This window comes from Vibrio caribbeanicus ATCC BAA-2122, from assembly GCF_000165125.1.
In the GTDB taxonomy this organism is placed as follows: domain Bacteria; phylum Pseudomonadota; class Gammaproteobacteria; order Enterobacterales; family Vibrionaceae; genus Vibrio; species Vibrio caribbeanicus.
This window is the reverse complement of record NZ_AEIU01000120.1, coordinates 1-41,813: the sequence shown is the minus strand read 5'-3', so window position 1 is coordinate 41,813 and position 41,813 is coordinate 1. Positions and strand designations below refer to the sequence as shown.

The following is a 41,813-nucleotide window of genomic DNA, read 5'->3' as shown; positions in this document are numbered from 1 at the left end:
TAAAAGCTGAGACAATTTTCCACAAAGATCAAGGGATTTTTTTTTGTTTGTGTTTAATAATAAACCGATAGTCAAACGGTAATTATCTACAATCCTACAATGCTTTACTTCGTCGGTTAGTAGACACTTACTGTTTTTTTTAATTTTGTTAGTTATCCACAAGTCATCCCAGATCTGTAACTTGAAAACCTACGTATATAGCACTATCTTGTAAGTCGTACACCAGTCGACCCCTATATGTTGTGTTTGACCATTAACATATAGATAGACTTCGATCACAAGGCCAGAACGTATTTTACAAGATTTACACAAAAATACGGCTTTAACGCGTTTTGTTAGGGAAATGAAGCAGAATGAACCAACAACTTACCGTTACTAAACGTGACGGACGTAAAGAAAGTATCGATTTAGAAAAAATTCACCGTGTCATCACATGGGCTGCTGAAGGCTTGGACAACGTATCCGTTTCTCAAGTTGAGCTGCGTGCCCACATCCAGTTTTATGACGGTATTACGACTTCTGATATCCATGAGACAATCATAAAATCAGCTGCAGACCTTATCTCAGAGGAAACACCAGATTATCAATACTTAGCTGCAAGACTAGCTGTATTTCACCTACGCAAAAAAGCCTATGGTCAGTATGAGCCGCCGACTCTGTTTGAACACGTAACCAAACTCGTAGAAAGCGGTAAATACGATAAGCATATCTTAGAAGATTACACTCAAGCTGAACTTGTAGAGTTGGACTCGTTTATCGACCACAAACGTGATCTTGATTTTTCTTACGCTGCAGTTAAACAGCTAGAAGGTAAGTACTTTGTACAAAATAGAGTTTCTGGTCAAATTTTTGAGAGCGCACAGTTTTTATACATTTTAGTTGCTGCTTGCTTATTCGCTAAATATCCCAAACACAATCGCCTCAGCTACATCAAGCGGTTTTATGACGCGACGTCGACCTTTAAGATTTCACTTCCTACTCCAATAATGGCAGGTGTAAGAACTCCGACTCGCCAGTTTAGTTCGTGTGTATTAATCGAATGTGGCGATAGCTTGGATTCTATCAACGCGACTGCAAGTTCGATCGTTAGGTATGTTTCTCAACGAGCAGGCATTGGTATCAATGCAGGACGTATTCGCGCGCTTGGCTCCGAAATTCGCGGCGGTGAAGCGTTCCATACCGGTTGTATTCCTTTTTACAAGTATTTCCAAACGGCGGTTAAGTGCTGTTCTCAAGGCGGAGTCCGCGGTGGTGCAGCCACACTCTTCTACCCTATTTGGCATGGTGAGTCACGTGCTCTCATGGTGCTAAAAAATAACCGAGGTGTCGAGGAAAACAGAGTCCGGCACATGGACTACGGTGTACAATTGAACCGACTGATGTATCAACGACTTGTTGAAGGTGGAAATATCACCTTGTTCTCCCCGTCTGATGTGCCCGGTTTGTATGACGCATTTTTCGAAGATCAAGACAAATTTGAGCGCCTATACGTCCAGTATGAAAATGATGATACTGTCAAAAAAGAAACAGTAAAGGCTATAGAGCTTTTCTCTATCTTAATGCAAGAGCGTGCATCAACCGGACGTATTTATATCCAAAACGTTGATCACTGTAATACTCATAGCCCATTCGACTCGCAAGTAGCACCTGTTAGACAATCAAACTTGTGCCTTGAAATAGCGCTCCCTACCAAGCCATTGTCAAACGTTGAAGATGACTCAGGTGAAATAGCACTTTGTACTTTATCAGCTTTCAATTTAGGTGCGATAAAGTCTCTGGATGACTTTGCTGAACTCTCTGACCTTGTTGTTCGAGCTTTAGATGCCCTACTTGACTACCAAGACTATCCACTTCCTGCGGCTTACAAATCAACGATGAATCGTCGTACTTTAGGCGTTGGTGTGATCAACTATGCGTACTATTTAGCAAAAAATGGCGTTAAGTACTCAGATGGTAGCGCCAATGGATTAACACACAGAACATTCGAAGCAATTCAATATCACCTTTTAAAGGCGTCTGTGAATCTTGCAAAAGAGCAAGGTAAATGCCCTTTGTTCCATGAAACAAACTACGCAAAAGGCCTATTACCTATTGATACTTACAAAAAAGACACGGACTCTATTTGCGATGAACCTCTTCACTACGATTGGGATAGCCTACGAGAAGAAATCGTCGAACATGGACTGCGCAACTCAACGCTCACTGCATTGATGCCATCAGAGACCTCATCGCAAATTTCAAATGCAACCAACGGTATCGAACCGCCTCGAGGGTATGTGTCAATAAAAGCATCTAAAGATGGTATTTTGAAACAAGTTGTACCTGAGTTCTCTGAATATAAAGAAAACTACGAACTTCTATGGGATATTGGCTCTAACGATGGTTATTTGCACTTAGTTGGTATCATGCAAAAATTCGTTGACCAGGCAATATCGGCAAATACCAACTACGACCCAACTCGCTTTGAGAGTGGTAAAGTGCCAATGAAGAAGTTATTACAAGACCTTCTCACAGCATACAAGTATGGTGTGAAGACTCTCTATTACCACAACACGCGTGATGGCGCGAGTGACGACCAAAAAGATGCCGTACAGCCACAAGATGATGATTGTGCTGGTGGTGGTTGTAAGATTTAATACGGTTAACATTTTACACTGAAGTAATGATTTGCCCCTCAACACGAGGGGCCCAAAAAAAGATTGAGGCAATATGGCTTACAGTACTTTCAACCGAACTAAAAATGACCAGCTTAAAGAGCCCATGTTTTTAGGTCAGTCGGTAAATGTCGCTCGATACGATCAACAAAAGTTTGAGATTTTTGAAAAACTCATCGAGAAGCAGCTATCCTTTTTCTGGCGTCCGGAAGAGGTTGACGTTTCAAGCGATCGTATTGATTTCAATAAGCTACCTGAGCATGAAAAACATATTTTCATCTCCAATTTGAAATACCAAACGCTCCTAGACTCGATCCAAGGCCGAAGTCCAAACGTTGCCTTGCTTCCTCTTGTTTCATTACCAGAGGTTGAAACATGGATTGAAACTTGGTCGTTCTCTGAAACAATTCATTCTCGCTCATACACCCACATCATTCGTAACATAGTGAATGATCCAGGACTTGTTTTTGATGATATTGTTGAAAATGAACATATCTTGAAACGTGCTGAAGATATTTCGCATTATTACGATGACTTGATTCAGTTGACGAATGACTATCATCGTTATGGCGAAGGTAAACACGTCATCGGTGGTGAAGAAGTTAACGTTAGTCTTCACAACTTGAAAAAGAAACTGTATCTGTGTCTAATGTCTGTTAATGCATTAGAAGCAATACGCTTTTACGTCAGTTTTGCCTGTTCTTTTGCCTTTGCCGAGCGTGAATTGATGGAAGGCAACGCCAAGATCATTAAACTGATAGCACGAGATGAAGCTCTTCACCTCACTGGCACTCAACACATGATTAATCTACTGCGTAATGGCCAAGATGACTTTTCTTTTATGCAAATCGCTGAAGAGTGCAAACAAGAATGTTTTGACCTTTTTAAAGACGCCGCAGAGCAAGAAAAAGAGTGGGCAGAATATTTATTTAAAGATGGGTCAATGATCGGTCTTAACAAAGATATTTTGAGCCAGTATGTCGAATACATTACCAATATTCGTATGCAAGCCGTCGGTTTAGATGCAGCTTATCCAGAGGCAACAAGTAATCCGATACCATGGATAAATGCTTGGCTTTCATCTGACAACGTTCAAGTTGCACCGCAAGAAGCAGAGATATCGTCCTACCTTGTCGGACAGATAGATAGCGATGTCCGCGTTGACGATTTTAAGGACTTCGAACTTTAATGCCAAAAATTAAAGTTAACGATGTTATTATGTTAGACAGCCTTTCAAGTGATTGTATTTTACAATCACTTGAAAAAGCGGGCCTTGAACCTGAATATCAATGCAGGGACGGACACTGCGGTTCTTGTCGGTGTAAACTTGTCGAGGGTCAGGTTGAGTACACGGGTTTTGCAATGGCTTATCTACAACCTAACGAAATTCTGCCTTGCATATGTCGTGCAACTTCAGATATCAAACTCACCGATGTCAAGTACACATTAAAAGACAAACGTGCATAAAAAATAATAAGGTCAGTGTATTCTGACCCTAATCCACTTCTAAGCGCTGACCCGTGAGTAAACTCTCAGCCGTCAACATAGAAACGAACTTATCCGCAATTTGCTTGCCATCATTGTCGATCAGGGACAGGTGGTAACCGAGGACATTGTCGCCAGTCGGTTCTTGAGGTGCACTCACCCATTGTGAAAATACGTCTTCGTCCTCTCCACTAAACGCTTCACCTAAAAAGATTTTTTGATCGGAAACCTGATACCAAACCAAGATTTTTGATTGATTAAACATGTTACCCTCACGTAATAACACACCTGCTGCTTGTTATTCTATAGCCTCTTTGTTGTTATTCACACCTTAAAATCACACAAAGATCTCGTTTTATTGGAAATCATTGACTTAATAATTATATGAATTTTTCATAAAAAAAAATCAAAGTTAGATTTGCGTAATAACTATTAAAATCAATTATATATAATTGATAATAGTATTATTAAATTGCTGTAACATTAATCAGCGATCATAGTTCGAGGAATAAATATTTCTTTATTACGAGTAAACACACCATATTCAGGAAACATTACCTGACTCGTCAAATAACGCCTGATCATATCTGCTGCAAGAGTCGTAATCAGTGTTGACCTGTCTTCCTGAGCATACTCCCCTTTAAACGTCACGGTTTGTCCCCACTCACCTTCAGGGACAGCAATGACCACCGAAAATGCTATTTCACTCACTTTTCCGGTCACAATTGCGATATCAGTTGAACATTTATCTCTCGTGGCTGCAGCTAATGCCAAAGCGGAGGCCAGAGAGTCAGTCAACTCATCACCAACATTAACTGAATCTCCCAAAATCCATCCATGCCCGCAATAATTTGCTGCTTTGGGGAATGTATGAAGCCATTGCGAAAGCATACCGTATGTCGACTGCTCAGCTGTGGAAATTGAGTAACCTTTATCCTCAATCAAGTGAGCCACTCTCTCTTGCATAGTTTCATCAATACTGACAACATGTTGGTTAATTAAGCTGAGTAAAATGTCGAGGACTTTTAAACGCACTTGTAACTGGTTTTTAGGCCCAAACAGCTTAACCTCAATAAAAGGTAAATAGCACCGGTAGCCGATAGTGTAACCATCAGGTAATTGTACTTTATCCAGCTTTTCAGACAGAGCAGACTCTGACGTGCCAAAGGTGTATAACTTGCTGCATTCGAGCCCAGTCACATCGGGATAGTTTCGCCTTAAATCTGGGATGATCTGTTCCGTAACCATTAACTTAAATTCTTTTGGTACACCAGGCGTGAAATAAAAGATACAGTCATTTAATTGAAGTTTAAAGCCACATGCGGTACCAATAGGGTTATGAATGATCGCCGCTCCTTTGGGTAGCATAGCTTGTTTGCGGTTGCACTCAGGCATTTCTTTGCCTCGCTTTTGGAAGAAAGCTTTCATATGTTCAAACCATTCGTCAAACAAAACCAAAGGCTGCTCAGACGCTCTTCCAGCGGCTTCAGTACTCAAATCATCACTAGTCGGTCCCAAACCACCATTTACAATAACGATATCAGAGTTGAAGCTCAACATCACAAGCTCCTCGGTAAGACTGCCTATCTCATCTCCAACCGTAGAACGTTTACAGATACTGAACCCCTGCTCAAACATTTGCTGGGAAAGCCAAGCAGCATTTGTGTCAACAATATCACCATGAAGGACTTCTTCCCCGGTGCTTAGCAGTGCAATCTTTAGCATACTTTGTCCTTTTAGTGGATAACATCACAAATTTAAGTTATTTAATTGAGTCTTATTTTGGTCGTTTTTTATTAAGTGAATACGGCTCTTATTTAAGGCAATTGCTTATTTCTATTATCATATTCTTGCTACATACTTACTTGAAAATCGGCAGAATAGTATTTTGAGGTACATTTATGATAAGAACTAACCTAGCAGCTCTAATACTATCAGTATCTACATCCGTCAGCGCAACAAATTACAACAATAATGAAAATTTGGAGAGTTACCTCAAAATTACACCACTGCCACCTACGCATACACTACCTGAGATTGCCTCTATAACGAAGGGAGGAGACGACTTTTCCTACGGATTAACTGAAGAAACACTCAATGCCGAAGTGGATACACTGCCCAAACACTTATCAATTTCTAGTGAGAAAGACTGGGATTACCTAAAAGGACAAACTTATACAATTCTCGGACTCAGTGTGGCGACTGTGGGGTTGATGACGCTACTACCTGAATCCATTACGAAGTGGGATGAGGAGGATCGCGACTTGAGCCGCTTGGGGCCCAAGTGGAAGGATAACGTAACAAATGGACCTATATGGGATAGAGATGAGCATTTCTTAAATTACATAATGCATCCTTATTTTGGTGGTGTTTACTACACAGCAGCAAGGCATGCTGGTTTTGACGAATTTGAGTCATTTCTATACTCAGCTACCATGTCAACATTTTTTTGGGAATATGGCGTTGAAGCATTCGCTGAAATACCATCGTGGCAAGATATTTTTGTTACTCCATTTTTTGGTGCTGTTGTGGGAGAAATAATGCTCGAACAGGAGCAGGATATTATTGATTCGGGCGGAGAAGTGTTAGGCTCGGTATTTGTCGGTGATATTACTCTGTTTCTACTTAACCCAGTTGGCCATATACATGGTTGGGTGAGCAATGCCTGGGGTGGAAGCGCAGAGTTTACATACACTGGCAACCCTTGGTTTGGAAATACTAGCGCCAGCCAATTTGCACTCGATTCTGGCGCAAGTCATGATAAAATTTTCTATGGTGCTCAGCTAAGTATAAGCTTCTAATAATTTTGGTACTGTAGAATGAAAAACACAGTACCAAGCATAAACGAATAGGTGATTACACTCGCCATCTTGAAAGCGCATCTTTAAAATCTTGGTAACCAAATTCATTCAGTTTCCGTACTTCTCCGTTAGAACGGCGACAATAAATACTTGGCATTCTCAGACCGTTAAACCAATTCAACTTCACCATGGTATATCCTGCACTATCCTGAATATGTAATCGCTGCCCTATTTCAAGTGGTTTATCAAATCGAGCGATACAAAACTGGTCACCAGCTAAACATGAACAAGAGCCAATTACATACTGATGTTCTCCATCATTACTTGCTTCAAGCACAGATGCTGGCTCGTTATATATAAGAGTGTCCAAGCGATGAGCCTCAGTTGCCGAATCGACAATTGCTGTCCTCATACCATTTTCAACAATATCAACAACAGTCACAACAAGATCTGTGGTTTCGGTGATAATTGCCTCCCCTGGCTCCAAATAGACTTGTACGCCATGTCTTTTGGCAAAATCTCGTAACGACTTGCCCAATGTTTGAATATCATAACCAGGCCAAGTAAAAAAAATGCCGCCACCCAAGCTCACCCACTTAAGTTGATTTAGATACTCACCAAAGTTTTCAGAAATTTGTTCCAGCAATTGCGAAAATGACCCTGCATCCTTATTTTCACAATTCATATGGAACATCGCACCATCAATGCAATTAAAAGATTCAGATAAGAGCTGCTCTTGGTGAACACCAAGCCTCGAAAACTGCCTAGCAGGATCTGCAAGATCTTGAGAAGCATGACTAACGCCTGGGTTAAGTCTCAAGCCTATAGATGTACCTTCTTTTACAAGATGGCGATAAGCCTGAAGTTGGCTTTGTGAATTAAAGATTAACTTATCGCAATACGTGGATACGGCCTCCACGTCTTCTTTACTATATCCAACGCTATAAGCATGAGTTTCCTTTCCAAATGTTTCATAACCTAATTTCACCTCGAAAGGGCCTGAACTTGTCGTACCATCCAAATATGGTTTAATGATGTCAAAGACTCCCCAAGTTGAAAAACACTTTAGCGCAAGTACTAATTTAGCACCCGATATATCCTTGAGATGCTGTGCAATCTTTAAGTTTTCGATCAACTTATTCTCATCGATCATAAAAAAAGGGGTTTTAAATTCACTGTTTTGCATTGTGGTTACTCATGACAAATGAGCCAACATTTTGGCTCATTTAGATATTAAGATAGCTATTATTTCAAAGTGTGGATTTCAGGCTGACCCGGCTCAAGTTCCTGAACATGCCAATCTAGACCGATAGACGGCATCATTTCCAAAAATGGGTCAGGATCCAACTGTTCCATATTAAATACACCGTTGTCAGCCCAATTACCATTGAAGAACTGTAATGCTGCTGTAATAGCTGGAACCCCCGTTGTATAAGAGATAGCTTGGTGCTCAACATCATCATAAGCTACTTCATGATCAGCATTATTATAAATAAACACACTTCTATCTTTACCATCTTTAGAGCCTTGAACCCAAGTTCCAATGCACGTTTTACCAGTGTACCCCGGAGCCAACGAAGTTGGATCTGGCAACAGTGCTTTTAAAACATGCAATGGCTGAACTACTGTTCCATCATGCAACTCGAGAGGCTCTGGGCTTAAAAGGCCAATGTCTTTCATACAATTGAAATAGTTTAGATACTTATCCCCAAAACCCATCCAAAACTCAATACGTTTTGCAGGTATAAACTCCTTCATAGAACGTACTTCATCATGAGCCATTGAGTAAACTTTATGTTTACCAACTAATGGGAAATCGAACTCAAGCATTCGTGAGTGGCAAGGCACTTGCTTCCATGCATTATCTTCCCAATAAAACGAGTCTCCTTGAATTTCAAGCATATTGGTTTCTGGATCAAAGTTAGTAGCAAACTTTTTACCATGGTCACCAGCATTGACATCCATGACATCTATAATATCTATCTCATCAAATAGATGTTTTACAGCATAGGCTGCGAATACAGATACTACCCCTGGATCAAAACCCGCACCTAAAATACCCGTAATACCCGCTTGTTCAAATTTTTCTCTGTATTCCCACTGCCAATCATAAGCTTGTGGGACTTGCTGGCCTTCTGAACATAGATCGACTGCAACAGAAGTATCCAGATAGCTCACCTTGGCCTGATAACATGCTTCCATAATGGTCATATTTACCCATGGAGGTCCAGCATTAATTACTAGATCGGGTTTCACCTGATCGATAAGAGTCAAAAGTGCATCGACATCATCAGCATTGACCGTATAGGCAGCCAAGTTTTTGGTGGTGTCTTTTAAATTACCTTTGGATTTAATTGAATCTATTATCTTCTCACATTTACTCAGTGTTCGAGAGGCAATCGTAATATCACCAAGTACATCATTGTTTTGCGCAGCCTTGTGAGCAATAACCCATCCAACACCACCTGCACCAATCTGTAATATCGCCATAATATCTATTGTCCTCTCTCTGCTAATTCTATTGCCAAACTATCAATATCTTCGAATAGAGTGTGAAAATCTGAAATACCCAAGCAAGGGTTCAGGATTGTTAATTTTAATGCGGATTTACCGTCGAAAACCGTTTCACCTAAAACAGCAGTACCTCGCTTCAAAGCTGCCAATCGTAAGTGCTGATTAAATTTATCTAAGCTAGTGGAAATCTGGCCTTTGTAACGAAATAATATTGTTGATAACAATGGTTGAGCAAGAAGTTCAAACTGATCAAGCTCATCAACAATTTGCGCTACTTGTTGAGTTTGTGCGAGAAGATGATCATACATTTCACCTAACGTCGCTTCTCCGACATTTTGCATCGTCATGAAAACTTTAAGAGCATCAAATCGTTTGGTTGTAGATATCGACTTATCAACAAGATTCGGCAGCGTATCGTGCTCACGGTTCAGGTAATCAGCATGATGAAGTAAACATCTGAAGTCCTGTTTATTTTTCACCAGTAAAGCACCGCAACTGATGGTTTGGTAAAAAAGTTTGTGGAAATCAACACTGAGAGAATCGGCTTTTTCAATCCCCTTTAATATGCTCTTTCTACTGCTTAAAATAAGAGCGCCACCATAAGCCCCATCGACATGAAACCAAGCTTCATGTTGACTTGCTAGGTCAGCCATTGCAGACAGGTTGTCAATAGCACCATGGTCGGTTGTGCCTGCTGTTCCCACAACAGTAAACGGAATAAGCCCCTCATTTTTCAAGCTTTGGAGAGCCTCAGCTAGTGCTGTAATGTTAATGCTTCCATCATTATTTGATGCAACACAATGTACAGCGCGTTCACCCAAGCCAAGTAAAGAAGCTGACTTTTGTATTGTAAAGTGCGACGTTTCGGAGCATACAATGCGCAATTTATCGTAACAGTTCGGTAAGCCAGCTTGTTGAACAGAATGTCCGGCGATTCTCTTAGCGATCCAATCCCTCGCAAGTAACAATCCCATTAGGTTACTTTGAGTGCCACCGCTAGTAAAAATACCATCAGCATGATCACCAAGAGCATACAAACCGCACAGCCAATCCACCACTTTTTGTTCTAAGTACGTCGCTGCAGAAGCCTGATCCCAGGAATCCATCGATTGGTTTAAAGTCGCAATGATAGTCTCAGCAACAATGGATGAGATCATCGGTGGTGTATGCAGGTGTGCAATACAACTTGGATGCTGGACTATGATAGAGTTTCTGGCGATCAAATTTGATGTATCGGTCACAACCGCTTTTAGTGAGTTACCTTGTTTGGGAAACTGCTGACTTTGAATTCTGCGCTCCAGTTCCACAGGATCTAACCCTGAATACGGCGCACCCGTCTCCTCGAATAATGTCTTAATTTGTGACACAGTATGGTTCATCACCTTTACAAACTCGTCACTCCCACCCTGACCAACTTGAATAAAATGTTTCGTCCACTCATTGTTTGATTCTTGTGTTTCAATTAAGGATCCACCGGAAGCTAGAATTGCTTCTTCTATAACTTTCAAAGCAAAATCGATCTGTGCGAAGGAGATAATTAAAGGAGGTAAAAAGCGAATCACAGAGCCGTCTCTCCCTCCTTTCTCCACCATCAGACCTCTTTCCAATGCTGCTCTTTGAACTCTTAATGTGAGTTCCCCATCGGAAACTGGCTCACCGAATTGATTGATTTCACTACCTGGTTTTTTAAGCTCCATACCAAGCATCAGGCCTTTCCCACGAACTTCAGCAATACAATCGACTCGCCTTTTGAGTTCCTCTAAACCATGACGGAAGTATTGGCCTGCGCAATTTGCATGCTCGACAAGCTTATCGCGTTTAATGATCTCGAGTGCTTTTGCCCCTGCAACCATAGCAAGCTGATTGCCTCTAAAGGTTCCTGTATGCTCTCCTGGCTTCCAGGTATCATATTCTTGCTTTATAACCAGTAGTGACATTGGCATACCTCCACCAATGGCTTTCGACAGACAGAGGATATCGGGAATAACACCAGATTCTTCAAACGCGAAGTTGTACCCAGATTTACCAACACCACATTGAATTTCATCAAAAATTAGGAGAATGTCATGTTCGTCACAAAGGCGTCTTAATTCTTTTAACCAAAAAGCGGGAGCTGGAATCACTCCTCCCTCACCTTGGATAGGTTCAACAATAAATGCTGCAGGTTTTAATAGACCAGACTCATCATCGTGGAGGAGTCGCTCTATATAGCGAATACCAGCTTCAGCACCTTTTTCTCCGCCTAAACCAAATGGGCAACGCAGAGCATAAGGAAAAGGCATAAAGTGTACATCAGACATCAAACCAGTACGTCGAGATTTAGTCGATAGATTCCCCATCATCGCCATCGTACCGTTAGTCATGCCATGATAAGCACCACGGAATGCAAACATACCATTCCGACCTGTGGTTTGCTTCGCTAACTTGATAGCAGCCTCGACAGCATCAGCCCCAGAAGGACCGCAAAATTGAATCACGCTATCGTTTGCTAGTGATGGGGGTAAAAAGCTTTTCACCGTTTTAATGAAGTGAGTCTTGGATTCTGTCGCTATATCAAGCGTTTGATAGGGAAGCCCACTATCCAATTGTTTTTTGAGAGCTTGGTTTATTTCTGAATGATTGTAACCAAGAGCTAAAGTTCCGGCTCCGGCCAAGCAATCTAGGTAAATTTGACCCTTCATATCCTCAACCAGAGCACCGTAAGCTTGTTTTATAGCAATGGGAAGTCGTCTCGGATAAGAACGAACTGAAGATTCATGTTGCTCTTGCTCCTTGAGAATAAGATCAGATGATAGATTATATAATTCCGAAGGATTAGGATAATCCATCAAGCTGAGATTGCTCGATAGGTTGTTTTTTATTGTCTCATCAACTTCAAAGGCTGTACCCATGTTATTTCCCTTTGGTATTTACCTCATAAACGGCAATCTGTGAGGTAAAACAATACACTGAACGCTTCAAAAATAAAGCGCGCACAAAGTAGCCATCCTTATGGACGGTTAATATCGTGAGTAATTAGATCAAGGTTCGGCGATGCGACAGCACTGAACTACAGGTGGATGTGAAGTGGCTAAGCTGATGATGTTAGTTGTGTTGTGTAATTTCAATGTTGGGTTTCCTATTTATATGCTAGTAACAGCATCAGTATCCCGTCTATCAACACAAAAGTATGTTGATACCTACCCTACGCATTGTACACTCAGCCTGAATGAGCAATGCGCGTATCCCCCAGAAAATACTACCCTCCGAGATTACCGCGAAAGCTAACACAAACCCGTTTAGTCTGGCAATAAATTTCACCAACCTGATTTAAACTATGGTCACGCAATCAAAGTTTGGATTGAATCAAGAAAATAGCATCAAGACGATTACCGCAAGTTTAACATTGGTTGAAGCCATACCCAGAAAAAAGAAAGGCGCTCAAATCGAGCGCCTTAATAGGAAAAAGTGGTCTTGTTTAGTGTTGAGACTTGACCTCAGCTGAACTCTCAACACTATTTAGCTTCTTTGGTAAAGATGCGCTCAATAATATGTACCCTAAGATAGCCGCCGTCGTCGAGCCCATTAATATCCCAAGTCTGGCATAGGTATCAAACTCTGCATTCCCACTACCAAACGCCAGTGAAGAGATGAAAATTGACATCGTAAAGCCGATACCACAGAGTACCGACACTGCGAAAATATGTATAAAATTGACACCTTCTGGTAATTTAGCAACTCCCGACTTCACAGCCAACCAGCTAAACGAAAAGATACCGAGCGGCTTACCAATTAGCAATCCCATTGCAATTCCGAGTGGTAACATAGATGTTAGTCCCTCAAACGAGACACCTTGCAAAGAAATGCCCGCGTTAGCGAATGCAAATACAGGAAGAATTAAGAACGCCACATAAGGATGCAGTGCATGTTCCATGTGCTTGAGTGGTGACTTGCCACCCTTTTTCCCCTGGAGTGGTATTGCAAAACCGATAACCACGCCAGCTAATGTCGCATGAACTCCTGATTTCAATACTGCTACCCAAAGAATGGCTCCTACAACGACATAGGGTGTAAGCCGAGTCACTTGTTTAGCATTTAATAAGAACAAGGCTGCCGTCATAGCGAACCCTACTGCGAGCGCAGTCGTGGATAATTCTCCCGTGTAAAAAAGTGCGATGATGACGACGACACCGAGATCATCAATAATAGCCAGTGCGAGGAGAAACACTTTGAGACTTACAGGTACTCTTTTACCGAGCAATGCCATGATACCTAGTGCAAAGGCAATGTCTGTTGCTGCCGGTATTGCCCAGCCTTTAATCGCTTGTGGGTCTTGGTAGTTAAACAACAAATAGACAACCGCAGGCAGTAACATCCCCCCTACAGCGGCAATGGCGGGAAAAACCGCAGTTTCTTTCGACTTAAGTGCTCCCTCGAGCAACTCTCTTTTTACCTCTAGTCCGATAAGAAGAAAGAAAATGGCCATGAGGCCGTCATTAATCCAGTGTGATACAGACAAACCTAAAATGTAAGCATTCTGGAAACCTTGATACGCATCGTACAGGGTAGTGTTTGCGATTAACATGGCTACTGCCGCTGCGACCACAAGGAGGATACCGCTAGCAGATTCCATTTTTAAAAAATCGCGAATCATATCTCTCATGATATTTTGCCCTTATTGTTATGATGTATAGAAGCGATTAACAATGAATACGTTTGAGTTTATACAGTTAGCCACATCTAGAAAAATCGATTGTTTTGAGTTTTAATTTCGGTTTTTCCGAATCACAATACTCATAAACATCAAATTTTCCCTTTATTATTATAGGCAAATTCAAATAGTTTCCACATTAAATGAGCAACCTGCTGCTCATAAATGTAAAGAACATCCATTATTGCTAATTTTTACTCAAAACCTGTTAGCTGCATAAAACCCGAAGCGGTATGAGTTCCTGTCGCATATATAGCGCCTTCCCAATAAGGAAGAGTAAACGGCAGCCAAAGCTTCGTGTTGAGCACCTGTGTTTTGAGTTCAATATCGTATTTAGGTAATGACAAGGACCAAGCCAAGGGCAAACCGCCATTGGAAGTATCTTCGAGAGAGCTAAGCTTTATGTCTTTAGCATTGAGGACGATAGAGGTACCATCTTTTCTCACCAGTTGACCAGTTAGAAATTCACTCTGTCCTTTAGGGTGGTAGCGTTCTATAAAAAGGTTGCTACCGTTATCTAAATTGAAAGCAAGATTTAAACCTTGTTGGTTACGTTCAGGAACCACCTGGTTACCCCACTCTTTGCTCATCCAACCTGAGCCAGAAAAGGGAATATTTGTCCCTTGCCCCAGTTGCATCTCGCCCTCAACGTCTAGAAAAGGTGCGGTAATACGTTTGGAAGCCATCGGAAGAAGGTCATGCTTTTTGACATAGCCTCCCTCACCTGAAATTATTATCGGCCCAGATTTCACCGTACTCAGTCTAATCGAAAAATCGTCGGTAGCAACCGAAAGCACTCCAGGTAGAGGGGCATGACCTGTTGAATTCCATTGCCAATTATCTACCCACAATCTGAATGGATTGTTTAGTATACCAGCTTGCCCAATACCACCACGAGCTATCCGTTGTTGTTTCCACACCTTATTGTTATCTGAAATAACGATATAGGCTATGTACAATTCAGAATTGGACCAACCATGTGCCACCGATTCAGCTTGCCCAATCCGATAAAAACTCCATTGAATTCCAAATTTTTTGCCTGAGTGATCGACTACATTGGCGAAAAAGTGCCAAATGCCATGCTTAAATTCCCTTTGTGCTTGGTAAGCACTGGGCAGAGTCACTTTGTCGTTGGGCAGAACAGGCTCAAAAACATCGCTGTGTGTGTAATCGGTAATTGTATTTTCATGCTCTCGTTCAATGACGTGATAGCCGTAATTTGGTGAGAAGAAATATAAGGTACCCAACACTAGCAAAGTTAACAAAACGCACGCCAAAGTGACTTTACTTCTAAACATTTAAACGGCATCTCTCAATGATTTAATCGGGGCGAGCTTGACCACTCTGACAACGGCCAAGGATCCAGCGAAAATCAAAGCAATAAGAATCAGAACAACGGAAACTAAATAATCCTGTGGAATAAAGTTTAATACCATAGTCCATCCAAAATAATTCTTAATGATGATTTCAACCACTAGGTTGGCTAAAACAAGACCCAGAGGTATAGCGATCAGAATTGATATTATTCCAAATACGAGTAGTTGTAACCCCGCAAAAACCAAAATTTCTCTTCCAGAAATACCGAGACAGCGCAGTAAAGCAATATTTTGTTGGCGCGATGTTTCCCCAGCCATAGTCGCAAATGAAATTCCCAAGACAGCAATCACCAAGGTAATGTTACCCAATGTATCTGCAATTGAAAATGTTCGATCAAACGTCTTTAAAGCATGAGCATAAATGTGACTATTATCGAATAGTCGTTCAGAGCTCAATTTGAACTTGCGCGATAGTCGGCCGGAAAAATCATCAATGTCTTTTTTATCATCCAGTCTGACACCAAGAACGACGGAACCGCCACCAGAATAACCTTGAAGCCAATTTCTCTGTGATAGGAGAATTTGGTTAAATGGATTACCGTAGTCATAGTAAACACCTACAACTCTCCATCCGGCACCCAAATTTCCTGATAAATCAAGCTGGTCGCCTGGTCGAATGTTGAGCTTGAGTGCCATTGATTCACTGATCATCACACTCTTTGAGTGGTGAAGATGATACCAATAATTGGGAACGCCTAACTTAACAGTCATAGAATCCAGTTCAGAATCTGAGTCTCCGGTACTGACAACCTGGATAATGCCTTTAGAAGTTTGTACCTCTTTTTCCCAACGCCACCAAACAGCATTGACTTCAGGCTGTGCTTTAAGCCAAACACTCATTCTTGATGCGACGTTATTATGAGGATAAACATACACATCCGCAGCAAGTCTCTGATTTAGCCATTTATCGGTAGTATCTCGAAAACTACTTATCATAGTCTCTATGCCGATATTGGCAGCCATAGCAAGCATGAAAGCCATCGTCGCTACACCACGATAACTCATACTGGCTGCAGCATCGGCAAAAAACCAACGCACTTTTACCCAAGGCAAGATATAAGAGAAAGTATCAAATACCTTCCAGATAATAAACGGTGTCATTAAAGCCGTACTGAGGAACATAAAAGTAATTATCGCGTAGCCCGAGCCCTCCGTGTGTGGCGCTTGGTATACAGCTATCGCTGCAACTGCTAACCCACAAGCGACAAGTGCCTGCAAAGAAAATTCTTTTCCCGTAAAGCGAATCAATGCTAATCGAGTGGTCAATCGAATCGGTTGAGTTCGAATCAAGCGTACTAATGGCCAGGTACAAGCAATAGCTGCCCCTAACACACAAAGAACCAAGCTATCAAAACTGGCTTTCCAATCCCAACTAACATGCAAACCAACATTTGCTCCATAAAGATCAGCTAAACTTGACGAAACCTTAGGGATCAACTGGTTCGCTAAAAATAAACCAAATAGATTTCCACACAACCAACAAACAAATATCAACACAAAGAGCTCAAGAGAAAGAGCACGTGTCAATTGCCAGCCCGATACCCCTGTTTGCCGCAGCATTCCTACAAGGCGCTGGCGTTGATTTAAAGAAAGGGACATTGCCTGATAAAAAATGAACAAGCCGACTAAAAACGCAAGCATTCCCATGGCATTGAGGTTAACATGAAATGCTCTGGTTAGAGTCTCGAACTCGACTGCTGAGCTACGAACTAGTTCAACACCACTCGGAAGATTTGCTTTTAAATTCGCAAGCTTACTGCTTGGCATATCACTGCATGCAATTAATGAAATCGTAGCGCTACGCTCAAGTCCACGTAGGACCGACATATCCGCGACAAGTCGAGTTCCGTGCAGTAGGCCTTTAGAATCCACTTTAATGGGTCCGATACGCTGACCATCGCTGAGTTTTATCGTATCGCCGTTTTTCCACTTAAAGTGACCGGCTAAATCTTCACTGACTAAAACAGGGTAAGGGGGTTGCATCAGTATGAAGTAGTCCAACTCCTCGACTGGTGTCCCTTTAACTAATTGCACTAGAGCACTAGGGTCAAGGCCAATAAGAGTTAAACTTTTTCCCGATGGTGTTTGAATAGGCAAGCTATCAAAAGGAGCGCATTGGTTAAAACCTGCTCTACGCAGCTCGATATAGAAGCCTTGAGGAATCTTATTGATAGTCTGTTTAGGACGAATACGATAGGGAAGAGGATTAGAAAAAAGTTTTTCACCATTTTGGTAACTCTTGTAAGCATGATGATTAATTGCGAGAACACCCACCAACAAAGAAACACCCAAGGTCAACCCAAGCCATACCAATAGGACTTGAAAAGGATAGCGTCTGTAATGGCCGATCAGTGCTTTAACTACGGGCCATAACATGCAGTTGCCCTCCTTGGAGGCGTACTTTACCTTCCATATGGGTTGCTACTTGTTCACTATGCGTAACGAGTAATAATGTGCAGTCAAGTTGTCGAGTTAAGCGAGTTAATAATCGCATGACCGCCTCGGCATTCTTTTCATCAAGACTACCGGTCGGCTCATCCGCGAGCAATATTTTAGGTTCCATATACAAAGCTCGGGCAATCGCTGCTCTTTGTTGTTGGCCACCAGAAACTTCTTCAGGATAACGACCTAAAAGTGGCATAAGATCCAAAGCCGATACAACCTGACGCCATAACTCTCGATCTTCAGATTGCCCTTTTAGCTGGCGACAAAAGCGAATATTGTCCGCAATATTGAGTGTTGGTAGAAGGTTAAATTGCTGAAAAATTAAGCCTATATTTTCACGGCGATATGCTGTTCTTTTAAAATCAGTGACCTGATGCATAGAAAAATTGGGAAACAACACCTCTCCCGAATCTACCACATCAAGGCCTGCAATAAGGTTGAGCAAAGTACTTTTGCCTGAACCACTCTCTCCCATCAAAGCGACTTGTTCGCCTTGTTTTAGAAATAACTCAGCACCTTGTAAAACAGGATGAAATTCTCCCCCGTCTGTATATCCTTTACACAGGTCTGTTAGTCGCAGCATGCAATTACTCGTTAGCCAATATTAAGACACATGAATGTACACCAATTCGATATTCCAAGGAAGTTATTTGACTACGAGATCACAAAAATTCGTATAAAAAAAGGGCCACCTCATAAGAACCTTGTCTTATATTGAAGTGGCAACCTCTTTTTGAGTGACAATGTCACTTAAGAACTCGAAAACCTCACCCATTAAGCATTAAAGTTAATTGGTATTTCAGCTAGCTGGTTGCCTAAATTCCCAGGAAAAATAAGATACTCACCGTGGTACTTTACGTTGGATTTGTAATCGGTCACTTTGTGAACCATGAAACCCGCAGCTGAGGCCTTCTCAACAAAGTCAGCATGATGCCCCCTAACAAACAAACTCATTGGACGCACTAATTCAGCACCATCGAAACAGTCATCACATTGATTCGAACATAACGCGAGAGAATTAGGGCCCTCTGTGAAAATCTGTACTTTCCCACAATTAACCAAAGGCTCAGATGTGGAAACTTCCCAACCGCTCTGCTCCATCATATCCAAGAATTTATCGATAGACTTATCAGTTATCGTCCACTCCTGATCTCCCTCAGGGAAAAAATATGCATAAAAATCATCAATACGTTTAAAGGTACTCATTAAATCTGAATTATGGCCTTTTGAGCGTCCTTGTTTTTGCCAGCGAACCAGATCTTCAGAGACTTGTTTAGAAAAGTGTTGTGATTTCAGAGCCTTCGTTACCCAACGAACCAAAAATAAGTTATTAGCTTTGGCGCCGTTGACCAAACGCCCAGATTGATGCTCAATAGCTACCTCCTCTAATGCTGAGCTAATGAGTTTTCGTATTTCTAACGTGTAATTAGACATTATGCAGTTCTTCCAAATCGATAATAACAAAGTGCTGAAGCAGCAGCACAGAAGGCCATCATAGCAACCATAGATAATGTGATACTTGCAGGGAAAAAAGCGACAAGTCCTCCTACGAGTGAACTGATTCCAAAACGTAAACTGCCTGACAATGATGATGCAGTCCCTGCCATTTTTGGGTAGTGGCTCAGTAGCAGTCCAGAAGCGTTACTGCCTATGGTTGATAAAGTGGAAATATAGAGCGCAATAAAAAGCACTAGTTGCCAAAATTCAGGGCCAATGAGTAGGCTAACAAAAAGACCTACTCCTGCTAGAAATTGAATAGCCAAGCCAAGTCTGAGCATAAAATGAGATCCAACTTTTTTGACTAGGCGACCATTTAAGCTGGTCATTACCATCATAGCGACAATATTAAATCCAAAAAAATAGCCAAAGTGATCGGGCTTTACACCATAGACATCAATATAGACAAATGAACCCGCAGTCAAAAAAGCAAACATACCCGAAAAGGAAAATGCGCTACAAAGAATCAAACCCATTGCAACTGGATCTTTAAACAAGGAAAGATAGTTTCTAGCCACCACACCAAAACGTAAGCTTTGCTTATTTTTTTCACTGAGAGTCTCAGGAATTTTACGTAAAACTGCGATGCCAATTAAGATAGCGATAACCGTCAGAATAATAAAAATGGCTCGCCAACCAAGCCAAACAGAAATATGCCCACCCAGCAAAGGCCCAACCAAGGGTGCTATCGTCATTATCAGAGTAACAAAGGACATCACTCGCGTGAAATCTTCTCTATCAAACATATCACGCACTATTGCTTGGATAATGACTGCCACTGCCGCGCCTGCGAACCCTTGAAACCCACGAGCGATCATTAAGGTTTCGATGCTATTCACCATGGCGCTTAATACCGATGCAATGGCGAAGAAGAAAATTCCTATCAGTAATACAGGCTTGCGACCAAAACTGTCGGCCAGTGGACCATGAATTAGCTGACCAACTGCAAACGCGCCGATATAAACGGATAATGTCATTTGCACTGCACTTTCAGCCACCGCCAAGTCTTTGGCAATATTTGGCATAGCAGGCAGGTACATATCTATCGCGAGCGGCGTCATTGCAGCAATCGCACCTAACAAGATAAACAACAATGTATTTACCTTTGAGGCAGTAGGTATTGAGTTTTGCTTTATCATAGTCTCACGTATTTTATCAGAACGAGTTCATGGTCTAGTGCAATACACTAGCACTTTGATTTCTTCACTGTTTCACAGTCACAACAATGCAAAAGCTAACCCCAAACTGAATCAACCTCCTCTTGAGTAAGATACCGATAATCACCAGGCTCTAAACTTTCACATAACTCGATTTGCCCAATACGTTCACGGTGTAGGTGCTCAACTTTATTTCCCAGCGCAGCAAACATACGTTTCACTTGGTGGTATTTACCCTCATTGATTGTGAGTAGGACCTCATTTTCTTGAGCATCCACCAATTCAAGCTTCGCAGGTAATGTTAGACCCTTTTCATTACGGAGTTGAATACCTTTGGTAAACTCGTCAGCATAGTGAGGTTGAATTGGATCTGCCAGCCATACACGATAGGTTTTATCACATTTGTGCTTTGGTGAGGTAATTCTGTGTGACCACTGGCCGTCATCAGTAATTAAAACTAAGCCGGTAGTATCAACATCTAACCTACCCGCAAAGTGTAAATCTTCAATCCTTACTTCATCGAGTAACATAAACGCGGTCTGATTGAAACCATCCTCATGGGAACATACAAAACCATCCGGCTTAAATAACATGATATAGCGAGGTCCAGGTTTTTGAACCTCACGTCCTTGCCACTCAACGATACTGTGGTCATCCACTTTAAAAGCGCCGCTTTTTTGCACCTGTTCATTGACGGTAACATCACCACTTTTGATGATTTTTGTCGCCTCTTTACGCGTTGCACCTAATGCATCACACAAATATTTATCTAGCCTCATGGATACCTCATTTTGGTTAAGTGGGGTATTATAATCGCACCATGATAAATAGTTGAGTAATTTCCGACAATTTATGTACGCACTTCGCCCATATCAAGCTGACTCTGTTAAAGCTGTTATTCACTATTTTCGCAAGCACACCACTCCCGCGGTACTTGTTCTTCCAACAGGTGCAGGTAAAAGCTTAGTAATAGCCGAACTTGCCAGGTTAGCTAAGGGACGTGTATTAGTTCTGGCTCACGTCAAAGAGTTGGTGGAACAGAACCATCAAAAATACGAAAGCTACGACCTCAAAGGCTCTATCTTTTCAGCAGGACTCGGGCGCAAAGAAACCGAACAACAAGTGGTATTTGCCTCGGTTCAATCCGTGGTGCGAAATCTTGATCAATTTAAAAACCAGTTTTCTCTGCTCGTTATCGATGAATGTCACCGAGTACCAGACAATACCAATACCAGTTACCAAAAAGTTATCAGGCACTTGCAAGATCAAAACTCCGGCATCAAAGTGCTAGGATTGACGGCAACACCATATCGACTTGGGATGGGCTGGATCTATCAATATCATACCCGTGGTCTAGTACGCAGTGAGGAACCTCGGTTTTTTCGCGATTGTATTTTTGAACTACCGATACACTATTTACTCGATGAGGGTTTTTTAACACCGGCGAGAATGATGGATGCGCCAGTATTAAGTTATGACTTTTCCCATCTTACCCCTGCCAACACTGGGCGGTATAAAGAGGCTGAACTTGATATGGTTATCGATAAAGCCAAACGCGCAACACCACAAATTGTGGAGCAAATTATTCAACTTGCTGCAGAAAAACAAGGCGTAATGATCTTTGCTGCAACTGTACGCCACGCCCAGGAAATCTTTGGTTTGCTCCCCAATCATGCAACGGCTCTCATCACAGGCGAAACTCCGGGACAAGAGCGCGATAATATTATCCAAAAGTTTAAAAACCGAGAGACTAAGTTTTTGGTGAATGTCTCGGTTTTAACCACAGGTTTTGATGCACCACATGTTGACTTGATCGCTATCTTGCGTCCGACCGAATCGATCAGCCTTTATCAGCAAATCATTGGTCGAGGGCTAAGGTTATCGCACGGTAAAAAAGAGTGTTTAATATTAGATTATGCTGGAAATAGCTACGATCTCTATCAACCAGAAGTAGGGGCAGAGAAGCCAGACTCCGACAGCGAGATCATTACCATACCCTGCCCCGCCTGTGGTTTTAACAACAACTTTTGGGGCAAACTCGATAATAATGGCTTTTTGATTGAACATTATGGCCGCAAATGTCAGGGCTTTTTCGAAGACGATGAAAGCGGCGAAAGAGAGCATTGCAATTATCGTTTTCGCGCAAAATATTGTGGTGAATGCGGTGCAGACAATGATATTGCAGCTCGTATCTGTCACGAGTGTGATGCCACTCTAGTCGATCCTGACAAAAAGCTTAAGGAGGCATTAAACCTCAAAGACGCCTTAGTTTTTGAGTGTCAAGAGATGCACCTTAGCGTTCATAAAGATGATAAAGGTAAAAGTAGTGTCCGCATTTCTTACATCGGAGAAAACCAAGCACAAGTATCTGAGTTTTGGTCACTGAGCACCAAAAAACAAAAACAGACCTTTCATCAACAGTTTGTTCGTCCCCACCTTGCTGATAAACATCGTCCCTTTGAACCAGCCTCGCCTGCTAAAGTCGTCGATCACCAGCATAGATTTAGACCTCCACAATTTGTTATCGCACGTAAATCTGGGCGTTTTTGGAAAATGCGCGATAAAATTTTTGCTGATGAGTTAACCAACTAAACTCTATTCACTTGGTGTTCATTTATGAATAGGTATACTCTGAGCGTAAGATTCGATTGGATATTATTATGCAAAAACTTACCTGCTTAGCATTATTGCTCACATGGATGGCGGGCTTCACCCCTCTTTCGACTATCGCAAAAGAACCGACTCGTGAGGGAAATGAGCAAGTGCTTGTCCAAGATGTACGAAAACCGAGCACAAAAGTCGAGTTTGATGATAATCATATCGCAAAAGAACCAACTCGTGAGGAAAATGGGCACGCGCTTGTCCAAGACGTACGAAAACCGGGCACCAAAGTCGAGTTTGATGATGATCAAGACGAAGTCTACGAAGCAGTACAAAAAGGTTACGTCAAACCTTTTTCTGAAATGTACGCAGCGGTTGAACGCGACCTAAAAGGTCGCATCATAAAAGTCGAACTAGAAGAAGATGATGGCATTTGGATTTATGAACTGAAACTCAATCATGAAAACAACATCATCAAAGTAGAATACAACGCACAAACCCTTAAAATGCTAGAAATAAAGGGTCGTGATTTTAAACAAGCCTTAAAGAAATAAAGAAGATACTGTCATGAAAATCCTTGTTGTCGAAGACGAGCCCCGCTTAGGTGAACAAATCATTGAAGCTCTTGAACAAAATGAATGGGTACCAGAACTTTCTCAAGACGGCATTGATGCGCTCTACCGGGCGACCTCAGAAGAATGGGACGCCATTGTCCTTGATTTAGGCCTGCCAAAACTAGACGGCCTAACTGTACTTAATGGCCTGCGTGATGAAAACATCAACACACCTGTTATCATTTTGAGCGCCCGCGATACCCTGACACAAAGAATTGAAGGGCTTAACGCTGGCGCGGACGATTACCTCACCAAACCATTTGAGATGCCTGAACTTATCGCTAGGATCCGAGCTCAGCTACGACGCGCTTCAGGCAACGCCTCACCGGTCATGCAGATTGGTAATCTTAGCTTGGATACCCGCTCATCCAAAGTCATGTGGCAAGGACAAGCAATTTCCTTAACCGCACTAGAGTACAAAGTTGTCGCTTACTTTATGCATAATCCTGAAAAAGTGATCAGTCGTACCGAATTAGTCGAGCACATTTACAAACAAGACTTTGACCGCGACTCCAATACCATAGAAGTCTTTGTTGGACGCATACGCAAAAAGATAGCGCCGAAGGTGATCAAAACCGTGCGCGGCCTAGGATATCAGCTCAATGCCGAATAAAAAGCAATTTGTTTTTAAACGCCTAAGTCTTAAAAGCCGTCTTGTATTGGCGGCAGTTGTCTGGTTAACCGCCATGGTCATTGCCGCTGGAGTGAGCGTTCCAAAACGAGTTTACAACTATATGGTGGATGACACTCGCTCTCAACTTTCTGTGTATATGGATGAACTTTCGGCTGCTATGGAAGCTGATCAGAACGGTAAGCTTTCTCTCACTTCTACCCTATCCGACCCACGTTTTAATCGTCCTTATAGTGGGCTATATTGGTCGGCACAGACTCCATCAGATTTGCTCCGTTCTCGCTCTCTTTGGGATCAGAAAATCTCTACCGATGGTAAAAATACCTTTGGTGCGCGTCACGAAAAACTGATTTATCTGCAAACTAAACTCTACTATCCTGATTTCGACGCTCCAATAGAGATCTTTGTGGGAATTGATGAGCAACCAATCAAAAATACAGTGCGAGAATTGATGAATCAGCTGTGGGTTATTCTTGCCTTACTTTATTTTGGAATACTACTGGTCATCATGCTTCAGGTACAATGGTCACTGTTTCCTCTCAATCGCATGCAAAAAGAGCTCTCACAACTTCGTAAAGGTGAAAAAACCAGCCTTGATGAATATTACCCTAAAGAAGTCGCACCTGTTGTTGACGACCTCAATGCACTAGTTTTTCACTATCAAGAATTGCTTGAACGAGCGCGCCATCATGCTGGTAATCTTTCTCACGCGTTAAAGACACCTCTCTCGGTGTTAAAAAATGAAATCAACACACTCGACCGAGATACACAGAAATTACTCGCCACACCTATAGAGCAAATTCAAAGTCAAATTGACTATCACCTCGGGCGAGCTCGTATGGCAGGAGCTAAAAATATTCTTTCAGTAAGAGCTAATCCTGCCGAAAGAATCGATGCCATTTCCATGGCATTTAATAAAGTATACGCTGAGCGGGATCTTACTCTCATTAACGAACTCGACTCAGAACAAGAAGTCTCGGTTGATCAAACTGACCTTGATGAAATGCTGGGTAATTTATTAGAAAATGCCTATAAATGGTCACATAGTATCATTCGTGTACATGCAGAAGTTCTGGATTCCGATGAGATAAAAATCACCATTGAAGATGATGGCCCCGGCATCCCGGAAGATAAGTTGAGCAATGTCCTTAAACGAGGCGCGCGCCTCGATGAAAGTACACCAGGTACAGGTCTGGGGCTCAATATCGTTTGTGAAATGGCCCACAGTTATCGCGGTACTCTCGATTTAACTCGCAGCTCCATGGGCGGCCTTAAAGCCCAATTAAGTTTAAGGCTTGCCGGATAAATTCAATTATTAACAATAGTGAGGAATTCCTCACCATTGTTAATTTTCTCTGTTTTTCTCATTAAGCACTCTTTTTAAACTCTCCACAAACAGCACGTTTGACGGTGTCTTTGTAAAATTGAAAACCAGATTTAATCGACGCCTTTACCTCTTCTTTGTCAGTGTGACGTTCTAGGCTCAGGGTGAGCAGGCGAAAACGCCATGTGTTGCTTGCCCTTTTGATGTAATCATTAGTGCGATAACGAATAATTTTTTCGTCAAAGCCACCGATACGTTCATGGACCGTTTGAGTTGAAAATAAACAGACATTGGTGATCGATGGGAACAGATATTGGGTCATAAACAGCCCAGCATTAAAACACAGCGAAGCCCCTTTTTCTGCGAGCCCAGAGCCCTCATTGCCAACATAAACCCCTGCGATATCGAGATGCTTTTTCTCTAACTGAGCGCACGCTTCACTTAAAAAATTAGCCGGCAACTTGGCTTCTGCACTCAAAAAAAGTAAGCGTTCATAACTAGCATTTTCGGCCCCTACATTACGACAAATCGCATGATTGCTTTCCGGCGCCTTGTGAATACTCATTTCAGGAATCGACGCTTGGTAGGCCTTGACTACATCTGAAATGTTACCTTCAGGGCTGGCATCAACCAGCACCACCTCAAAATCTTTATAAGTTTGCTGGCTTAGGTCTTCCATCAATCGTGTGACTCGTTTATCTTGCTCTGTGGTAACAATAATTACGCTTAATTGACTCATAATATCTTCCTCTTAGTTGGTATATTTATCACTTTACGTTTAGAACACTTAACCAATCGTGATGGGCTTGTTCACTTTCCATTCAGACAAGTTAAACCGTCTGTGAACACAATCTCTTAACTCGAGGATAAATTCTGTCAATATAGCCAATTTTTATTGCGAGATAAGGCTGACAATGTTAGTATCCGCGCTCGTTTTAAAGTAAGTCTTTTCTTGCTTTCAAACGCAGAGCACATAGCAAGGTCGCATTGCTTGTGTGAATTTAAATACTTTATATTTGAGAGTAATACTATGAAATTTGAAGCAGTAGTACGTACTGAACTAGGTAAAGGTGCGAGCCGCCGCCTACGTCACGCTGGTAAATTCCCTGCAGTTGTTTACGGTGGTGAAGAAGCAGCCGTATCTATCGTTCTTAACCACGATGATATCGTTAACCAAATGGACAAACCTGAGTTCTACGAAGGTATCGTTCTAGTTATCGACGGCAAAGAGCTTAAAGTTAAGCCACAAGACGTTCAACGTCACGCGTTCAAGCCAAAAGTTGAGCACATGGACTTCATCCGTATCTAATTCCCCACCAAGGAATTACGTTAGGATTGAAGCCTAACCTTTTGCATACATCAGATAAGCGACCTTACCAATCGATTATCTAAAAATTAGAAACCCCGATGCTACCAACATCGGGGTTTCGCCGTTTTTGGGTGTTAGTTACACTAGTATACTTACCTGACCTTTTGAAGAGATGAACCAAAAACGAGTAGGATAGCAGTATTTTTCTCATATTAATCCTTTATAATTATGTAGCCGATATTATTTTCACGGCTGTATTTATAATCCTCATCATACAACCAGTACTTATCTTTTCTCAGATAGTCTCTGTATATAGATAACTGCTTTCTGCTTTTATCAGTAACTATCTTTATTGGGATTTTCTCACCAATAGGATGTGAGTTTTCGCTCAGTATAAAGTGTAAAGATTTCAACTCACTCAGCACTAAATCTTCATTTATAGATCCTGAAACCTCAAATATCAGTACATTTTCATTTAAAATATGTTTTATATTCTCTCTCGCTAAGTAGGGAAAGAAGAAGGTCGTAATAAAAATAAGAAAAAATGGAAAGCAGAGTATAATTTGATACTTGTTAAAGCCTCTTATAGAGAACCAAATGACGAAAATCGCCGTCATGGGCAATATGGTTACTTGACCAGTGGAATAGAAAGCATCCAAAAACTCTAATAACAATAGTATATCCTCTAAAAAACATTAATATACAATAAAAATATATTCAAATAAAATATATGTCTTATGAATTTCAGGAAACATCATCGGTTGAGTGTTTTATTGAATTTTTGATTACCTACGACTCATCGTAACCTTATATACTATGCTCGTTTTCTTACTTAACCAATATAGGCTTGCTAACTTATATACTCTGATCTTACATAAATGCATTTGCTTACATTTTATATCAAGCGTAGATTTAATTCAGAAAAATTAGGCTCTAAGATTTTATGAACTCACACGTTTAGTTGACTTCATCGTTTTGAGGTCTTCACTACTTGGCTTAAAATTTTGCGATAGCAAAACTAATTTGATGTAGGTCACTACTATAAGGTATTACCATCAATCAGGTACCAAACGAATTTATAATCCACTTAAGCCGTAATGACTAAAGACATTTGAAGCCGAACAGCACTAATCTATTTGAATTACTGGTTACTTATTTAATACTGAATACATAGTCAGGATAATCATTATTCAGTGCCTCCACTACATCCAGCCAAGCTCTTTTTTCGAGTAACTTAGGAGCGATGGCTTCCGGTATTAAAGACCAACTCTTTAAATGAAAGCCCCAAGATAAACCACCCACTGGGTAAAACACACCATTAAGCTCAGATAAGCCAAATAATTTCCCACTCCAGTTTAAAGTTATATGGGGAGCCGAGGTCCAGCTAGGATTATCTCGAAACACCTCACCAACACTGTAGAATGGATTACCACGATCACGCTGCTCTTGGCTAGCGACATCAACAAAGACCCAGTGTGGTCCAAAGTCACCCAAGGACGCATGTTTTCCAGAAAACTGTACATCCCCTGATGTTTCCACAATATGCAGCCAATGTGTGACATCTGGGGATGAAACCTCAATCGAAGGGAACTTTGGAGCTAAGCAATCAGCATTACCTGACTCGACAAACTGGATATTAAAAATGTCATTTTTATTCCACTGCTCAATGCGGTATTTCTTGTTTTTAGGATCATTGAAGCAAGAGCTATAATGGCCATTTTCAATATTCGTTGAAAGCAATAAATTCCGATAGAGAGAAAACGAAAGATAAGTACCAAGAATAACTATGAGTAACAAAAACGAACCATAAATATATTTTTTCATATTTTTTCAGTTTGCCTCAACAGATAATGCATATTCGTCCATCTGGTCACTTTGACGTGGTTTATTCATTCTATGCTGACTCTTCTAATTCTAAATAAATTACTTTGTATTTATCGCCCTAAGACAGAAACTTTCTAACTCCTTGCAGCCGTAAAGATTCACACCTTTCACCGGTTGCATTCCTATTTTTGAAAGGACAGATTTAGAACCAAAATTGTTTGCCATTGCAACCCCATAAAGTTCACTGTGCTGGGTGTTGTCAAAAAACCAAGTGGCAAGCAATTTGGCAGACTCAGTAATCATTCCTTTACCTTCATACTCGCTGGCGATACCAAAACGAATATCAACATACTTCGGGTTTGGAGCATACTCAGCTCCTACAAACCCAACCTTCACAATTGGGTCCTCTTTTAACGCAACGACAAAGGTACCAAAGCCATACTTGCTCCAATGCTCGATACGATTAAAAAGGTATTTCCTTTGATGCTCATCAGAATATGGCGCTTGGTTAGGAAGAAACTTTGTTTGAGTTGGGCTAGACAATATTTTTGAAATGACTTCGAGATCTCCAGAGCTAATTTTCATCAACATTAATCTTTTTGTTTCAATCATCATTTTTTCCATTAGTGCATATTACCCAAGGATAGATTATCAATGAAAGTCATATTTAACAATGACTTATTGACAATAATCTATCAATATTAGAAACAGGAGGTAAGGAAAAAAACTCAACAGAATTGAAAGAATGGATCAAACACTCGTTTTTAGCAGCCGTAGGCAAACATCAGTTGCAAAGCTTGAACTGGATTTTTTTCACCAATCTTTGATAGGGAAAAGTAGGATGTAGCCGTCTTTGAGCAACAAATCTTAGATAAAAGTAAAACCAAGTTTCGGGGTTGCACTGCTCAAAATTCAATCAAATCATGGTTATTATTTACAATAACGACTAGTTGTACCGATTATGAGATGTGTCGCATAATAGAGGTGTTGAATAGAAATAATTCAAACTGTATAAATTGAGGATATAGAATACGGATTAAATGACTATATTGGAATTAATTCACATGAAAAACTTGTTTATATTGAGCATTTTAATAATATCATCTCCCCAAATTAGTGCTGAAGAGGTGAAAGAGCAAATTTGGCACAGAGACTCTAAAGACTATCAAACCTACTCGGTTAATAGCTACGACAGCAACTACCAAGCAGTAATGCGAAAAATACACTCAAAAGGTGATTCTCCAGCTCATATAGATTTCAGGTTAATAATGGAGCAAAGCTTCTGTAACGATAAAGGTGACGATTTCAATACTACGTCAATCATAGAAGTTAATAGTCAAGAGGTTGAATTTTCCTTGGGCTGCTCTGATGGGAGACTCATGAATATAGTGCCCTTAAATAAAAGAGGAAAGTACTACATACTGGAAGAATTTGAGCAATACACTTCAAAGAATGTTACTTTTGTTTGGGCAAAGGAAGGGGAAAAAGACTTGGTCTTTAATTTCTCTACTGAAGGTTTTAAAAACTACTTCAGGTCGATAAGGAAATCCACTAAAAAGCCCATTTAACAAAGGCTAAAACCATATAAAATGTGTGTCGATAACTATCCACCCACCTTAAAATGATTTAATAACAGAGGCTTAAGCTGAATATATACCTCACCACACAACAAGCGTAACCGGTATTTTATTCCTTTACGGAAAACTTCCATTCAAGCCTCGCCCTCGCCCTGATGAAACTGAGTCACTAGCCGTCAGCGGTAATGGTTTTTATCAGCTCTTGCAGCACTTGGTCTGCCTTATCATTATCAATTTGGCATGTCCCCGCCGCTTTATGGCCACCACCACCGTACTGAAGCATCAGCTCGCCTACGTTAGTCTTGGAACTTCTATCAAAGATAGATTTTCCAGTAGCAAATACAGTATTTTGTTTTTGAAAGCCCCACATCTTGTGAATAGAAATATTACACTGTGGGTAGAGTGCATAAATTACAAACCGATTGCCTGCATATATTGTTTCTTCATCAGTGAGATCCAACACCACCAAATTGTCATAAACTGTCGCACATCGTTGTATTTGCTGCTGAAAGAAATACTCGTGTTCTCTGTAGAGCTCTACCCGCTCCGCAACATCAGGGTGTTTTAGTATCTCTTCAATGGTGTGCTTGGTACAGTAATCAATCAGATCCATCATCAAATTGTAGTTAGAAATCCTAAACTCTCTGAAGCGTCCAAGTCCTGTTCTCGCGTCCATAAGGAAATTAAGTAAATTCCAACCTGTTGAGTCTAGTACCTCATATCGCGTGAACTGCGCAGAATCACCTTTATCAACTGCTTCCATCATTGTTAACCAGGCTGAAGGAAACACGCTTTCACCACCATAATGCTCCCACACTACCCTTGCCGCTGAAGGCGCATTGGGATCAATAATATGATTAGGTAACTCGCTCGAATTACGAATCGTCTCAGATAGGTGGTGATCAAAAACAAGGTGGGCATTCTTAACGTACGGGAGATTGGTCACTATATCAGACGACGTTATTTCAACCAGTCCATCCTGCATGTCTTTGGGATGAACAAATTTTATATCGTCAATAAGGTCAAGGTGCTTGAGTAAAACTGCACATACTAAACCGTCAAAGTCACTGCGCGTTACTAACCGATATTTTTTTTCCGACATCTATATTTCCTCACCTCTACGTGTTCCCATTTGAGTCCACTATCACCAACTTTACTCTTCAACTGGCAGATTGATTTCCAGTTGTAATTCTAGTTTAGACACCTACGATCATTTCACAAACTTACGTGTAGCTTTTCCTTGCCTCTTATACCCAAGTAACCCCAAGATGCTAGGTTCAGCGAGAATGGCTTGATTTACAGACAAGGCAACGATTTGAAAATCTATTCACCTAAATTGAAAGTACAAAAGCGTGAAAAGCCGAAAACAGGTTATTGACAAAAAAATGCCTTCTAACAGGCTATACCCCCCTCACATTCACCTGAAATCGCAATGTTTCTGGGTAAGCGTCCATCCACAAAACTCTATCAACGTCTAGTGTCAATGATTCTAAACAAGATTCTACGTAACCCTTATACTCACAGCACATCACGCTAACGACAGTATCATCCGATAGTATCTCATCACCGATGTAACGATAAGTTCCGTTGTACTTGCTGGCAATCGCCTCAAGTGGAGAACTGGCCTCAACTAAAAAGTAGCTATGCCAATTACTGATGCAATAGTATTTTTTGATAGGACGAGCCTCACACTTAGAAGCGAACGAGTCAAAAAATAACAAGTTACTACGAGAGGGACAATCAGGAGGGGTTTGAAGTGTGGTGTTGAGGAGAGATGTTTATCGGTATCTAAATTTAATGCAAGAAGGAAGGTCATAACTGAATACAGATCAAATTTAAAACCTATTTTTGAGCTTCATTCAAAGAAATATGTAGCACCCGACTTTGAGACAACCTGAAAAGTGCAATTTGTAATGTTATTTTCTGAGCAGTCGCCATGGAGACTGCTCAAAATCCTGAGTTTTAAGTCATTTGAATATACTCTTACTCGGAGCTAAGAGTATACTGAACAAAACGAAAGTATTAGTCGCAGCGGTACATTCCGCAGATTTTGTGGCCATCAAGATCTAGAAAATAACACAAGTGTTTTTTCCCAGTAGAGTTATCCCTCAAGCCGGGAGGAGCTTCAATACTCTTAGCTCCGTTTGCTATTGCAACAGCGTGAAATTCTTGAACTTGCTGCGGTGACTCGCAAACAAACCCTATTGTTGAACCGTTAGCAAAGCTCGCTGGTTCACCATTAATAGGTTCAGTGATGCAAAAAACTGAGCCATTGTGGGCATAAAACAACCTTTGTTGACCCGTTTCATTCTTATTTCTTACTGGGTTATTTATGCCGATTACCGCTAAAATAGAGTCGTAGAATTTTTTCGAGCTTTCAATATCATCTGTTCCAATCATGATATGACTAAACATTTTTCTATCCTTCTATACTGCTCAATTGCTATTTTTTCCATGGTATTAATTGTTCAAACTCACCACTTAACGTACATTAGAGGCTTCTGAAATACAGGCCCTCTAATCTCCTAGAGTAGCTTTTAAAGCTACGAGAATAAAATAACTTTAAGCAATATTAACGCTCTATTTATTGAAAATTAGTTATTATTTTTATACTAGAATTTATAGAGTATCAGAGTAACTTCTTAATAAATGGACGAACCCTCTTTGGAATGAGGACTACCCACTCGATACTCAACTTCTCAACCCTATCGGCTATACAAGCTTTGTCCCCAAATCCACAAAGCAGCACCTGATGAAACAGGAACAACTGAGTTTACTATTGACTCTTCAGCGGGAATGGCTTGCTTTACAGGCAAGACAACGATTTGAAAATCTAGTCATCTAAATATAACGTACAAATTATGATCATAAGGTCCAAAGGTTATTCAATTAATTGCAATTAAACTTAAAAGATACTTATTTAATCTACATTACTAAATACATAAAAGTAATGAATATATTGACCTATTAGTATTTATGTTTAACGCCCCTACTGTTATTATCCACTATCAATTCAACATTATCATTGGAAACAACTGAAGATAGATACACCTAGCCAATAAAAAAAGTGCTGTCTAAAGTATCTTATAACTCCCAAATATTCATGGCTTTTAATACAAATATGGACTTTTAAAAATGTCAGACACAAGCGATATACCTTTCGATGAATCGGAAAATATCTCTCCTCTTGATGAAAAACAAACAAAAAAAGTGAAGATGTCTTATCCAAAAAAACCAATATTCGATTGGTTTTTAATGTTTAGTACTTTGGGCCTTTACGCCATATTTTGGCTCTATCGCTGCATTAAAGAACTAAATCAGATATCTCAATGTAACTTTAAACCTTGGTTATGGATATTTGTGCCACCTTTTGCTTTAGTCCAATATCATGCCTTTCGACGTTTAGATAAGGCACTGGTTGACTTAGAGAGTGATGATTCGAACCCAAGAGTTGGAAAAATGTTTTATAGTGGTGTTCTTGGTTTCATGCTTGCCACAGTATATTTTACCGCAACCTCAAAATGGGCAACGCCTATGTGGTTAGAGTTTATTATCATTTTAATCTCCACTTCCTCATTCTGTGCCATCTCATACAGAGTCAATTCTCTAAAACGTCAACTAACAGGAGTTGAATTTACTGGTAAAGAAAATGGTTATAACAAACTCGAATGGGCGACTGTTTTGATAATGACGCCAATCATTGTGGCCACCTTTGCATTCACGATAATTACCCCATTGATGGCACAAAAAATTGATGTGCATCACGATAAATCTATCTTTGTTCAAGAGAAACACAATTACAAGATAACGTTTCATGGAGACGATTGGCAACAAATGGGACTCGGCACTTATTCGGATGGAACCGCATTGGCCGAATTTAAAAGCGCGGATTTCGAGTCCTACTTTCTAGTTTTTGATTACGACGGCTTTAATGCCGATGAATTGAATGATCATATTCGCTGGCGTCGTGAATGGATTGAAGAGCAAATCGGTCAGTCGAATTGTATCGAAAAACGTCACCTTGTAGGTGAGGAGTTTGCTGTAAAGGCTGAAATGATCTGTAACGAACTATCAGCAATCCCAGAAGCTGCTGGATTTGTTGCATTCATTGCTACCCAAAATAAAACCTATGAATTGCTCGGAATCTTGTCCCAACCCCGCTCGACCTTCAAAAGTAAAAAAGTACACTTTGAAACAATGCTGAAGGAATTTACCCTGCAATGAAACTAAAATATTTAATCGCACTGACTGGCTTTACGTTGTTCCATCCATCTCTTATACAAGCCAGTGAACTTTCGCAAGTGGCATGGCAGTTATCACAAGACAATTTAGGCGATATCTTGTCATTGTCATCCAATAATGAACAATATAAAGAAATGGTTCAGCTACTTCGAGAGATAAAATTTGATGTCAAAAAAGATGAGGTAATAGAAAAAAGAACCTTAGTTAACTATTTTCCTCGATTTGTTGATGCAGAGTCTTATGGCACCATGAGCTTACGCTTTGATCCAAACTACCAAAAAGTTATCATAAAAGCTGCCAGCTCTATTTCCCCCACTGGCGAAATAAAACAAATTAAACCCTATAAAGCTGAAATATTGAATACAGGCTCTTATAACACCTTTTCTAGCCAAAAAGAGGTTGCATTAGCAATCCCCGGTTTAAAAGAAGGTAGTATTGCAGTGCTGAAGTATGAAGTCGTAACCAACCGTTCACAAATGGAGCATAGTTGGGCAGAAGAGCTTTTTACCCAGCAAAACTATCCAATCCAAACATATAACTTGAACGTAGCATGGAATGAAGATTCACCAATATATTGGTCAGAAAATAGTCACAAAATTGACTGCAAAAAAACAGACAAAAGTCTTGATTGCCGAGGAAATGATATCTCTGCATTTAAAGACGATTCTCAAGTATTATGGCGTGATGAAATTAGTCGAATTACGTTGAGTTCAATGAATTCTTGGCGGGATGTCGCAGATTTAGCGAAAAAAATGATGACAGCCGCATCGAGAAACCAATCTGGTTTAGATGAACTTTTGCTTGAATTAACTGCGGGCACACAAGACACGAGTGAAAAGATCGAGCGTATTTTAGCATTCGTTTCCCGGGACATTCGATATGTTTCCCATTCAGAGTATGGGCATGCATTCACACCACATGACATTGAAGAAACAATCAGGAATCGATACGGAGACTGTAAAGACAAATCTACATTACTTTTTAGCCTGTTAAAAAAACTCAAATTAAAACCAGAGCTAGTGCTGGTTGCAACCAAACGTAGCAGGCCTGAGCAAGTGCTTATGCCCAGCATGACTATTTTTAATCATGTCATAACATGTTTTGAATTCGACAGTACACGATATTGTGTCGACCCAACCGACAACCAAACACCTTGGCGATACACACCAGCTTGGATACAAGGAAAGTTATCATTACCACTGACTCAGGATTCTCGATTAGAGACAATTCAACATAGCCCTTATCGTTGGAAAATGAATACGACAACACAGATTGTTTTTGACGAATTGGGAGGACAAAAAGAAACACAAACGCGTAACTATATCGGAGAGTATGCTGCAATTATTCGCTCAAATTTATTTGAACTCAATAGTAATGATCGAGCTGAAAAACTAACCGATGAATATCATGAAATTGTTTCTTCCATAGGTAAACCCACGTTCTATATCGAAAATATTAATTCGATGGCAGACAGCGTAGCAGTCCACTCAGAAACTATTCTTGATCCTTTTTTGAAAATTGGTGAACCGCTCGCGTACGAGGAAGGGGATGCTTGGATGAAAAACGAACTATCTGAGTTAAAAATGTTTAATGAATTTTATCCTGCATTTTTCCAAGGGGTGAGAGTAAAATCGACTGTCAAGTATGATACTAATGATTTTTGGGAAATCACTGACCTCCCCCCTACTCTCGAATTAAAACACCCACTAGGCTCATTAATTCGTCAAGTAAATCTGAAATCGCCAACAGAACTCTATATTGAAACCGTCCTTGAGGTAAAAGCTGGTATTGTAAATCCAGAGGATCGGAAATACTTCAACACAATGTTGAGAATATATTCAGAACAATCGTTAATTAAGTTTTATGGAAAAATTTCGAAGTCAATTAAACAGGTAGACAAAGCCATTCCTTAGTAGAAAAAGATTATTTCAAAGTGGTCTTGAAAAGAGGGCAATGCCCTCTTTACTAAGTTGTTTCTTTAATCGCCCAATGATGTTGAACCGCGACGACGATCTGTCCCTCCATAAATCTCACCGTCTTTAACCTCTATGGCATTAATGCCACTGACCACAGGGATAACATGTACGGGATACCCCATCTGCTCAAAGTTAGGTACTAGTCTCTCTGCAAATGTTCGCTTTTCTACTAAAAGGCCCTTCGGGTTATATGGCTTAGTGCGGTCTATTTTCGTTCCATATTGGATGTTCGGTAAATCAATGGCTTGTTGGATCGGAAGCTCCCAATCTAAAACACCTACGATGGTTTTCAATACATAACCTGGAATTTGCGCACTACCGGGAGATCCTAAGACTAGCCTTAATTTGCCATTTTTATCGGTAACAATTGTTGGTGTAATGGCTGAACGAGGTCGTTTACCTGCCTCGATAGAATTTTGAGATGGTTTACCCTTGATATAGGGAACAGTCGAAAAATTGGCCATTTGCGCATTTAATATAACACCGTCGACCATTATACCTGCCCCCATTCCTGAACCTATAGTGCTGGTCATTGCGATCGCATTTCCCTCTGAATCAACAATCGAGATATGCCCGGTATCATGGCTCTCATAACCTTGATACTCAGCAGGTATCTTGCCATTCAAGGTAACGTTTCCTGCTGCTGGTTTACCCTTTATTGATCCATCTTTGGGTACTAATGAACGACGAGTGGCTATGTAATCATCGTCAAGCAGCTGTTGGGTTGGGGTTTCAACATAATCGGGATCGCCAGCATAACGAATGCGATCAGCCTTTGTTAGACGCATCGTTTCCGTCATTAAACGCCAAGGTTCTGCATCTGTTATAGCCATTTCCCCGATATCGTAATCCTCAAGCATCTTTAAAGTTTGACTCACCATCAAACCGCCCGATGCTGGATAACCAAAAGAATAAATATGATTACCACGATAGCGAATATGTATGACTTCTCGCTCTTTAATTTGATAGTTTTTAAAATCACTCAACGTAAGCTTAGCGTCGTCGTCAGTAAGACGGCTGTTCACCTCTTCTACAATATGTTGGCCCAGTGTACCTTCATAGAGATAGCTATCCCCATACTTGGCAATGTTCATTAGGGTTTTCGCCATCTTGGGGTTTTTCATTAGTGTTCCGGCAGACTGAATATCATTCTTATCCCAGTATAGTGTTTTAATCTCTGGGTCTTTACTCAACCTGTCTCGCTCACGGACAATAATATCATGAGTATAACTATTCATAGAGTAACCGTTTGTAGCGTAGGAAATTGCTGGCACAATAAGATCTTGCCATGGCAATTTTCCGTACTTTTGGTGAGTCTGGTACATCAAGCGTAGTGTGCCGGGTATTGCGACCGAGCGAGGACCAAAAATATCGTCTCGCTTCATAGGCTTGTTATTTCTCATAAACATGTCGGGGCTTGCGCTCGATGGTGCTTCTTCTCTACCATCAAATGCATGAAATTTTCTCTTTTTTGCATCATAGTAGAGCGCAAATGTTCCTCCGCCGATACCTGTCATATCTGGCTCGACCACAGACATCACCATTTGCATTGCCACCATAGCATCAATCGCATTACCGCCCTTTTTGAGCACTTCATATCCTGTACTCGTCACATAAGAATTGGTTGCACTCACCATGAAATGATCACCAGAGTCATTTGATTGAATGGGAAAATGTGATGGCTGACCTGCTAGGACAGTTGCACTCAAAAGTAGTAAAGATGAAACTTTCAACAACATACCGTTCTCCAATGATAAACAGATGAAATTTCTCACTTATTTTGACATGTTCAAGTATTCAAAGTTCATTTCACACACCGGACGCTAAATTATACCGGTGTTCACAAACCGGCAACTAAAGCTAGGAAACCAGCCAAAAGTCACAAGTCTCTTTAGGTCATTAGTCTGAATAATCTGTGAAAAGCCAGATTTATGTATAACCGACGAATTCGAATGTAATTTGAACCAAAAATATCAAAAAAGCCGGACGTACGTGATATGCGCACACACCGCCGAACAACGAAAAAAGTGCTTAAGATTGTGCAGTGTTGTTTTCCTTAAGCTCTATCCGCTGACGATTCCGCATCTCCAAGGCACTTGGGTGTACATATCTTTTGAATAATAGGACTTTACTTTTGACACTTTACACATAAAATCTGCAGTTTCTAGAAAACGAGTAGCCGTAGACCCGCTTGACAAGCGGTAAGGTTCAAAAAATAAACAATGAACGTGGTCAGCCAAAATGAAAATAGTATGATACTAAATTCTGTTAAAAAGCTATCTTCATTCCAATAAAAAATGGCCTCCGCTAGTTTTATTGACTTTTTTTCACGTTTAATATGTTTCTATCCTTACCAATGGATGTGAAATTGACCACAAACATGAACAAGGATCACACAGAGTTGGCTGTAGAAGCGATGATAAAATACGGACAAGAAAATATTAAATACATATGGTTAGTCGCAGTGACTATGATCATGCTAGGTTGTTCTACGGATCCATGTGTTGATCTTAAGTCGATCACACTCATATTTGATGGTTCAGAGCTGACAGCAGAAATACAACCTGATAGTAAATTTAAAGCTCACGTTGACAATGACAACATACGTATCAACTTTTCAGGCTCTATAAAAAGGGTTAAACAAGATTACCTTTTGGACGTGTTAGTTGTTAAAGAAAGTAAAATCTCCAAAACAACCAATCAAGTGAATACAACCATAATTATTGAGAAAGACAAGGTTGATGAACCTATTATTATTGCAGGTATCTATCAACATGCAGAGTCAACTGATGAAAAAAACAACGTCAAGGTAACAGTTTCAGCAAGCACAATGAGTATCAAACTGAATCGATGACTGACTGTGTAAAATGATAATTTAACCACAATAATGAATGTTTAACGAGTGTAACGCCCACTCTAATTATAAATTAATAAATATAAACGGCTCCTGAAGAAGCAGCATTATTATCAGATTGATCTCCATTAACTCCCGTATCATTTGAATCTTCACCAATTGCACCAACAGCGAGCTTTTCACCATCCGCGGATATGGAGATTGAAGTCCCATACATATCTAAAGCGTTGGTATTAGATGCCTTAATATAAGCTTCCTGCGTCCACTCAGAATCGAAGCGGAAAAGATAAGCGGCACCTGCCTGATTGGCGCCATTGGTCGCTTCATCACCATTAATCCCTGATACATCTGATTTTTCCGACATCGCACCAACTGCGAGAGTATTTCCATCAAATGAGAGTGACGTTGAGTAACCAAATCTATCTCGGGCCTCAGCATTAGAGGCTTTAATGTAAGCTTGTTGGATCCACGCAGATTCATAGCGGAAGAGATACACGGCACCGCAAAACCTCGCACTGTTGTCCAATTGATCATTGTTCACTCCGGTTGAGTTCGAATCTTCTCTGTAAGCTCCAACTGCAAGCGTAGTTCCATCGGCAGATAAAGAGATTGATGAACCAAAGGTGTCACCAGTGTCGGTATTTGATGCCTTAAGGTAAGCTTGCTGCGCCCATGCCAAATCATAGCGGAATAAATAGACAGCTCCCGAATCCAAAGCACTATTATTCGATTCAACCCCGTTCACTCCAGTGCTATCTGAGTCTTCATTTTCTGCAGCAACCGCGAGTATACTCCCATCAGATGAAAGAGATACCTTCAATCCAAATGTATCACCAGCTTCAGTGTTTGAAGCCTTAATATAAGAGTGTTGAGCCCAACCAGAACTATACTGAAAAAGATAGACAGCTCCCGAACCACCAGCACTATTGTCTAATTGAGAACCATTGACTCCCTGAGCATTCGATGCCTCTCCGGGCGCACCAACTGCAAGAGTATTGCCATCGGCAGACAAAGACAGAGATGATCCAAATAAATCACTCGCTTCAGAATTTGACGCTTTAATATAGGCTTGTTGATTCCATCCTGATACGTCACGAAACACATACACAGCACCAGAGTCGACTGCCGTATTGTTTAATTGAGAACCATTGATTCCTTGAGAATTCGATGCTTCTTTGGGAGCACCGACTGCAAGCGTATTCCCATCAGCGGATAACGATACTGAGGTTCCAAATGCATCATTAGTCCCTGAGTTTGAAGCCTTGATATATGCAATTTGCTCCCACAGACAAGATATTATGTTAAAACGAAATATATACACCGCACCTGAACCTGAAGCACCATTATCTGACTGATCACCATTCGCCATATCGGCATCAGAATCCTCACCGATTGCACTAACTGCAAGCGTGTATCCATCTGCAGAAAAGGATATCGATTCACCGACATTATCATTGGCTTCTGTATTAGAGGACTTGATGTACTGTATCAGTGAGGTTAGATCTTCTGATGTCGAAGATTTCTCATTGGACGACGTTTCTCCAAATTCGTTAGAGGCAATAATAAAGAACGATGACCTTAAAAATTTAAAAGTACTAACGTGTGAAACAGTACAACTGTTCTCTTCTGACGTCGTGACTTCATCGCAAGAATTTGGCTTACTAACATCTTTCAAACACAGCTTATAGCTGGTGGCACCTTCCGATTCTTCCCAAGAGAAGGTTGCACCTTGGCTCGAAAACGTAATGGAATGTAAATTAAATGCACTTGGTAGAGTACCAGAAACGCTACCGCTGTGATCGTTACAGCCGGCCGAAATCAGTAAAAATATACAAACAGGTAAGAAGTACATTCTAGCCATCACAACCCTTGCCTTTTTATTAGGTAAGATTGAATGATTACCTATTCTAAATGAAATAGAACGGTAGCAAGAAGACCTTAAACACAACTAGCCAATAAGCTTTTTATCATGTAATCTTTTGATGCCTACTTTAACTGTAGTTCATAACTTGCAGCTCACCAGCAAAAAATTGCATATCTCTATTCGCAAAATCTCAAGACTCATGTAATAGGGTTTAGACCTTAAATATTATGTATTTTATGGGGACACAAATAAAATTTTCCGTCTTTCATCATGTGTCCCGTACTAGATTGCTGCGCTGATTAAAAACCGTGCTATCAACAAGTGAATTCTAAATACAAAATCTTCATATTTTGCACTTATCCTTCGACGGAACTCTCC

Annotated in this window: 35 protein-coding genes; 14 read left to right on the top strand and 21 right to left on the bottom strand. The window is 40.7% G+C overall.

Annotation, left to right across the window (positions count from 1 at the left end):
* Positions 1-353: 353 nt before the first annotated feature.
* The 3 genes from nrdA (at position 354) to yfaE (ending at position 4,121) form a co-directional block, all read left to right on the top strand.
* Positions 354-2,636, top strand: a complete 2,283-nt coding sequence (gene nrdA, locus RH40_RS19385) for a class 1a ribonucleoside-diphosphate reductase subunit alpha (RefSeq protein ID WP_009603419.1) — start codon at positions 354-356, stop codon at positions 2,634-2,636.
* A gap of 73 nt (positions 2,637-2,709) precedes the next feature.
* Positions 2,710-3,843, top strand: a complete 1,134-nt coding sequence (gene nrdB, locus RH40_RS19380; protein ID WP_009603418.1) for a class Ia ribonucleoside-diphosphate reductase subunit beta — start codon at positions 2,710-2,712, stop codon at positions 3,841-3,843.
* Positions 3,843-4,121 carry a class I ribonucleotide reductase maintenance protein YfaE gene (yfaE, locus tag RH40_RS19375; protein WP_009603417.1) on the top strand — a complete coding sequence of 93 codons (279 nt, stop codon included), beginning with the start codon at positions 3,843-3,845 and terminating at the stop codon, positions 4,119-4,121. Before nrdB ends, yfaE begins: the two co-directional genes overlap by 1 nt.
* A 28-nt stretch (positions 4,122-4,149) precedes the next feature.
* On the opposite strand, the gene RH40_RS19370 is transcribed toward yfaE, so the two are convergent.
* Complete coding sequence (locus RH40_RS19370; RefSeq protein ID WP_009603416.1) at positions 4,150-4,404, bottom strand: hypothetical protein; 255 nt, start codon at positions 4,402-4,404, stop codon at positions 4,150-4,152.
* Between the two features lie 218 nt (positions 4,405-4,622).
* Positions 4,623-5,864 (bottom strand): CinA family nicotinamide mononucleotide deamidase-related protein, encoded by a 1,242-nt coding sequence (locus tag RH40_RS19365; protein ID WP_009603415.1) that lies wholly within the window; start codon positions 5,862-5,864, stop codon positions 4,623-4,625.
* 176 nt (positions 5,865-6,040) lie between these two features.
* Here RH40_RS19365 and RH40_RS19360 point away from each other — a divergent pair, with 176 nt between their 5' ends.
* Complete coding sequence (locus RH40_RS19360) at positions 6,041-6,940, top strand: DUF3943 domain-containing protein (RefSeq protein ID WP_009603414.1); 900 nt, start codon at positions 6,041-6,043, stop codon at positions 6,938-6,940.
* Positions 6,941-6,995: 55 nt separating this feature from the next.
* Here RH40_RS19360 and nspC read toward each other — a convergent pair whose 3' ends face one another.
* From nspC to RH40_RS19345, 3 genes are read right to left on the bottom strand one after another with little or no spacing between them, the layout of a single operon-like run.
* Entirely contained in the window at positions 6,996-8,126 is a 1,131-nt protein-coding gene (nspC, locus tag RH40_RS19355; protein WP_009603413.1) for a carboxynorspermidine decarboxylase, read from the bottom strand.
* Between the two features lie 59 nt (positions 8,127-8,185).
* On the bottom strand, positions 8,186-9,430 hold the full coding sequence (locus RH40_RS19350) for a carboxynorspermidine synthase (protein ID WP_009603412.1): 1,245 nt from the start codon (positions 9,428-9,430) through the stop codon (positions 8,186-8,188).
* Between the two features lie 5 nt (positions 9,431-9,435).
* The gene (locus RH40_RS19345; protein ID WP_009603411.1) at positions 9,436-12,345 is read right to left on the bottom strand and encodes a pyridoxal phosphate-dependent class III aminotransferase; all 2,910 of its coding nucleotides are present in this window, start codon (positions 12,343-12,345) and stop codon (positions 9,436-9,438) included.
* Positions 12,346-12,520: 175 nt separating this feature from the next.
* Here RH40_RS19345 and RH40_RS20725 point away from each other — a divergent pair, with 175 nt between their 5' ends.
* The gene (locus tag RH40_RS20725; protein ID WP_139056917.1) at positions 12,521-12,721 is read left to right on the top strand and encodes a hypothetical protein; all 201 of its coding nucleotides are present in this window, start codon (positions 12,521-12,523) and stop codon (positions 12,719-12,721) included.
* A gap of 190 nt (positions 12,722-12,911) precedes the next feature.
* On the opposite strand, the gene nhaA is transcribed toward RH40_RS20725, so the two are convergent.
* From nhaA to rsuA, 7 genes are all read right to left on the bottom strand, one after another.
* Entirely contained in the window at positions 12,912-14,096 is a 1,185-nt protein-coding gene (gene nhaA / locus RH40_RS19340) for a Na+/H+ antiporter NhaA (RefSeq protein ID WP_009603410.1), read from the bottom strand.
* Positions 14,097-14,338: 242 nt separating this feature from the next.
* Positions 14,339-15,442 (bottom strand): lipocalin-like domain-containing protein, encoded by a 1,104-nt coding sequence (locus tag RH40_RS19335; RefSeq protein ID WP_009603409.1) that lies wholly within the window; start codon positions 15,440-15,442, stop codon positions 14,339-14,341.
* Complete coding sequence (locus RH40_RS19330) at positions 15,443-17,896, bottom strand: ABC transporter permease (RefSeq protein ID WP_009603408.1); 2,454 nt, start codon at positions 17,894-17,896, stop codon at positions 15,443-15,445.
* Positions 17,877-18,548 carry an ABC transporter ATP-binding protein gene (locus RH40_RS19325; protein ID WP_009603407.1) on the bottom strand — a complete coding sequence of 224 codons (672 nt, stop codon included), beginning with the start codon at positions 18,546-18,548 and terminating at the stop codon, positions 17,877-17,879. Before RH40_RS19325 ends, RH40_RS19330 begins: the two co-directional genes overlap by 20 nt.
* Positions 18,549-18,739: 191 nt before the next feature.
* Positions 18,740-19,399 (bottom strand): DUF2913 family protein, encoded by a 660-nt coding sequence (locus RH40_RS19320; RefSeq protein WP_009603406.1) that lies wholly within the window; start codon positions 19,397-19,399, stop codon positions 18,740-18,742.
* Positions 19,399-20,601 carry a Bcr/CflA family multidrug efflux MFS transporter gene (locus RH40_RS19315; protein WP_081455038.1) on the bottom strand — a complete coding sequence of 401 codons (1,203 nt, stop codon included), beginning with the start codon at positions 20,599-20,601 and terminating at the stop codon, positions 19,399-19,401. The genes RH40_RS19320 and RH40_RS19315 overlap by 1 nt, the downstream gene beginning before the upstream one ends.
* Before the next feature lie 95 nt (positions 20,602-20,696).
* The gene (gene rsuA / locus RH40_RS19310; RefSeq protein WP_009603404.1) at positions 20,697-21,398 is read right to left on the bottom strand and encodes a 16S rRNA pseudouridine(516) synthase RsuA; all 702 of its coding nucleotides are present in this window, start codon (positions 21,396-21,398) and stop codon (positions 20,697-20,699) included.
* Positions 21,399-21,471: 73 nt separating this feature from the next.
* Here rsuA and radD point away from each other — a divergent pair, with 73 nt between their 5' ends.
* From radD to RH40_RS19290, 4 genes are all read left to right on the top strand, one after another.
* Positions 21,472-23,211 carry a DNA repair helicase RadD gene (gene radD / locus RH40_RS19305; RefSeq protein WP_009603403.1) on the top strand — a complete coding sequence of 580 codons (1,740 nt, stop codon included), beginning with the start codon at positions 21,472-21,474 and terminating at the stop codon, positions 23,209-23,211.
* A gap of 68 nt (positions 23,212-23,279) precedes the next feature.
* Positions 23,280-23,774, top strand: coding sequence for a PepSY domain-containing protein (locus RH40_RS21120; RefSeq protein ID WP_009603402.1), 495 nt, complete (start codon positions 23,280-23,282; stop codon positions 23,772-23,774).
* A gap of 13 nt (positions 23,775-23,787) precedes the next feature.
* Positions 23,788-24,447 (top strand): response regulator transcription factor, encoded by a 660-nt coding sequence (locus tag RH40_RS19295; RefSeq protein WP_009603401.1) that lies wholly within the window; start codon positions 23,788-23,790, stop codon positions 24,445-24,447.
* Complete coding sequence (locus tag RH40_RS19290) at positions 24,437-25,771, top strand: ATP-binding protein (protein ID WP_009603400.1); 1,335 nt, start codon at positions 24,437-24,439, stop codon at positions 25,769-25,771. Before RH40_RS19295 ends, RH40_RS19290 begins: the two co-directional genes overlap by 11 nt.
* Before the next feature lie 61 nt (positions 25,772-25,832).
* On the opposite strand, the gene RH40_RS19285 is transcribed toward RH40_RS19290, so the two are convergent.
* On the bottom strand, positions 25,833-26,528 hold the full coding sequence (locus RH40_RS19285) for a glycosyltransferase (protein WP_009603399.1): 696 nt from the start codon (positions 26,526-26,528) through the stop codon (positions 25,833-25,835).
* A gap of 291 nt (positions 26,529-26,819) precedes the next feature.
* Between RH40_RS19285 and rplY the strand changes: the two genes are divergently transcribed.
* Positions 26,820-27,098, top strand: a complete 279-nt coding sequence (gene rplY, locus RH40_RS19280) for a 50S ribosomal protein L25 (RefSeq protein ID WP_009603398.1) — start codon at positions 26,820-26,822, stop codon at positions 27,096-27,098.
* A 212-nt stretch (positions 27,099-27,310) separates the two neighbouring features.
* Here the strand turns inward: rplY and RH40_RS19275 are convergent, their stop codons facing one another.
* The 3 genes from RH40_RS19275 to RH40_RS19265 all read right to left on the bottom strand — a co-directional run bounded on the left by RH40_RS19275 (position 27,311) and on the right by RH40_RS19265 (position 29,546).
* Entirely contained in the window at positions 27,311-27,772 is a 462-nt protein-coding gene (locus tag RH40_RS19275) for a hypothetical protein (protein ID WP_009603397.1), read from the bottom strand.
* 478 nt (positions 27,773-28,250) lie between these two features.
* A complete protein-coding gene (locus RH40_RS19270) occupies positions 28,251-28,922 on the bottom strand; it encodes a hypothetical protein (RefSeq protein WP_009603395.1) in 672 nt (223 codons plus the stop codon).
* Between the two features lie 99 nt (positions 28,923-29,021).
* Complete coding sequence (locus RH40_RS19265) at positions 29,022-29,546, bottom strand: GNAT family N-acetyltransferase (protein ID WP_009603393.1); 525 nt, start codon at positions 29,544-29,546, stop codon at positions 29,022-29,024.
* Positions 29,547-29,986: 440 nt separating this feature from the next.
* On the opposite strand from RH40_RS19265, the gene RH40_RS19260 reads away from it, so the two are divergent.
* A complete protein-coding gene (locus tag RH40_RS19260; RefSeq protein ID WP_009603392.1) occupies positions 29,987-30,490 on the top strand; it encodes a hypothetical protein in 504 nt (167 codons plus the stop codon).
* A 178-nt stretch (positions 30,491-30,668) separates the two neighbouring features.
* Here the strand turns inward: RH40_RS19260 and RH40_RS19255 are convergent, their stop codons facing one another.
* From RH40_RS19255 to RH40_RS19250, 3 genes are all read right to left on the bottom strand, one after another.
* Positions 30,669-31,601: a DHH family phosphoesterase gene (locus RH40_RS19255; protein WP_009603391.1), complete on the bottom strand. Its 933-nt coding sequence runs from the start codon at positions 31,599-31,601 to the stop codon at positions 30,669-30,671.
* A 298-nt stretch (positions 31,602-31,899) separates the two neighbouring features.
* Entirely contained in the window at positions 31,900-32,220 is a 321-nt protein-coding gene (locus RH40_RS20490; protein WP_081455037.1) for a hypothetical protein, read from the bottom strand.
* Positions 32,221-32,521: 301 nt separating this feature from the next.
* On the bottom strand, positions 32,522-32,914 hold the full coding sequence (locus tag RH40_RS19250; protein ID WP_009603389.1) for a VOC family protein: 393 nt from the start codon (positions 32,912-32,914) through the stop codon (positions 32,522-32,524).
* Between the two features lie 720 nt (positions 32,915-33,634).
* On the opposite strand from RH40_RS19250, the gene RH40_RS19245 reads away from it, so the two are divergent.
* Complete coding sequence (locus RH40_RS19245; protein ID WP_009603388.1) at positions 33,635-34,723, top strand: DUF4234 domain-containing protein; 1,089 nt, start codon at positions 33,635-33,637, stop codon at positions 34,721-34,723.
* Positions 34,720-36,654 (top strand): DUF3857 domain-containing transglutaminase family protein, encoded by a 1,935-nt coding sequence (locus RH40_RS19240; protein ID WP_009603387.1) that lies wholly within the window; start codon positions 34,720-34,722, stop codon positions 36,652-36,654. The genes RH40_RS19245 and RH40_RS19240 overlap by 4 nt, the downstream gene beginning before the upstream one ends.
* 65 nt (positions 36,655-36,719) lie before the next feature.
* On the opposite strand, the gene ggt is transcribed toward RH40_RS19240, so the two are convergent.
* Positions 36,720-38,456: a gamma-glutamyltransferase gene (ggt, locus tag RH40_RS19235; RefSeq protein ID WP_009603386.1), complete on the bottom strand. Its 1,737-nt coding sequence runs from the start codon at positions 38,454-38,456 to the stop codon at positions 36,720-36,722.
* Positions 38,457-39,097: 641 nt separating this feature from the next.
* On the opposite strand from ggt, the gene RH40_RS19230 reads away from it, so the two are divergent.
* Positions 39,098-39,571 (top strand): hypothetical protein, encoded by a 474-nt coding sequence (locus RH40_RS19230; protein ID WP_009603385.1) that lies wholly within the window; start codon positions 39,098-39,100, stop codon positions 39,569-39,571.
* Between the two features lie 73 nt (positions 39,572-39,644).
* On the opposite strand, the gene RH40_RS19225 is transcribed toward RH40_RS19230, so the two are convergent.
* A complete protein-coding gene (locus RH40_RS19225; RefSeq protein WP_009603384.1) occupies positions 39,645-41,432 on the bottom strand; it encodes an FG-GAP repeat protein in 1,788 nt (595 codons plus the stop codon).
* Positions 41,433-41,813: the final 381 nt, after the last annotated feature.

What these genes read in the sequence shown, in the direction of transcription:
- nrdB (WP_009603418.1), top strand. Translation starts at nt 2,710, where the DNA reads ATGGCTTACAGTACTTTCAACCGAACTAAAAATGACCAGCTTAAAGAG.
- ggt (WP_009603386.1), bottom strand. Translation starts at nt 38,456, where the DNA reads ATGTTGTTGAAAGTTTCATCTTTACTACTTTTGAGTGCAACTGTCCTA.
- RH40_RS19260 (WP_009603392.1), top strand. Translation starts at nt 29,987, where the DNA reads ATGAAAAACTTGTTTATATTGAGCATTTTAATAATATCATCTCCCCAA.
- RH40_RS19360 (WP_009603414.1), top strand. Translation starts at nt 6,041, where the DNA reads ATGATAAGAACTAACCTAGCAGCTCTAATACTATCAGTATCTACATCC.
- RH40_RS19240 (WP_009603387.1), top strand. Translation starts at nt 34,720, where the DNA reads ATGAAACTAAAATATTTAATCGCACTGACTGGCTTTACGTTGTTCCAT.
- RH40_RS19225 (WP_009603384.1), bottom strand. Translation starts at nt 41,432, where the DNA reads ATGGCTAGAATGTACTTCTTACCTGTTTGTATATTTTTACTGATTTCG.
- rplY (WP_009603398.1), top strand. Translation starts at nt 26,820, where the DNA reads ATGAAATTTGAAGCAGTAGTACGTACTGAACTAGGTAAAGGTGCGAGC.
- RH40_RS19265 (WP_009603393.1), bottom strand. Translation starts at nt 29,546, where the DNA reads ATGGAAAAAATGATGATTGAAACAAAAAGATTAATGTTGATGAAAATT.
- RH40_RS19315 (WP_081455038.1), bottom strand. Translation starts at nt 20,601, where the DNA reads ATGATAAAGCAAAACTCAATACCTACTGCCTCAAAGGTAAATACATTG.
- RH40_RS19285 (WP_009603399.1), bottom strand. Translation starts at nt 26,528, where the DNA reads ATGAGTCAATTAAGCGTAATTATTGTTACCACAGAGCAAGATAAACGA.
- RH40_RS19295 (WP_009603401.1), top strand. Translation starts at nt 23,788, where the DNA reads ATGAAAATCCTTGTTGTCGAAGACGAGCCCCGCTTAGGTGAACAAATC.
- RH40_RS19350 (WP_009603412.1), bottom strand. Translation starts at nt 9,430, where the DNA reads ATGGCGATATTACAGATTGGTGCAGGTGGTGTTGGATGGGTTATTGCT.
- nrdA (WP_009603419.1), top strand. Translation starts at nt 354, where the DNA reads ATGAACCAACAACTTACCGTTACTAAACGTGACGGACGTAAAGAAAGT.
- RH40_RS19320 (WP_009603406.1), bottom strand. Translation starts at nt 19,399, where the DNA reads ATGTCTAATTACACGTTAGAAATACGAAAACTCATTAGCTCAGCATTA.
- RH40_RS19255 (WP_009603391.1), bottom strand. Translation starts at nt 31,601, where the DNA reads ATGTCGGAAAAAAAATATCGGTTAGTAACGCGCAGTGACTTTGACGGT.
- RH40_RS19325 (WP_009603407.1), bottom strand. Translation starts at nt 18,548, where the DNA reads ATGCTGCGACTAACAGACCTGTGTAAAGGATATACAGACGGGGGAGAA.
- RH40_RS19250 (WP_009603389.1), bottom strand. Translation starts at nt 32,914, where the DNA reads ATGTTTAGTCATATCATGATTGGAACAGATGATATTGAAAGCTCGAAA.
- yfaE (WP_009603417.1), top strand. Translation starts at nt 3,843, where the DNA reads ATGCCAAAAATTAAAGTTAACGATGTTATTATGTTAGACAGCCTTTCA.
- RH40_RS19245 (WP_009603388.1), top strand. Translation starts at nt 33,635, where the DNA reads ATGTCAGACACAAGCGATATACCTTTCGATGAATCGGAAAATATCTCT.
- RH40_RS21120 (WP_009603402.1), top strand. Translation starts at nt 23,280, where the DNA reads ATGCAAAAACTTACCTGCTTAGCATTATTGCTCACATGGATGGCGGGC.
- nspC (WP_009603413.1), bottom strand. Translation starts at nt 8,126, where the DNA reads ATGCAAAACAGTGAATTTAAAACCCCTTTTTTTATGATCGATGAGAAT.
- RH40_RS19230 (WP_009603385.1), top strand. Translation starts at nt 39,098, where the DNA reads ATGAACAAGGATCACACAGAGTTGGCTGTAGAAGCGATGATAAAATAC.
- RH40_RS19345 (WP_009603411.1), bottom strand. Translation starts at nt 12,345, where the DNA reads ATGGGTACAGCCTTTGAAGTTGATGAGACAATAAAAAACAACCTATCG.
- radD (WP_009603403.1), top strand. Translation starts at nt 21,472, where the DNA reads ATGTACGCACTTCGCCCATATCAAGCTGACTCTGTTAAAGCTGTTATT.
- RH40_RS19335 (WP_009603409.1), bottom strand. Translation starts at nt 15,442, where the DNA reads ATGTTTAGAAGTAAAGTCACTTTGGCGTGCGTTTTGTTAACTTTGCTA.
- RH40_RS19370 (WP_009603416.1), bottom strand. Translation starts at nt 4,404, where the DNA reads ATGTTTAATCAATCAAAAATCTTGGTTTGGTATCAGGTTTCCGATCAA.
- nhaA (WP_009603410.1), bottom strand. Translation starts at nt 14,096, where the DNA reads ATGAGAGATATGATTCGCGATTTTTTAAAAATGGAATCTGCTAGCGGT.
- RH40_RS19330 (WP_009603408.1), bottom strand. Translation starts at nt 17,896, where the DNA reads ATGTTATGGCCCGTAGTTAAAGCACTGATCGGCCATTACAGACGCTAT.
- RH40_RS19365 (WP_009603415.1), bottom strand. Translation starts at nt 5,864, where the DNA reads ATGCTAAAGATTGCACTGCTAAGCACCGGGGAAGAAGTCCTTCATGGT.
- rsuA (WP_009603404.1), bottom strand. Translation starts at nt 21,398, where the DNA reads ATGAGGCTAGATAAATATTTGTGTGATGCATTAGGTGCAACGCGTAAA.
- RH40_RS19290 (WP_009603400.1), top strand. Translation starts at nt 24,437, where the DNA reads ATGCCGAATAAAAAGCAATTTGTTTTTAAACGCCTAAGTCTTAAAAGC.
- RH40_RS19270 (WP_009603395.1), bottom strand. Translation starts at nt 28,922, where the DNA reads ATGAAAAAATATATTTATGGTTCGTTTTTGTTACTCATAGTTATTCTT.